This is a genomic window from Enterobacter sp. CCUG 70166, from assembly GCF_020224095.1.
GTDB lineage: Bacteria > Pseudomonadota > Gammaproteobacteria > Enterobacterales > Enterobacteriaceae > Enterobacter > Enterobacter intestinihominis.
In genome coordinates, this window is sequence record NZ_NRIQ01000041.1 from 1 (window position 1) to 40465 (window position 40465).

The window sequence follows — 40465 nt, forward strand, 5'->3', positions numbered from 1 at the left end:
TCAACGGGGAGCAGGTCAACTATAGGGAAAAAATGATATTTAATACGGTAATCCATAAAGTGCCATGATTATAATCAAATTGATGACAATCAGCATTAATACTTATGTAACAGCAAGAATTTATGTCTTGAATGTAGGCAGTCATCGTATGGGCTGATGTTTCTATACCGTTAAATTGATGCCATCCAACTATAAAACCTTGCTGCCCAAGGCCCTATAGCCCCCTCAGGCAATTTGCCCTTATCCACTATTTTGGTATTGGGATGAGGGATACCAGAATAACCTAACGACTCAGGGACCGGGATCACAGGCGGCTGTGGCTCGTCGCTTACCTTAATTCAAATTATTTTCAGATAGATATCATTCTTCTGAACATACGCGATTAACGGCAGAATCTCACGATTCTGCCGTTTTTGTATTATTTTTCAGAGGAGTAGTAATGAACAATTCTGAAGGTTTGAAGTCGTTTCACCAATCGCTTTCTGGTCTGCCACAGTGGGCATCAGAGCGGATTCTGCAGCAAATAAACCAGTTAACCGACTACGAGCCAGTGATCGGCATTCTGGGTAAAACCGGCGCGGGAAAGAGTAGCCTTTGCAATGCCTTGTTTGTCGGCGAAGTATCGCCGGTCAGCGATGTGGCGGCCTGCACCCGTGAACCTTTACGCTTTCGTCTGCTGGTTGGCGACCGCCATATGACGCTGGTGGACCTGCCCGGTGTGGGCGAAAGTGGCGCTCGCGATAACGAATATGCTGCGCTGTATCGCGAACAGCTTCCCCGGCTTGACCTGGTGCTGTGGCTGATTAAGGCCGATGACCGGGCGCTGGCAGTGGATGAACACTTTTATCATCAGGTGATTGGGGAGGCATACCGGCATAAGGTGCTGTTTGTTATCAGCCAGTCGGATAAGGTCGAGCCCACCAGCGGTGGGGGGCCATTGTCCAAAGAGCAGAAGCAGAATATCAGCCGTAAAATCTGTCTGCTGCATGAGCTGTTCCAGCCCGTACATCCAGTGTGTGCCGTGTCGGTCCGTCTTCAGTGGGGACTGCGGGTGATGGCCGAGCGAATGATTAAGTGCCTGCCACGTGAGGCCACCAGCCCGGTGGTATCGCAACTCCAGCCTTCCTTTCGCACGACGGTAGTCCGGGAACAGGCGCGTAGCGATTTTGGTGAAACCGTCGGTGCTGTACTCGATAGCATCAGTGCCTTTCCCCTGATACCCGCCCCGGTGCGGGCCGTCATTCAGGCCGTGCGCACCACCGTGGTGTCAGTGGCCCGTGCCGTCTGGGATTTCTTCTTCTGAGTATTTAACCCATCCCTGTTATTTCCCTGACCCTGTCGCCGATGCGACGGGGATTTCTTTTATTTGTTTTCCCATTATGAGGAGTCTGCTTATGACCCGTCTGGCTTCGCGCTTTGGCGCAGCAAACCTTATCCGTCGCGACCGCCCGTTAACCCGTGAGGAGCTGTTTCGCGTGGTGCCCAGTGTGTTCAGCGAGGACAAACATGAATCCCGCAGTGAGCGTTATACCTATATACCTACCATCTCCCTGCTCGACAGCCTACAGCGAGAAGGCTTCCAGCCATTCTTTGCCTGTCAGACCCGCGTGCGTGACCCCGGTCGTCGTGAACATACAAAGCATATGCTGCGTCTGCGGCGTGAGGGGCAGATTACCGGTAAACAGGTACCAGAAATTATCCTGCTCAACTCCCACGATGGCACTAGTTCGTATCAGATGTTGCCGGGACTATTTCGTGCGGTTTGTCAGAACGGGCTCGTCTGCGGTGAGTCGTTTGGCGAGGTGCGGGTGCCACACAAGGGGGACGTGGTGAGTCAGGTGATTGAAGGCGCGTATGAGGTGCTGGGGATTTTTGACCGGGTGGAGGAGAAACGGGATGCCATGCAGTCGTTGCTGTTGCCACCCCCGGCACAGCAGGCACTGGCAAAAGCCGCCCTCACATACCGCTTTGGTGAAGACCACCAGCCGGTGACTGAATCGCAGATCCTCTCCCCTCGCCGCTGGCAGGATGAGAGCAATGACCTGTGGACCACGTACCAGCGTATTCAGGAGAACCTGATTAAGGGCGGGCTCAGTGGCCGTAATGCCAAAGGAGGACGGTCACATACCCGTGCCGTTCGCGGTATCGACGGGGACGTGAAACTTAACCGGGCACTGTGGGTGATGGCGGAAGCCCTGCTCACGCAACTGCAGTGACCGTTTAATGTTGCTGCTTTGTTAATATCGGACACCACCTGTCCGCATCGCACCGTGCTGACGGTCCTCACTCACCGAGGGAAGGCCTGTAACCCCCGCTGCCTCTGGCTTTTGCAGAAATGAAAAATAGTTTCTGTGGTGTCCATACCCTGTCCGACCCCCTCTTTAAAGTAATCACATCATTTTCAGTCAGTTAACTTTCACGGAGAACGTCTCATGACACAGGCAGAACGCCGCCATGACCGGCTGGCTGTCAGGCTGTCACTGATAATCAGCCGTCTGGTGGCAGGGGAAACGCTGAGTGTGCGTAAGCTTGCCGCTGAGTTTGGTGTGTCGGTGCGCACGCTGCGGCGTGATTTTCGTGAGCGGCTGATGTATCTGGACCTGGAGTATCAGTCCGGATATTGCCGCTTACGCACTGCGGGCAGTGAGACGCAGATGGTGCCCGACGTGCTTATCTTTGCCCACCGCAGCGGGATGGCCGGTCTTTTCCCTGGCTTTGACCGTCGTCTGGTAAACGCACTGCTGATGTGCGATGAGTCTCCCTGCGTAATCGCACCCGCCAGTCCGGCTCCTTCGCCATCAGGCGCATTGTCTTTCTGGCGACTGATTCAGGCCATTACCGGGCGCAGGCGGGTGACTCTGATTGCCGAAGGGCAGCGCTGTGAGCGGCTGGCTCCCTGCCGGTTACTTATCCACCAGCAGGCCTGGTATCTGGTGGCAGAGCACGACGGACATATCGCCGTATTCTCCCTGGATGAAATCCATCTGGTTCAGCCCCTGCAGGAGACTTTCCGGCGTAACGACAGTCTGTGTCGTCTTGTTGAAGACCCGGGCTTTATTCAGTCCTTACCCCATTTTCGCTTTATCCAGCAGTCACTGCTTACGTTTGTTCCGGCCAACAGCTCACCAGAATAGCGCAAGCGTTGTTATCAACCCGGCAACAGGGAGGAGCCCAGTGCCCGTTATTGCCATTATCGCCATTGTTATCATCGTCATCATTCTGAACAAAACCGGAGTGTCCGACAGCCTCACGGCCCTGACACTTGCCACCGTTGCCGCACTACTGACGGGAGGTGGCGCAGCCGGTGCTGCCAGTGTCGCGCTGACGCCGTTCGTCGGCGTGCCGGTGGGTATTTTTGTGGGGATTTATGTCTTTGCCAAAGTGGTTCGTCTGATTTCAGGAAAAAAATAATGAAACGTAAAACACTGCCTCTGCTGGCACTGGTTGCCACCACTCTGTTTCTGAGCGCCTGCGATGACAGAAGTGATGAACTGAAGACCATCAGCAAATTCAAGGATCTCACCCCGCCGCGCTTCAGCGATGTGGTCAGTCGTCAGGATGATGTCAGCGAAGAATGGTCACAGGTTGGTTTCTCATCCGGTCTTACCCTGCAGGTCTTACGTACCCGCCAGTCGCCTGATGGATGCGAGGGTGGCAGTTACTACTACCTCGCGGATATGCAGGAAAAAACCGTCCAGCCACTGATGAATGCGCTGTGTATTGCCGATAACATCAAACTGGAATACCAGGAGGTGACGGACCCGTATACCAAAGAAAGATACTTTGAGTACGCCCATGACGGCAAACTGATGGGTCGACTGCTGATACCCTCAAACCCTGAGAACCAGGAATAAAAACAACGATAAAGGAGACAGAAATGACAATACGTTCACTAAGCCGGTTTGTACTGGCATGTTCACTGTTTACCAGCTTTACAGCCTCTGCGGTTCCCGGACTCTGGCAGCAGGGCTATGGCCAGGGCAATACGGAATACAGCGTGACTGATACCAGCGGGAAGATGTTTACCATCAACTGTACTGGAAATCCTGACCAGAATGGTTTCTACCAGCATTCAGTTTTTCTGACCCAGACGGATAATAGAATGGTCAGTTCGCACGATGACGGCACCTCTATCACAGTAGTTATGAATCACCAGCAGTACGCTATTCCGTCCAGTCTGGGCTGGCGAAACGGGGATAATGCCTGGTATGACTTCATCAGCGATATCCGCAAAGCCCGTCAGTTTGAGGTCTACGTCAATGACCGGAAAGCGGGAACCTTCAGTATTGACCCGACGAATGCCACGAAGGTCCTGCCCACGCCCGGAGACTGCGGTAACGACTGAAAGCCGTTCCTCCTTACGCAAATCAACCCCGACAGCCATCAGGCTGCCGGGGTTTTCTTTTATCAGTAGCCTGAAAATGTCCCAATCAGTTTTACTGCCACCGGGACCCTTCACCCGGATACAAGCAGAAGCGGTCACTACCACGTACAGCGATATCACTATCGAAGACGACCAGGGCAGTCACTTCCGCCTGGTGGTTCGCGACGCCGAAGGCCGGATGGTCTGGCGGGCATGGAACTTTGAACCGTATGCCGGTGAAGGTCTTAACCGCTATATCCGCAGGTCAGGCATCCGCACTGACACTTTTACCCGCTGACCCCGAATCATTTACCAGCAACATTTCACTTTCCCGAACCCACTTTATTACCCCATACGCCAGCCATCGCTGCTGGCATTTTTTATTGACGGAGACATACCCATGACTACAGCGACACAAAACAACCTCGCATCTGCTAACGAACCCGAATTTGAACTGACCGTAACGCAGGTACCTGACGAACAGCGTATCTGCTTCTGGCCGCAGCACTTTGGCACCATTCCACAATGGTTAACCCTGGAGCCGCATATTTTCGCCTGGATGGGCCGATTCTGTACGGATTACTGCGGTGGTATCTGGTCGTTTTACACCCTCAGCAACGGTGGCGCATTTATGGCCCCTGATGCTGAAGGTGACGATAAATGGCGTCTGTTCAACAGCATGAACGGCAATGGTGCGGATATGAGCGCGGAAGCTGCCGGTATCGCTGTCTGCCTGATTGAATACAGCCATCACGCCTGCCGTACAGAGTGTGACGCCATGACCGCTCACTATTACCGCCTGCGGGACTATGCCCTGCAACATCCTGAGGCTCACGCCATTCTGCGCATCATCGACTGACCGGAGGAACAACGAATGAAACAGCTTTCCTTTTTACCCGGCGAGATAACGCCACAGGACCGGCGTCTCATCCAGCGCGCCCTCAGGGTTCTGGACCGGCATCTGCATGAGCCCGGGGTAGCCTTCACCTCCACCCACGCCGTCCGTGAATGGCTGCGACTGCATATGGCCGCGCTTGAGCGGGAAGAGTTCCGGGTGTTGTATCTGGACAACCAGAATCAGTTGATTGCCCATGAGACGCTCTTTAGCGGCACGATTAACCGTACCGAGGTGCATCCCCGGGAGCTGGTCAAGCGCGCCCTGTACTTTAACGCGGCAGCGGTGATACTCGCTCATAACCATCCTTCCGGCGAGACGACACCCAGCCAAGCCGACAAAGCTCTCACGCAGCGGCTGGTGCAGGTACTTCAGCTGGTGGATATCCGTGTCCCTGACCATCTGATTGTCGGCAGCAGGCAAATCTATTCGTTCGCAGAACACGGTCTGTTGTGAGGTATGACATGAAAATTATCAGTAAACGCCAGGCAATGACGATATACCGCCAGCATCCTGAGTCCCGGATCTTTCGCTACTGCAGCGGAAAATATCAGTGGCACGGTAGTGTCTGCCATTACACCGGCAGGGACGTTCCGGATATTGCAGGAGTCCTTGCGGTATACGCCGAACGCCGCCAGGACCGTAACGGGCCCTATACCTGCCTGATGAGCATCACCCTGAACTGACAACAAAAGGAGAGCCGCCATGACCCACATCATCTGGGGCCTGCAGCGGAATACACGCCGCGCCTAGGAGCTCGTCTGGTGCAGGAGGGCAACCGGCTGCATTATCTGGCTGACCGGGCCAGCATCACCGGTATGTTCAGTGACGCCGAATGTCGGAAGCTGGATGACACATTCCCGCATTTTATCCGCCAGATGGAATCGATGCTGGCCACAGGTGAACTCAGCCCTCAACATGCCCACTGCGTCACCCTGTACCACAACGGTTTCACCTGCGAAGCCGACACCCTTGGCAGTTGCGGCTACGTATACATCGCCATTTACCCCACTCAGCGTTAATTACCTTCACGAGAGCAAACATGAAAACTTTACCTGCAACAACTCAGCGGGCGGTGAAGCCCTGCTTGTCACCCGTAGTTGTCTGGCAAATGTTACTGACACGTCTGCTGGAACAGCACTATGGTCTGACACTGAACGATACGCCGTTCGGTGATGAAAGGGTTATTAAGGAACATATCGATGCTGGTATCACTCTGGCTGATGCCGTGAATTTTCTGGTGGAAAAATACGAACTGGTTCGTATCGACAGGAAGGGATTTAGCTGGCAGGAACAATCCCCTTACCTTCGGGCTGTCGATATTCTGCGAGCGCGGCAGGTAACTGGCTTGTTGCGGCAAAGCCGTAAAAATTCGGTACGGTGAATATTACAGGCCGTGCTACTGACTTTCATCACTATCCGGGAGGGCTTGCAACGAGATGAAGAGGGCCGGGTAGCAATTCCTTACCTGACCCATTACCTGACCCAAATTGCATCCAAAGAAAAAGGAGTCAGACGATTTATCATCTAACTCCTTGTTTTATTTGGTGGCCCCTGTTGGGTTTGAACCAACGACCAAGCGATTATGAGTCGCCTGCTCTAACCACTGAGCTAAGGGGCCGTGGCGGTGAATTATAAAGTAACTCACCTCAGCAATCCAGCCATTCACACCTGCCTGCTGTTTTTATAAACAACGCATAATCAATCCTTTATACTTATCTTAAGATGCATAGACAGGAGTAGAGATGATCAATGATATTCTGGCCCCTGGCCTGCGGGTGGTGTTCTGCGGAATCAACCCGGGCAAGTCCTCGGCGCACACCGGTTTTCACTTTGCTCATCCGGGAAATCGCTTCTGGAAGGTGATCCACCAGGCCGGTTTTACCGACAAACAGCTTAAGCCGGAAGAAGAGCAGCAGCTGCTGGATACGCGCTGTGGCATCACCATGCTGGTCGAGCGTCCAACGGTGCAGGCGAGCGAAGTAAATCTGCATGAGCTGCGTACTGGCGGGCGGGAACTGGTGAAGAAGATTGAAGACTACCAGCCCGCGGCGCTGGCGATCCTCGGCAAGCAGGCCTACGAGCAGGCGTTCAGCCAGCGCGGTGCGAAGTGGGGTAAGCAGAACATTACCATTGGCGTAACGCAGGTTTGGGTGTTGCCGAATCCGAGCGGGCTGAACAGGGCGACGCTGGACAAGCTGGTGGAGGCGTATCGGGAACTTGATGAGGCGCTGGTGGTGAGGGGGCTTTAGCTCCTCTGCGGCCTGATGCCCTCACCCTGGTCCTCTCCCACAGGGAGAGGGAATAAACAAAAAAAAAAGCTCCCGATTGGGAGCTTTTTGCTGTTTACATGGGTTAGTCGTCCAGGAAGCTACGCAGCACTTCAGAACGGCTCGGATGGCGCAGCTTACGCAGCGCCTTCGCTTCGATCTGACGGATACGTTCGCGGGTCACGTCAAACTGTTTACCCACTTCTTCCAGCGTGTGGTCGGTGTTCATGTCGATACCGAAACGCATACGCAGCACTTTGGCTTCACGGGCGGTCAGGCCAGCCAGCACGTCGTGCGTGGCAGCACGCAGGCTCTCGGTGGTGGCAGAGTCCAGCGGCAGCTCGAGGGTGGTATCCTCGATGAAATCACCCAGATGCGAATCTTCATCATCACCGATTGGCGTTTCCATGGAGATTGGCTCTTTAGCGATTTTCAGCACTTTACGGATCTTGTCTTCCGGCATCAGCATGCGTTCAGCCAGCTCTTCCGGCGTCGGCTCGCGGCCCATCTCCTGCAACATCTGGCGAGAGATACGGTTGAGTTTGTTGATGGTCTCAATCATATGCACCGGAATACGGATGGTGCGCGCCTGGTCTGCGATAGAGCGGGTGATCGCCTGACGGATCCACCAGGTAGCATAGGTGGAGAACTTGTAACCACGACGGTATTCAAACTTATCTACCGCTTTCATCAGACCGATGTTGCCTTCCTGAATCAGATCCAGGAACTGCAGGCCACGGTTGGTGTATTTCTTGGCGATAGAGATAACCAGACGTAAGTTCGCTTCAACCATCTCTTTCTTCGCACGGCGGGCTTTTGCTTCACCGATGGACATACGACGGTTGATGTCTTTCACCTGCTCGATGGTCAGGCCGGTCTCTTCTTCAATCTGATGCAGCTTTTGCAGGCCGCGCTGTACGTCTTCTTTCACGTCGTGCAGCTTTTCAGACCACGGCTTGTTCATCGCGATAGCGGCGTTGAACCAGGTTTCGCTGGTTTCATTGCCGGTGAAGAGGGTGATGAAATTCTTCTTCGGCATTTTGCACTGTTCAACACACAGCTTCATGATGATACGTTCCTGGGTACGTACGCGATCCATCATCACGCGCATGCTGTTCACCAGGTAGTCGAACTGTTTTGGCACCAGGCGGAACTGTTTGAACACTTCCGACAGCTTCAGGATCTCTTCCTGAGCGGCAGCATGGCTGCGACCTTTCGCTTTGATGGTGTCACGCGTCACTTCGTACTGAGTACGCAGCTCGGCAAACTTCTCGCGCGCCAGTTCAGGGTCGATGCTGTTGTCGTCGTCGCTGCTGTCGTCGTCTTCTTCTTCATCTTCGTCTTCGTCGTCATCCATCTCTTCCTGAGACAGCTCAGAACCGACGTGAGTGGCGGTTGGCGCCATATCTTCTTCAGCGTTCGGGTCGACAAAGCCAGTGATCAGATCGGACAGACGCGCTTCTTCCGCTTCAACGCGATCGTACTGCTCCAGCAGATAGGTAATCGCTTCCGGGTATTCGGCAACAGAGCACTGAACCTGGTTGATCCCGTCTTCGATGCGTTTTGCGATGTCAATTTCGCCTTCGCGGGTCAACAGTTCAACGGTACCCATTTCACGCATGTACATGCGGACCGGGTCAGTGGTACGCCCGATTTCAGATTCCACGCTGGACAGTACCTGTGCAGCAGCTTCTTCCGCATCTTCGTCAGTGTTGTTGGAGGTTTCAGCCAGCAACAGATCATCGGCATCCGGTGCTTCTTCCATCACCTGAATGCCCATGTCATTGATCATTTGGATGATATCTTCGATCTGATCTGAATCGACGATATCTTCCGGCAGATGGTCATTGACCTCGGCATAGGTCAGATAGCCTTGCTCCTTACCGCGTTGGACAAGAAGTTTCAGCTGTGACTGCGGGTTTTGCTCCATAAGACGGTATCCACACTTAATTCGTTTGATTGGTGTCGGCGATAGGGCTGCCAACCTTTAAAGCGAGGGCGTACTTATATTTTTGCCGCTGCCTCTCAGTGCGGCTGCCGGGGGCTTCCCGATCGATATTCGGCACTTAAGCCGTTAAATTTTTTATTTCTTCGCCAGTTCCTGGTTAATCATCCAGAGCTCCCGGCGTTCTTCGCTGCTTAAGCCATGGGTGCGCTCGCGAGCTATCAACTCTTCCTGGCGCAACTCAAGCATCGAATCAAACATATGGTTGAGTGAGTCGGTGAACGTTTTTTCTGCGATATCCTTATCTGCTATATCGTCCCACATCGACAGTTTTTCAAGGGTAGCGGCCTCTTTTGTGCCGCGATAATGCTCTAAAAGTTGTCCGGTGGTCAGACCTGGCTGCGACAAACAAGTGTTGACCAATTCTGAAAATAAGCCAAGTCCGGGCAATTTTTCGTGGTTCAAACCCGCCAGTGACGGCACTTGCGGAGCAAGTTCGGGGTTTTGCACCAGCAACCCTATCAGTATACGCATGGTTGTGCGTTTTAGCTGAGGCGCGGGGCGTACCGTGCCGTTTTCAGCCTGTTTAGGCATTAAACGTTCAAGCTGGCTGTCATCCAGAATGCCGAGCTTGTTGCCTAACTCCTGACGCAGATAGATGCGCAGCGTTTCGCCGGGCACCTGGCTGATTAACGGCAACGCCAGCGTGCTGAGCTGCGCGCGCCCGTCAGGGGTACTCAAATCCACCTGCGGCATCAGGCTGTTAAACAGAAACGTGGAGAGCGGCTGTGCCTGCTCCATCCGCGCTTCAAATGCCGCTTTGCCCTCTTTACGCACCAGCGTATCCGGGTCTTCACCGTCGGGCAGGAACATAAAGCGTAGCTGACGCCCGTCGGTCATATACGGCAACGCGGTTTCCAGCGCTCGCCAGGCGGCGTCGCGTCCTGCGCGGTCACCGTCGTAACAGCAAATCACGTTGTTGGTGACGCGGAACAGCAACTGGATATGGTCCGCCGTGGTGGACGTTCCCAGCGACGCAACGGCATAGTTAATGTCGTACTGCGCCAGCGCAACAACATCCATATAGCCTTCGACGACCAGAAGACGCGGAGGTTCCGCATTATCCTGCTGTGCCTCATAAAGACCGTAAAGCTGGCGGCCCTTATGGAAAATATCGGTTTCCGGGGAGTTAAGGTATTTCGGCAGGGCATCACCCAGCACGCGACCACCAAAACCTATCACCCGGCCACGCTTGTCGCGGATCGGGAACATCACCCGTTCACGGAAGCGGTCGTAGCTTCGTCCCTGGTCGTTGGTGACCAGCATGCCTGCGTCGATGAGGGATTTACGATCTTCGCTATTGCCGCCAAAACGCTTTAACACGTTGTCCCAGCCGGGCGGGGCGTAACCAATAGCGAAACGCGCAATCACATCGTCGCTCAGTCCGCGCTTGTTCAGATACTGACGCGCAGGCTCAGCCGCAGAGTGCTTAAGAGACTGTTGGTAAAACGAATTCAGGCCATCCATCAACTGATATAGCGTTTGCCGCTGATGGCGCTCGATCTGACTTGGCCCACTGCCTGCTTCATACGGCACTTCAAGGTTATGCATCGCCGCCAGCTCTTCGACGGTTTCAACGAACTCGAGCTTATCGTAGTTCATCAAAAAATCGACGGCATTACCGTGTGCGCCACAGCCGAAGCAATGGTAGAACTGCTTTTCACCGTTTACGGTGAAAGAGGGGGTTTTTTCGTTATGGAACGGACAGCACGCATGGTAGTTCTTGCCCTGCTTTTTTAGCTTCACCCGCGCGTCGATGAGATCGACGATGTCGGTTCTGGCAAGCAGGTCATTGATGAAAACGCGTGGGATTCTTCCGGCCATATGCCCCAAAAATTTAAGCGACTTATAAACGAAAACAAGCCGCGCATTCCTTCCGGAAGCACGGCCTTACGACTACAACTCTGTCTGTCAATTGAGGGCTGTGGCCCTCAACAGATTAGTACAGACGAGTACGGCGTGCGTTTTCGCGAGCCAGTTTCTTCGCGTGACGTTTCACAGCGGAAGCTTTAGCGCGCTTACGTTCGGTCGTTGGTTTTTCATAAAACTCACGACGACGAACTTCAGCCAGAACACCTGCTTTCTCGCATGAACGTTTGAAGCGACGCAGTGCTACGTCGAACGGCTCGTTTTCACGTACTTTAATTACCGGCATGTAACTCTCACCTTTAATAAATTCGGTTTGCCGCTGGCATCAACGCCAGCTTATTTCAAAATGGTGCGGAATTTTACTGCAAATGCTGCTGCTTTGTAAAGCACCGATGCGATTTTGAAAGGGACTTTTATAAGGGGGAAGAGTATACACGAGGCTTCTTCCTGGGGCGAACAAAGTTTTACATCAACCCGCCCAGGCTCTACACTGCGCGGTATTGAAACGAGGTAAAACAAGTCATGCGTGTACTGGGTATTGAAACATCCTGCGATGAAACCGGCATCGCGATTTACGACGACGAAAAAGGGCTTCTGGCCAACCAACTGTATAGTCAGGTGAAATTGCACGCTGACTACGGCGGCGTCGTGCCTGAACTGGCCTCTCGTGACCACGTGCGTAAAACGGTTCCCCTGATTCAGGCGGCACTGAAAGAGGCCGGGTTAAGTGCAAAAGATATTGATGCCGTGGCCTATACTGCAGGACCGGGCCTGGTTGGCGCGCTGCTGGTCGGCGCAACGGTAGGGCGTTCGCTGGCCTTCGCGTGGGACGTTCCGGCCATTCCGGTTCACCATATGGAAGGACATCTTCTGGCTCCGATGCTGGAAGCCAATCCGCCAGCGTTCCCGTTTGTGGCGCTGCTGGTCTCCGGCGGTCATACGCAGCTGATTAGCGTAACGGGCATTGGCAAGTATGAGCTGCTGGGCGAATCAATCGACGACGCGGCCGGTGAAGCCTTCGACAAAACTGCCAAGCTGCTTGGCCTGGATTATCCTGGCGGCCCGATGCTGTCGAAAATGGCCGCGCAGGGAACGGAAGGGCGCTTTGTCTTCCCGCGTCCGATGACCGATCGTCCGGGGCTGGATTTTAGTTTCTCCGGTCTGAAAACCTTCGCGGCGAACACCATTCGCAATAACGACGACAGCGAGCAGACGCGTGCCGACATCGCCCGCGCGTTCGAAGATGCGGTGGTGGATACGCTGATGATCAAGTGCAAGCGTGCGCTGGATCTGACGGGCTTTAAGCGCCTGGTGATGGCCGGTGGCGTGAGCGCCAACCGTACGCTGCGCGCGAAGCTTGCCGAAATGATGCAAAAGCGTCGTGGGGAAGTGTTCTACGCGCGTCCGGAATTTTGTACCGATAACGGGGCGATGATCGCCTACGCCGGGATGGTGCGCCTGAACGCTGGCGCCACGGCTGACCTGAGCGTGTCCGTGCGTCCGCGCTGGCCGCTGGCGGAGCTGCCTGAGGCGTAAGTCTTTTGCCCGGTGGCGCTGCGCTTACCGGGTCTGCAAAAATCGTAGGCCGGGTCAGGCGAAGCCGCCACCCGGCAATAAACCGCACTACATCCGCAGCATCCCTTTCTCTTCCAGAAACGCAATAATCGTCGCCAGCCCGTCACCCGCCTTCAGGTTGGTAAAGGTCCACGGACGCTCGCCGCGCATGCGATTAGTGTCGCGCTCCATTACCTCCAGCGACGCCCCCACGTACGGCGCGAGGTCGGTTTTATTGATCACCAGAAAATCGGATTTGGTGATCCCCGGCCCGCCCTTGCGCGGAATTTTTTCCCCTTCGGCCACGTCGATCACGTAGATGGTGAGGTCCGCCAGCTCCGGGCTGAAGGTCGCGCTCAGGTTATCCCCGCCGCTTTCGACGAAGATCAGATCCAGATTGCCGAACTTCTCGCTCAAGGCTTCCACCGCCGCCAGGTTCATTGAGGCATCTTCGCGGATGGCGGTGTGCGGACAGCCGCCCGTTTCCACCCCTACGATGCGCTCTGGCTCAAGCGCACCCGCCTCGGTCAGGATGCGCTGATCCTCTTTGGTGTAGATATCGTTAGTCACCACCGCAAGATGATAGGTGTCGCGCATCGCCTTGCAGAGCGCTTCCAGCAGGGCGGTTTTGCCCGACCCTACCGGGCCGCCCACGCCAACGCGCAGGGGATGTTTGTAATCAGCCATATTGACTCCTCAGGAACGGAATAGTCGTGAATATTGGGTTTCGTGGCGTGCGGAGGCGATGGCGGACAGCGGCGTAGCTGCCCCCAGCGCGTCGTCGCCACGTAAAAATGCCTGTTCAAACCCGGCGGCAAAATGGTCGCTCAGGTCGATAATCAGCTGTTGTGCGGCCTGCTGCCCAAACGGCACCAGCTTGACGCCCGCCATCACCGCGCTCTCAATCCAGCTGTAGCCGAGGCTCAGCGCCAGCTCGCGCGCGCTAATGCCCCAGCGCACGCCGAGCCACGCCATACCGCCGAGCTGGCTCTGCATCAACAGCGGCAGCCATTCTGCCGGGCAGGCGGGTTCCCAGCTTTTAACCAGGCGCGTAAAGGCTGCGCCGCGGTTGCGTTCTTCCTCGCGCAGTTCGCGCGTTTCCCGACAGGCGAGCAGGTATGCCGTCCAGCGTTTTGCTGCCGCGACGTCCTGCTGCTCGCAGGCACAGTACAGGCGGATAAACAGCGGCAGGTCGACGCAGAAAAAGCTCTGCTCCATCTGCTGGATCTGCCAGCGCCTGAAGGCCTCAGCGTCCGTGATCCACCCGGCCTCGACAGCCCACTCCAGCCCCTGTGACCAGGTATACGATCCGACCGGCAGGCTACTGCTGGAGAGCTGCATCAGGCGCAGCCGCTGGCGGGCGTGCTCCATCAGCTCATCAGCGCCAGCAGGGCAGAGACGATCAGCCCGCCACCGAAGGTTTTACGCAGGCCGTCGTGACGGCGCAGCAGCAGCCCTGCCGCGAAGCTGGCGCACAGCACCGTGGCGCTGGCTAACATAAACCCGCTGGTGAAGAGCCAGAAGCTGTGGCCGGACATCTCCACGCCGTGCGCCCAGCCGTGGAACATCGCCAGGGCTGGCACCGCCAGCAGCAGGCGATTTTCAGTCTTAAACATCATTACGCCGCAGACCGCCAGCGAGGCGATAATCAGCATCTCCATGCCGCTAAAACCGCCGAGCAGGCTGCCCGCAACGGCACCAGCAAGCATCATGCCGAGCGTCGCTAACGGCAACAGCAGCTTGCGGCCGCTCAGGGCGGAGAGCACGCCAGCCCCCGTCAGCATCAGCAGGTGATCCAGCCCGGTCAGCGGATGGAGAAATCCGGCCTGGAAGCTGTCGGTCCCGTGGCCGGGATGTGCGAGCGCGGGAACGGAAAAAGCCAGCAGTAACAGCGGTAAGTACTTGCGCATGATGAGTCCTTAATGTGAATGAGCGTGAGAGTGGCTATGGCTGTGGGCATCGCTGGTGTAAGCGCCCGCTTCCGGTTCAAATGGCAGGCTGGCGAAGGTCACCTCCAGCCCGAACTGACGCAGCATGTCGTCAAGAACGTGGTCGTGGTGGTAGCGCAGCTCGCCGGGCATAATTTGCAGCGGCACGTGACGGTTGCCCAGGTGGTAACAGGCGCGGGCGAGCAGGAACGGATCGGCGCAGCGCACCACGGAAACCGACTCCGGGGCGGCGATCACTTCGATCACCTCGCTGCCGTCGTCGGTGGTCAGCAGATCGCCGCCGCGCAGCAGCAAACCGCGCGGCAGCATCAGCCCGGCTTCGCGACCGTCGTTCAGGGCCACGCGGGCGCGGCTTTTCACCCGCACGTCAATCGGCAGCGTGACGCTGGCGGTAGTCGGGTGTGCGTGGTCCAGGCGTTGGGTCAGATAAATCATCATCACTCCTCAAAACAGGAAATAGCGTTGTGCCATCGGCAGAACGTCAGCCGGTTCGCTGGTAATCAGTTCGCCGTCGACGCGCACCTCGTAGGTTTGCGAGTCGACGGTGATGTTCGGTTGCAGAGCGTTGTGGATCATGTCCGCCTTTTTCACCGTCCGGCAGCCTTTCACCACCGCCGTGGCGCTCTGCAAGTTGAGCTGCTGCGGGATGCCGTTCGCACTGGCGGCCTGCGAGATAAACGTCAGCCGCGTGGCGTGGCGCGCGGCGCCCAGCGATCCAAACATCGGGCGGTAATGCACCGGCTGCGGCGTGGGGATCGAGGCGTTGATATCGCCCATCGGTGCGCAGGCGATCATCCCACCTTTGACGATGGTGGCGGGCTTGACGCCGAAGAACGCCGGGGACCAGACCACCAGGTCCGCCAGCTTGCCCGCCTCAATCGAGCCCACTTCATGGGCGATGCCGTGGGTCAGCGCCGGGTTAATAGTGTATTTGGCGACATAGCGCTTCACGCGGAAGTTATCGTTATCGCCGGTCTCTTCCGGCAGTGCGCCGCGCTGCACCTTCATGCGGTGCGCGACCTGCCAGGTGCGGATAATCACTTCCCCCACGCGGCCCATTGCCTGTGAATCTGACGAGGTGAGTGAGAACGCGCCGATATCGTGCAGCACGTCTTCGGCGGCGATGGTCTCCCGGCGAATGCGGGATTCGGCAAACGCCACGTCCTCGGCGATATCCGGGTCGAGGTGATGGCAAACCATCAGCATGTCCAGGTGCTCGTCGATGGTGTTGACCGTGTAGGGCAGCGTCGGGTTGGTGGAGGAGGGCAGAATATTCGGGTGCGCGCAAGCGGTGATGATATCTGGCGCATGGCCGCCGCCCGCCCCTTCGGTGTGGAAGGTGTGGATGGTGCGCCCGGCGATGGCGGCCAGCGTGTCTTCGACAAAACCGGACTCGTTCAGCGTGTCGCTGTGCAGCGCCACCTGAATATCCATCTCTTCAGCGACCTCCAGCGAGCAGTTGATTGCCGCAGGCGTCGCGCCCCAGTCTTCGTGGATCTTAAGCCCGATGGCGCCAGCCGCGATCTGCTCGCGCAGCGCGTCCGGGTTTGAACCGTTCCCTTTGCCCAGCAGGCCAATATTCACCGGCAGCGTATCGGCGGCCTGCAACATGCGGGCGATATACCACGGCCCCGGCGTGCAGGTGGTGGCGTTTGTACCTGCCGCAGGGCCGGTGCCGCCGCCGATCATGGTGGTGACGCCGGAGACCAGCGCCTCTTCCGCCTGCTGCGGACAGATCCAGTGGATATGGGTGTCGATCCCGCCAGGGGTGACGATCTTCCCTTCGGCGGCGATCACTTCCGTTGCCGCGCCAATCGGGATCGTCACGCCGGGCTGAATGTCCGGGTTTCCGGCTTTGCCGACGGCGAAGATCCGCCCATCTTTTATGCCGATATCCGCTTTCACAATCCCCCAGTGATCGACAATCAGCGCGTTGGTGAGCACCAGATCCACGCAGTCGTCGGCGGTCATCTGCCCCTGTCCCATGCCGTCGCGGATCACTTTTCCGCCGCCGAATTTAACCTCTTCGCCGTAGATCGTGAGATCGTCCTCCACTTCGATCCACAGCTCGCTGTCGGCCAGCCGCACTTTATCCCCGGTAGTGGGGCCGAACATATCGGCATACGCCTGGCGTGAAATCTCAGCCATGTTTCACCTCGCCCATGACCTCGCCGCGAAAACCAAAAATGCGCTGCGCGCCCGTCACCTGCACCAGCGCCACTTCCCGCTTCTGGCCGGGCTCGAAGCGCACGGCAGTACCGGCCGGGATGTTGAGTCGGTAGCCTCGGGTGGCTTCGCGATCGAATTTCAACGCCGGGTTGACCTCGTAAAAGTGGTAATGCGAGCCGACCTGGATCGGCCTGTCGCCGTGGTTTTCCACGATCACACTTCGGGTTTCGCGCCCGACGTTGAGCGCAATGTTGCCGGACTGGATCCGGTATTCGCCTGGGATCATCACGCGCTCCTTACACGATCGGATTGTGGACGGTGACGAGCTTGGATCCGTCCGGGAAGGTGGCTTCCACCTGGATATCCGGGATCATCTCCGGCACGCCCTCCATCACCTGATCGCGCGTCAGGACGTGGCGGCCGGCTTCCATCAGCGAGGCGACGGTTTCGCCATCGCGCGCGCCTTCCATAATAAAGGCGCTGATCAGCGCGACCGATTCCGGGTAGTTGAGCTTTACCCCGCGCGCGAGGCGGCGTTCGGCAACCAGCGCGGCGGTGAACAGCAACAGCTTGTCTTTTTCTCTGGGAGTCAGTTCCATAGCGTTTCTCTTATGTCTGCCAGATACGCGGCGAACAGGCGGTTTTGGGGGTTAAAAGCGGGCGAAGCGACTGCCAGATATCGCGCATCACCCGCTGGCAAATGAGGTTGTCGTGGGAGAGAAAACGCACCGACAGCAGGTCGTCGGTGAGCGTCGCCCCGCCAAAGTTTTCCAGCGGGGCGAGCCGCTCGCGCACTGTATCAAGATGAGCTTCCCGGGCCGGGTAGAACAGCAGCGTGCCGACCCACGAATGGCCTGCGACGGGCAACAGATCGCCATCGCTAAGATGCAGTCGCTCAATCAAACGCGGCTCGCCATCCACCCACACCTCAAGGCGGCTCTCCAGCGTGCCGTGGCTGAAGGATTCGTTTATCACCGGACGGCCCAGAGAGTACAGCTCCCACGCCAGCAGCGTGCTGGTGGCCTTAAGGTGGAAGACGGAACGCAGCGCGGCGTTAGCGCCGGGGAAAATTATGGTGTCCTGCGGCAGCCACTCCAGCGTGGCCTCTTCGTCGAGGTAAAAATGCTGATTCAGACAGGCCTGCGTGCCGCTGCTGCGATAGAACTTGCTGGCGCCGGGCATGGTGATGAGGGCATGGCTTTTGGCGTCGAGCCGCACGGAAATATCCAGCGTATCCCCGCCCACAATCCCGCCTGGTGGATGCAGCAGGTAAAGGTGACAGGTTTCCCCTTCGGGATAAAACGGGCGCTGAACGGTGAGCGGCCCGGTGTGACGCGCGGAATGGAGGAGGGTTTTCTCAGGGGTATAACAAAACTGGAGGGCAAGCGTGGCCTGCCAGCCTTTGTATGAATTATCAGTGACCTGAGTTGCTAACATGGTGCTTCCACTTCCGCACTATCGGGGTACGTTTCAGTATGCCCTGGCGGAAATGAAGGCTGTCATATGAGTCGCTTATGGATAAAAAAACCGGCTCATGTGAGCCGGTTTCAGTAATGTAGGCTGGGTAAGCGCAGCGCCACCCGGCAAGAAAGGCTAGCGATAATCCTCTGCATCCACATCATACCCCGAAGGCTCCCAGCGGATCGCCAGCAGCGACGCCAGACCGATAAACGGCGCCAGCGCAATCACCCAGAACACGGCGGTATCCAGCGAGGCGACCAGCAGCGGGAACAGAAACAGTGATAGTGTTGAACTGCTGCGCATCAGCGTCTGGTTAAGCCCCACACCCACACCGCGCAGCGAGGTCGGGTAGCTCAGAGAGGCAAACGTCATGGTGTGCGCACCCGGACCAAAACCTTGGCCAAACAGGAACAGCGCCAGCATCGCTACGGCGACCACGCCTTCCGTGGACCCGTCAGGGCGGCCAATCAGCGCCAGGCCGAGCAGCGCCGCCAGCTGGCACGCATAACCCGCCAGTGACATCCGCCATGCGCCGAAGCGCGGAACATAGCGCACCGCCAGCAGCCCGCCGACAAACGCGAACAGCAGATTAAGCGCCAGCGAGATCAGAATGGTGGTCAGCATCGACTGCACAAAGAAGCTGGAGATGATCACCGGCAGGCCAAAGGCTACGGCGTTATAGGCGAACGAGGAGACGACCGACAGCAGCGTGGCGAGCGTGGTACGCCGCAGATAGATACCGCGGAACAGGTTCAGGTAGTTCGACCATTTTGCCTTGTTCACAACAGGCGCGGGCTGGTCGAGCGCATCCTGCGGTACGTGGGCATTAATGTTGTAAGACTGCCGCAGGATGGACGCCGCCTCCTTCAGATTGCCCTGATTCGCCGCCCAGACCGGGGATTCGCTCATATAGCGGCTGCGGATGGCGATAATCACCAGCGCGGGCACCGCGCCAAAGCCAAGGATCAGACGCCAGAGCCAGTCGCTGTGGCTTTCCGGCAGCACGGCGTAAAAGAAGAGCACCAGAAGATAAGAGATGCTGATGGCCGCATACCAGGTGGGACACCACATCGCGACGCTGGAGGCTTTATTCCCCGGGCCTTTCAGTCTGGCGAACTCGCTGAGAAACGCCATCGCGACGGGAAGGTCGATCCCAACGCCAAGACCCATCACAAAGCGCGCGCCCGCCAGCACATATTCGTTCGGGGCCAGCGCACAGGCGATAGCGGCAACGACAAAGAATACCATGTCGGCCATAAAGACGCGGTAGCGCCCGATTTTATCCGTAAGATAGCCGCCGAGCAGCGCCCCGACAATCGCGCCAAACGTAATGGCTGAAGCCACCATGCCGGTACCGGCGGGCGTCAGGTTAAATTCGCGGGTGATGTCTTTGATGCCGAATGCCAGCGCGCCGAGATCGTAGGCATCGAGAAAAATTCCCCCGAGCGCGATACCGACCACGATGCGGGCATTGGCCCGGCCCTGAGAGCCGTCATTAACGAGACGTGAAACGTCCGATGCGCTGCGTACCCACTTGATGTCGCCATCCGGGGTGTTTGCTGCCGCTGGAAGGGGAGTTGAATCTGTGATTTCTGCCATTTTCTTTTTGTGTGGTTGTGTTGTGTCTCTAACAGTTACCACAGGCAGAAGGTGACAAAAATCACATTTGGTTATAAGGCATAACGAACGGTTTACTGAGCGTCTTTCTTTTTACGTCTGAGCTTCGTCCAGATCTTCGTTTCCTGACGACGCCACAGGCGTTGAATGTTGTCGTGATGGCGCAACAGGATCAGACACGAGAGCATCGACACCGGGAAGGTAAACTGCGGTTTAAACCACCAGACATAGAACGGGGCGATCAGTGCGCTGACGATGGCGCCCAGCGACGAATAACCGCTCAGCAGGATGGTCAGCAGCCAGGTGCCCGCCATCACGCCGGTGAGATCCCAGCCGATCGGCGCAATCGCGCCAAACGCAGTGGCCACGCCTTTACCGCCTTTAAAACCAAAGAAAACAGGCCAGATGTGGCCGACGCAGGCGGCGATGGCTATCAGCCCCAGCCAGAAGGGTGTGACGCCGAGCGCATACGCGCCCCAGACGGGAAGCATTCCTTTCAGAACGTCAAAAATCAAAACCGCTACGGCTGCTCCCTTGCCGCCAATTCGTAGTACATTGGTCGCCCCCGGATTCCCGGAACCACTTTCACGCGGGTCAGGCAACCCGGCGATGCGGCAGACCAGAATGGCGCTGGAGATTGAGCCGCAAAGGTAGGCGAGGATAATCATTCCAGGCGCGATTGCACTCATAACGCTGTTCCGTTTTGAAAATGTATCTGTATTCTCAGCATCTGTGGATAATACGCATAATTCGCCGGAAGTGGTATCCGGTTTAGCCAAAAAGCAGGCAGGTCGTGATGGATATTGTATTTATAGAGCAACTTTCGGTAATCACCACAATTGGTGTTTACGACTGGGAACAGACCATCGAGCAGAAACTGGTGTTCGATATCGAAATGGGCTGGGATAACCGCAAGTCAGCAAAAAGCGATGATGTGAATGACTGTCTGAGCTACGCCGACATCAGTGAAGCGGTCATCGGCCACGTGGAAGGGCAACGATTTGCGCTGGTGGAACGCGTGGCGGAAGAGGTAGCGGACCTGCTACTGAGCAAATTTAACTCCCCGTGGGTGCGCATCAAACTAAGCAAGCCGGGCGCGGTGGCGCGCGCCGCCAATGTGGGCGTGATTATCGAGCGTGGCACAAATCTGAAAGGAAAGATTTAACGTCATAATTGCTAAACCATTTTAGGTTATATCGGTCTTAAAGCTGTATCTTTCACGGTTGTCCGCGTGGGACACCGTTTTTTTATATCTTTTTAGGGGTTTATAGATGAGCGATATGCACTCGCTGCTGGTGGCGGCAATTCTGGGTGTGGTCGAAGGATTGACGGAGTTTTTGCCGGTGTCCAGTACGGGCCATATGATTATCGTTGGCCATCTCCTGGGCTTTGAAGGCGATACCGCAAAGACGTTTGAGGTGGTGATTCAGCTGGGCTCTATCCTGGCGGTGGTCGTGATGTTCTGGCGACGTCTGTTTGGTCTGATCGGTATCCACTTCGGGCGTTTGCCGCAGCGTGAAGGAGAGGGCAAAGGGCGCCTGACGCTGATTCATATTCTGCTCGGGATGATCCCGGCGGTGGTGCTGGGGCTGGTGTTCCACGACACCATTAAATCGCTCTTCAACCCGATTAACGTGATGTACGCGCTGGTTGTCGGCGGCTTCCTGCTGATTGCCGCCGAAGTGCTGAAGCCAAAAACCCCGCGTGCAGAAGGTCTGGACGATATGACGTATCGCCAGGCGTTTATGATTGGCTGCTTCCAGTGTCTGGCGCTGTGGCCGGGCTTCTCCCGTTCAGGGGCAACCATTTCCGGCGGGATGCTGATGGGCGTGAGCCGTTACGCGGCGTCTGAGTTCTCGTTCCTGCTGGCGGTACCGATGATGATGGGCGCCACCGCACTGGATCTCTACAAAAGCATTGGCTTCCTGACCGTAGGCGACATTCCGATGTTCGCCGTGGGCTTTATCACCGCCTTTATCGTGGCGCTGATTGCCATCAAAACCTTCCTGCAACTGATTAAGCGTATCTCGTTTATTCCGTTCGCGATCTACCGCTTTATCGTCGCGGCTGCCGTGTACGTGGTCTTCTTCTGATGACCGACCGCCCTCAGTCTTTCGGCTGAGGGCAACGTTTTTCCTTCCACGCCGCAACCGCATCAATCCGCCGTTTCGTCAGCTCTTCGCGGATCTCCGGGCCTTTAAACCCTGCCTCCACCACCTCTTTCGTTGGCACCGCTTTTGCGATTTCCCACGCCTCGCGCAGCAAACGACCCTGCGGATAATCGGACGCTTCAAACCCGGTACGACCGCGCACGTCCGCTTCGCTGGTCAGCGCAATTTGCTCCACGCGCTGCGGCTTGCGCCAGGCGTCGATGTTATCGAACAGCCTGACGATGGTGGCGGGTTTCAGGATCGGAAAGGTGTGGATCAGGTCGTGGAACTCGGCGACCAGTTTTGCCAGATCGCGAATGTCATTCGGCACGCGCAGGCGCTGGCAAAGCCCTTCAACCAGCTTTACGCCAGCCGGACCGTGCCCGTGGTGGCGTGGCCACAACTCCTTTGGCGTTAAACCTTTGCCGAGGTCATGGCAGAGGGTGGAAAAGCGCACGTCCACTTCAGGGCTGAGCATAGCGGCCATGCTAAGCGTCATCAGGGTGTGAATGCCGGTATCAATTTCCGGGTGCCATTTCGCCGGGGCGGGCACGCCAAACAGCGCGTCTATTTCCGGGAACAGCACTTTCAGCGCCCCGCAGTCGCGCAGAACCTGGATAAAGACCTGTGGGTTGCGGGTGGTCAGGGCGTTTTCGGTCTCTTTCCAGACGCGTTCTGGCGTCAGGTGTTCCAGCTCGCCCGCGTCGGTCATGGCCGTCATCAGCGCCATCGTCTCGTCGGCGATACGGAAGCTCAGATGGGCATAACGGGCGGCAAAACGCGCCACGCGCAGTACGCGAAGCGGATCTTCAGAAAAGGCGGGGGAAATATGGCGTAAAAGACGATCGCGCAGATCGTTCTGGCCGCCGTAGGCGTCGATGATATGTCCGTTTTCGTCCTGCGCCAGGGCGTTAATGGTGAGATCGCGGCGCAGTAAGTCCTGCTCCAGCGTGACATCCGGCGCGGCATAGCAGGTGAAGCCGGTATAACCGGAACCCGATTTCCGTTCGGTACGCGCCAGGGCGTACTCTTCGCGGCTTTTCGGATGGAGGAACACAGGAAAATCGCGGCCTACCTGCTGGTAGCCCGCGTCAATCATCGCTTCGGGCGTGGCACCGACCACGACCCAATCTTTATCTTTGACCGGCAGACCTAATAACGCATCACGTACCGCACCACCGACCAGATAACTCTTCACGCCAACACTCCCGTTTTCTCTTTTCGCAAGATGATACGTAAGTGTGGCAGAGAAGACGAGTTAGTTCATCCAGCGGTCTTTACGTTTACGGCTTGGGATAAGGTGAGGAAGCACCAGACCCAGCACCAGACCGACGCCCAGTACGCCGCCGCCATACATAAACCACTGCATGATGATGGTGCGTTGTTTGTCATCCAGCTGTAGATTAGCGGCGTTTACTTTCTTCTGTGCGACGATCAGCTCATTTTTCAGCTTCTGATTTTCATCTTTCAGGCCGGCGATCACGCTGTCGCTTTGCGCCACTTTCTGCTGCATCTCTGCGGTGCGCTGGTTCCAGGTACCGTCAATGTTGTTCAGCTTATCGGTCAGGGTTTTCACCTGATTTTCCAGATCCGGCACGCGGGTGCGCAGGCTTGGCACTGTGCTTAGCTCTTTCAGCGGGATCCATGAGGTGCGGCCAGAGCTGTCACGAACCTGACCGTAATTGGTGTCTGCGTTAGTTTGCAGCAGAGTCACTTCCTCGCCGGCATTTACCGTACCCACGAGGCGATAATTGTCTCCAGGGCCGCTGCGTACCCAGGTATTCAGTTCATCAGAAACGTAACGTTTCTCTTCAGCGTGGACCGCGGTTGCGGCGCTAAAAGCGAGTAAAGTAAGTCCAATCAGGCGTAATTTAAGCATATCAGTCGTTATTTTCATAAAAAGTGGAACGATAGTAGTGGTATCAGTGTCGCTACGCAAAGGATTCATCATCAATCGGAATCATCTGTGTCATGATTTCCACCGCTTTAAACTTTTACGCCCGTCAAATTGCTCATTGCGTGGCAATTTGGCGCAAAATACTATGTACTGACAAACAAATGGCGAGGAAGTTCGCCTTCATCGACGCGTCTGTGACGCACGCAAAAGTACAAGGCTATGGCACAAGAGATCGAATTAAAGTTTATCGTCGAAAAAGACAGCGCTGACGCGCTCCGCCAGCATCTGAATACGCTGTCCGGCGAGCACCATGAACCCGTACAGCTGCTCAACATCTATTACGAAACGCCGGACAACTGGCTGCGCAACCACGATATGGGCCTGCGCATCCGGGGTGCGAACGGGCGCTACGAGATGACGATGAAAATCGCCGGTCGCGTGGTGGGCGGTTTGCACCAGCGTCCGGAATACAATATCGACATCAGTAAGCCAGAACTTGAGCTGGATCGTTTTCCGGCGGAAGTGTGGCCGGAAGGGACGCTGCCCGCAACGCTGTCGGCAGAGGCGCAACCGCTGTTCAGCACCGATTTCTGGCGCGAGAAATGGCTGGTGACGGAAGGCAAGAGCCGCATTGAGATTGCGTTTGATCGAGGTGAAATTAAGGCTGGTGAAGAGCAGGAGCCGATCTGCGAGCTGGAGCTTGAACTGCTGGAAGGTGAGGCGAGCGACGTGCTGAAGCTGGCGCACAAGCTGGTGAACCAGCCTGGCCTGCGTCAGGGCAGCCTGAGTAAAGCGGCGCGCGGCTATCACCTGGCCGCCGGGAATGCGCCGCGCGTGCTGCGAGAAACCCCGATTCTGCGCGTTGTGCCGAAAGCCTCCGTTGAGCAGGGCATGGAAGCGGCGCTGGAGCTGGCGCTCTCTCAGTGGCAGTACCACGAGGAGCTGTGGGCGCGTAACGTGAAAAATGCCAAAAAACAGGTGCTCGCTGCTATAGGGCTGGTGCGTCACACCCTGGCGCTGTTCGGCGGTATTGTACCGCGTAAAGCCAGTGCTCACTTACGTGATCTGCTCACTCAAACCGAAACGCTGATGCTTTCTGACGTGTCGGCACAAACGACGATCTACAGCCCGCAAAACGCCAGCGCGAAACTGGCGTTGACCGAATTTCTGGTGACGCGCGGCTGGCGCATTTTCCTCGATGCGAAAGGGCAGACTAAAATCGCGGAAAACTTCAAACGTTTTGCGGATATCCACCTCTCCCGTCACGCGGCCGAGCTGCGAACCACCTTCGCGCATCCGCTGGGCGACCAGTATGGCGATCAGCTTCCCCGCCTGGCGCGTAACATCGACAGCATGTTGCTGCTGTCAGGTGCGTATGAGGGCGTGAAGGCGCAGGCCTGGCTGGAGAACTGGCAGGGGCTTAAGCATGCCATCGAGACCCGTCAGCAGATTGAGATCGAGCATTTCCGCAACGAGGCCATTTCGCAGGATCCGTACTGGCTGCACAGCGGAAAACGTTAATTCTGGCAAGGAACCCCTGATATGCCGCTTTCTTCGCAGTTACAGCAGCACTGGCAGACCGTTTGTGAACGCCTGCCTGAGTCGTTACCCGCGTCATCGTTAAGCGAGCAGGCGAAAAGCGTGCTCACGTTCAGTGATTTTGTGCAGGAGAGCGTCAGCGCTAACCCGGACTGGCTGGCAGCGCTGGAAAGCGCGCCGCCGCAGGCTGACGAGTGGCGGCATTATGCTGGCTGGCTGCAAACCGCGCTGGCAGAGGTGGCAGATGAACCCACGCTGATGCGCGTTCTGCGTCAGTTCCGCCGCCGGGTGATGGTACGCATTGCCTGGGCGCAGGCGCTGGAGCTGGTGAGTGAAGAGAGCACCTTGCAGCAGTTGAGCGAGCTGGCGCAGACGCTGATCGTCGCCGCGCGGGACTGGCTCTACGCCGCCTGCTGTAAAGAGTGGGGCACGCCGTGCAGCGAAGACGGGGTTCCGCAACCGCTGTTGATACTGGGGATGGGCAAGCTGGGCGGCTGCGAGCTCAATTTTTCCTCAGACATCGATCTGATTTTTGCATGGCCGGAAAACGGCACCACGCGCGGCGGTCGTCGCGAGCTGGACTACGCCCAGTTCTTTACCCGCCTCGGCCAGCGGCTGATTAAGGCGCTGGATCAGCCCACCCAGGATGGTTTTGTCTACCGCGTGGACATGCGTCTGCGTCCGTTTGGCGACAGCGGGCCACTGGTGTTGAGCTTTGCCGCGCTGGAAGATTATTACCAGGAGCAGGGGCGCGACTGGGAGCGTTACGCGATGGTCAAAGCGCGGATCATGGGCGACAGCGACGATGCCTACGCCAACGAGCTGCGCGCCATGCTGCGCCCGTTCGTGTTCCGCCGCTACATTGACTTCAGCGTGATCCAGTCCCTGCGAAATATGAAAGGGATGATTGCCCGCGAGGTGCGTCGCCGTGGCCTGAAGGACAACATCAAGCTCGGCGCGGGCGGTATTCGTGAGATCGAATTTATCGTTCAGGTCTTCCAGCTGATACGCGGCGGGCGCGAACCTTCTCTGCAATCCCGCTCGCTGCTGCCAACGCTCAGCGCTATCGATCAGCTGCATCTGCTGCCGGAAGGCGACGCGCAAACGCTGCGTGACGCTTATCTCTTCCTGCGTCGTCTGGAAAATTTGCTGCAAAGTATCAACGACGAACAGACCCAGACGTTACCGGGCGATGAGCTGAACCGGGCGCGTCTGGCCTGGGGGATGCGGGTGGATGACTGGGCGGCGCTGACGGAACGGCTGGAAGCGCATATGGCGGGCGTGCGCCGCATCTTTAACGATCTGATCGGCGACGACGAAAGTGAATCGCAGGACGATGCGCTCTCCGAGCACTGGCGCGAACTGTGGCAGGACGCGCTTCAGGAAGATGACACCACGCCGGTGCTGGCGCACTTAAGCGACGATGCCCGCCATCGCGTGGTGGCGTTGATTGCTGATTTCCGTCTCGAACTGAACAAACGCGCCATTGGCCCGCGCGGTCGTCAGGTGCTGGATCATCTGATGCCGCATCTGCTGAGTGATGTCTGCTCCCGCGAGGATGCGCCGGTGCCGCTGTCGCGCATGATGCCGCTCCTGAGCGGGATCGTCACGCGTACCACCTACCTTGAACTGTTAAGTGAGTTTCCCGGCGCGCTGAAGCATCTGATTTCCCTTTGCGCCGCCTCCCCGATGGTGGCGAACAAGCTGGCGCGTTATCCGCTGCTGCTCGACGAACTGCTCGACCCGAATACGCTCTATCAGCCGACGGCGACGGATGCTTACCGCGACGAGCTGCGTCAGTATCTGCTGCGCGTGCCGGAAGAGGACGAAGAGCAACAGCTTGAGGCGCTGCGTCAGTTTAAGCAGGCACAGATGTTGCGCGTGGCGGCGGCAGATATCGCCGGTACCCTGCCGGTAATGAAAGTGAGCGATCACTTAACCTGGCTGGCGGAAGCGATCATCGACGCGGTAGTCCACCAGGCGTGGGTGCAAATGGTAGCCCGCTACGGGCAGCCGAAGCACCTTGCTGACCGTGAAGGCCGCGGTTTTGCGGTGGTGGGTTACGGCAAGCTGGGCGGCTGGGAGCTGGGCTACAGCTCCGATCTGGATCTGATTTTCCTCCACGACTGTCCGGTTGACGTGATGACCGACGGCGAGCGCGAAATCGACGGGCGGCAGTTCTACCTGCGCCTGGCCCAGCGCATCATGCACCTGTTCAGCACTCGCACCTCATCCGGCATTCTGTATGAAGTGGATGCGCGTCTGCGCCCGTCCGGCGCGGCAGGCATGCTGGTTACCTCCACGGAGGCTTTTGCCGACTATCAGAAGAACGAAGCCTGGACGTGGGAGCATCAGGCGCTGGTGCGCGCCCGCGTGGTGTACGGCGATCCGCAGCTCAAAACGCAGTTCGATGCGATCCGCAAGGCGGTCATGACGACCCCGCGCGAAGGCTGTACGCTGCAAACCGAAGTGCGGGAAATGCGTGAGAAAATGCGCGCGCACCTTGGCAACAAACATCGCGATCGCTTTGATATCAAAGCTGATGAGGGCGGGATTACCGATATTGAGTTTATCACTCAGTATCTGGTGCTGTTGCACGCGCACGATAAGCCGAAGCTGACCCGCTGGTCGGATAACGTGCGCATACTGGAACTGCTGGCGCAGAACGACATTATGGATGAGCAGGAGGCGCAGGCATTAACCCGCGCCTACACCACGCTGCGTGACGAGCTGCACCATCTGGCCTTACAGGAACAGCCGGGCCATGTGGCGCTGGACGGTTTCACCGATGAACGCGCGCAGGTGACCGCAAGCTGGCAGAAGTGGCTGGTGGAACCGTGCGTAACAAAACAAGTGTGATATTATCGCGCGCAAATTGTGAATCTTTCTGGAGTCAGGAATGAAAGTAACACTGCCAGAGTTTGAACGTGCTGGAGTTATGGTTGTCGGGGATGTGATGCTGGATCGCTACTGGTATGGGCCGACCAGCCGTATCTCTCCGGAAGCGCCGGTGCCGGTAGTTAAGGTCGACACCATTGAAGAACGTCCAGGCGGCGCGGCAAACGTGGCGATGAACATAGCCTCGCTGGGCGCGCATTCGCGGCTGGTGGGCCTGACCGGCATTGACGATGCGGCGCGTGCGCTGAGCCAGTCGCTGGCGGACGTGAACGTGAAGTGCGACTTCGTTTCTGTTCCGACCCACCCAACCATCACCAAGCTGCGCGTGCTGTCGCGTAACCAGCAGCTGATCCGCCTCGACTTTGAAGAAGGGTTCGAAGGCGTTGATCCTGAGCCGCTGCATGAGCGCATTAGCCAGGCGCTGGGCAATATCGGCGCGCTGGTGCTGTCTGATTATGCCAAAGGTGCGCTGGCGAGCGTGCAGACCATGATCCAGCTGGCGCGCAAAGCCAGCGTTCCGGTGCTGATCGACCCGAAAGGCACCGATTTCGAGCGCTATCGCGGCGCAACCCTGCTGACGCCCAACCTCTCTGAGTTCGAAGCGGTGGCGGGCAAGTGCAAAACTGAAGAAGAGCTGGTTGAGCGCGGCATGAAAATCATCGCTGATTTCGAGCTGTCTGCGCTGCTGGTGACCCGTTCCGAACAGGGCATGACGCTGCTGCAACCGGGCAAGGCGCCGCTGCATATGCCAACTCAGGCGCAGGAAGTGTACGACGTGACCGGTGCCGGTGATACGGTGATCGGCGTGCTGGCAGCGACGCTGGCGGCGGGGAACTCCCTGGAAGAAGCGTGCTACTTCGCGAACGCCGCGGCGGGCGTGGTCGTCGGTAAACTCGGAACCTCCACCGTTTCGCCAATCGAGCTGGAAAATGCGGTGCGTGGGCGTGCGGATACCGGCTTTGGCGTCATGACCGAAGACGAGCTGAAAGTGGCCGTTGCCGCCGCGCGCAAACGCGGTGAAAAAGTGGTGATGACGAACGGCGTGTTCGACATCCTGCATGCGGGTCATGTCTCGTATCTGGCGAATGCGCGCAAGCTGGGCGACCGCCTGATTGTGGCGGTCAACAGCGATGCCTCAACCAAACGACTGAAGGGTGAAACGCGTCCGGTGAACCCGCTGGAGCAGCGCATGATAGTGCTCGGCGCGCTGGAAGCGGTGGACTGGGTGGTCTCATTTGAAGAAGACACTCCGCAGCGCCTGATTGCCGGAATTCTGCCTGACCTTCTGGTGAAGGGCGGTGATTACAAGCCAGAGCAAATCGCAGGTAGCGAAGAGGTCTGGGCGAATGGCGGTGAAGTGATGGTGCTCAACTTTGAGGACGGGTGTTCAACCACTAACATCATTAAGAAGATCCAGAAAGACAGTCAGTAAAAAACGGGCCAGTTGGCCCGTTTTTTTATGTCGGGTGGCGGCTGCGCCTTACCCGACCTACGCGTTCATGTAGGCCCGGTAAGGCGTAGCCGCCACCGGGCACAACAGGCCGCACTATGCCTGGTCATCCACCGGTGGAATAGCTGGCGCTGGCTTCACCTCTTCCGGCGCATTGCGGCTCTCCAGCTCGCTCAGACGCTGTTCCAGCAGCGCCAGCTTCTCGCGGGTGCGCAGCAGCACCTGCGTCTGCACGTCAAACTCTTCGCGGCTGACTAAATCAAGGCGAACCAACTGTGCCTGCAACGTCTGGCGAATTTTCTTCTCAACGTCATCACCAAACTCACGAATACCTTTCGGCATGGACTCATGAACCTGACGCGCGATCTGCTCAATTTTCTTTGGGTCAATCATTGTCGTTTCCCTTGATGAAAAGGTGTTAGTGCCTATTGTAGCGCGTCATGCCGCGGGTTAAACAAAATTGTTTGAAGCTTATGCATTGCCCAGGGTAATCAATAGCGTTATAGTTATCTCGCTTATTCTCAGGGCGGGGCGAAATTCCCCACCGGCGGTAAATCAGCTTAACGCTGAAAGCCCGCGAGCGCTTTGGGTGAATTCTCAAAGGTCAGCAGATCCGGTGTAATTCCGGGGCCGACGGTTAGAGTCCGGATGGGAGAGAGTAACGATCCAGTCGGGCAAGGCCCGCTCACGTTATTTTTTTGCCGCTTGTACGGCGCTCCTAAGACTGCCCTGATTCTGGTAACCATAAAGTTAATGAGGTTTTTTTACCATGAATCAGACGCTACTTTCCTCTTTTGGCACTTCAACTCAACGTGTTGAACATGCACTGGATGCACTGCGCGAAGGCCGCGGTGTGATGGTGCTTGACGATGAAAACCGTGAAAACGAAGGCGACATGATTTTTGCCGCCGAGAACATGACCGTTGAGCAGATGGCGCTGACCATCCGTCACGGTAGCGGCATCGTATGCCTGTGCATCACCGAAGACCGTCGCCAGCAGCTTGATCTGCCGATGATGGTTGAAAACAACACCAGCGCCTTTGGTACCGGCTTCACCGTGACCATTGAAGCGGCACATGGCGTCACCACCGGGGTGTCGGCGGCTGACCGCCTGACTACCGTGCGTGCAGCGATTGCTGATGGTGCAAAACCCTCCGATCTGCACCGCCCTGGTCATGTCTTCCCGCTGCGCGCGCAGCCGGGCGGCGTGCTGACCCGTGGTGGTCATACCGAAGCGACCATCGATCTGGTGACGCTGGCTGGCTTCAAACCCGCAGGCGTGCTGTGCGAACTGACCAACGATGATGGCACCATGGCGCGCGCGCCGGAGTGCATCACCTTTGCGCGTCTGCACAATATGCCAGTGGTGACGATTGAAGACCTGGTTGAATACCGCCGGGCGCATGAGCGTAAAGCCAGCTGAACATGCTGATGTGAAAAAGCCGGGGAAACCCGGCTTTTTTGTTTCTAGTGGTAGTTAATTTTGAACAGTACCACGGTTTCAAACGGCCCGGACTGAATCGCTTTTCCTTCATCCCGCGAAAGTTCAGCCGTGTAGTTTTGCTCAAGATTCATCATATCGCCCGTAAAATCGGCGTATTCCTTGTACTGGTTGAATGTGTAAGGCTCCGTTCCGTTAAGAATACGCAGCTTTAACCCATTCCCTATCAGTACCGCGGTGTCGTCTGCGCTGAGCGTTTCGGTTGTGTAAAATGACGAGTCCATCTTAAATCCGTCCGAGCACTGGGCATCCTGCACTTTGGTGGTTCGTATTGAAAACATGCGAATACGCTTCTGCTGATTCACAATGTCGCGCGCACTGAAAGTGCCGAAGTCGATCTCCTGATTCTCAGGGTAAATGCTAAACGTCGCCCCGCAATCAAGTACCGTAATGTTTTGCAGCCCGTTGATGTGATACTTCAGGTTCTTCGCGTCGGCCATCTGATTAACGCCACCCTTACCGTCAAATTGCACAACGATGTAATCGCTGAGCGAACTGACATAGCCATGCGGCGGCACAGCCTTTATTCTCACGAAAAGTCGTAATCGGGCGACGAATGTGCGCGAAATATGGATATCATCCGGATTACCAGAGCAAATGCGATTCTCCCAACCCATCTGGCGGATTTGAGCAGGGGTGTAAATAGTGATGTTATTGTTGTCCAGACACTGGCGGGTATCCACGCCGTTGGGCTGACCTGTAGCATCGTAATCTATACCTTCATAGGTGACGCCCAGCTCATAATAGGGATCGGTTGCGACAGGATAAGGATTTACCCAGGCAAAGACATCTTCCGGCTTAAAATTGCTCGAGACGTTGTTGTCACACGTCACCGGAATCCTAATGTCATCAGACTCCCATATTTTTTGGCCAATTTGGGCGTTGCTGGGTATGGCAAAGGGGGAGATCGTTTTTGTCTCCTCGACGGAACCGCCAGAGCCACCCAGATAACAGTTAAGCGCCATCGCATCTTCCAAAGGTAGCGCTGAAAGCAGCAATGTAAGCAGGACACTAGCGAGCTTTCGCATCTTTATCGATTTTCCGTTCGGTAAGTTTACATTGCGCCGTTCCGGTGCATTGCAGGTCGACTTTTTTCAGTGCACCGTAATCGTCGATATAGCCGATGCTGTAATAACTACCGTGGTAATCGCCGGTAGACGCGGTTGCCGTGGCGAAAGGCGCAATCATCAGACTGTCAAAACCCGGCAGCATGGTTTTAGCATTTTTGCTCAGCCACGCCAGCGTGATGTAGTACGGCGTAGGGTTGTGGACCGTGAGCCCATTCGCGTTGGCGGAAATTTCCATTCGCATTTCAGTCAGTTCGCCGGATTTTTTGCTAATCGCTTCTGGACGCCAGAACAGCTTAATTCGGCTCTGCATTGCTACCTGCATCACGCTGCGCTCCTCGCTGGCGCTGGTGTTTTTTGGCGGTACTTCACGCAGGTTGAAATAAAACAGCGATTCCCTGTCTCCTGGCAGCTGGCGAGTAGCGGCTTGTTTAACAATCCTTATCTGCGACGAGGTGCCCGCTTCGATACGTTGAATGGGGGGAAGCGCCATAAAGTGCGTATCTTCTTTTTGTCCCTTTTCATCTTCAATCCAGGAGAGCGCCAGATAAGGCAGCACCTTGCTCTGATTGTCCACTTTCAGGCTGCTGGCCTTGTCGCTTTCTGGAAAAACAATGCGCGTGCGGTCCAGATTAATGGCTGCGTGGGTAGCAAATGCTGTGCTGGTTAGCATCAGGCACAGGCTTTTAAACGGCGTTAATTTCATGATGATTTCTTACTGACACGGCAGTATCAACTGCATACTGTTTTCTAAGTGAGAAGGTAACGAGAAGCGACACTGTTGGTTGTCGCCCCATGTCACGCGAAACTGCTGTTCTGGCTCAACGGCGGCCAGCCAGACGCGGCCTTCATCGGCCACCATCCCAACCTGCAAATTGCTTGCTTCCAGGCGAACAATCGCCCCGAGAGGTGGCGCTCCTGATGACATTCGCAGAACGCCTGTCACGTCCTTACCTGCGCGCGTGGCAATCTGACGATAACCAATGGCTCCCTCAGTCCAGGTTGAGGTCACGACGCGGTTGTCTACGTCCACGCCATCAGGGAGGTTGTTCAGATTGACCTGCACGCTGGAGGGGGAATAGCTGGAGAATGACGGTAAAACGCCGATGCCAAAACGGTTGGTCTCATCTCGCGACATGTTCAGAGGGATATTGCCTACCCCGTCGGTGCTGACCATCACACGAGGTTCATTACCGTAGCTGCGCCGGTGCAGCGCGGCGCCTTTCGCCGTTGAGGTGAAGGAACCACTCCAGCTCGCGCTGAGGGAGTTATATTCGTCAGCTTTATAGCTGCCTGAGAGATTGAGATCGCCGTACGTAGAATAATGCTGATAATTCCCGCTGACCTGCGCCCCGGAATCTGGCTTTCCGCTCTCCGCGCCTGCGGAAACGCCCCAGGTATTATTGCGATCCGACGTGTCATACCACGACACGTTATGACTCAGCGTGTCGCTGTTACGCAGGTCATAGTTAAGACGATGATCGGGATCGAGCGGTACGCTGAGCGAGAGATAGAACTGAGTATCGTCACTTTCGTCTTCCTCATCGTAATGCGTTTTACTCCAGGACAGGGTGACGCCAAGGTTCTTCCAGCGGCCCATATCAAAGTTGTAGCCCGCCGTGATGCTGCCGGTCGTGGAAGGTGAATCATTCCACCATGTCTGACGCAGCATGTTGACGTACAGGTTCAGGGATAACGCTGAAATGTACTGGCTTGCCGTCACGCTCAGGGTTTGTTTCTCCGACTGGCGGTCACCGTCGTCATAATCAAGGTAGCGGGCGTAGCTCAAAAACTGGGGGTCTGAGTAGCGGTAGCTGGCAAGCGTAAGCTGACTGCCGGTGGTATCGAAACGCTTGCTGTAGTTAATGCGATAGCTGTAACCCGTCTGACTGCGCTGGTGTGGCAGCTGGCTGGTGGCCTGCGTGACGTCAAAAGAGAGCGCCCCCAGCCAGGCCATATTCTGGCCGATCCCGGCAGCGACGGAACGATAACCGTCGCCATCAGTCAGCGTGCCGCCATACAGGGAGGTGTGTGACAGCATGCCCCAGGAAAATTCGCCGCTCATGAAGGCGTTATCTTCGACGTCATGGGAGGCACCCTGGCGCGCTTTACCCGCCGCGAACTTGTAGCGAACCTGACCCTTGCGCGTTAAAAACGGCACGGACTCGGCAGAGACCTGGAAGGTGCTGACGCGGCCGTCCTCTTCCGTGACTTTGACGTCCAGCGTGCCCTGAACCGACTGGTTAAGATCCTGAATAACAAACGGGCCTGGTGGCACTTTACTTTGGTAAATCACGCGATCGGCAAGGCTTACGGTCACCGTGGCGTTGGTTTGCGCTATCCCGGTAATCTGCGGGGCATAGCCGCGCAGCGACCATGGCAGCATACGTTCTTCGCTGATTAGCGATGCGCCGGTATAGGTAAAGGCGTCAAAAATTGCGGACTGGAAATCCGTTTCACCCAGCGTCAGTTTCGCTCCGATTGAGGGCAGAGGGCGGAACATATATACGCGTGAAAAACGGCCATCCTGCTCTGAGCCTGCTTCAGTATCGCTTCGCGTGTACTGGTAATCGCTTCGCAGGCGCCACGCGCCCATGTTCGCACCGACGGTGCCATAGGTATTGGCGTTGTTATTGCTGCTGCCGCTATTGGGCTGATAATGGCTGGCAAAAAGATTGTAATCCAGCAGTACGCCCGGCACGCCGTTGTCCCAGGTGGATGGCGGCATCCAGTCCACCGCACGGTATTGCAGCCATGCCTGGGGGATCGTCACATTCAGGGATTGGCTATCTTGCTCAAACGTAAATCTGATGTCTGGTCTGGCGGCGAAATCAACGCATCCCTCTTTTTCTGGCAAAGCGTGACGAACCTCATCCTGTAACGCAAATGTATCGGCCAGTTCGGGAGGAATACACACTTGAACCGCGTTATTTATTTCTCTCCAGCGAAGGAGCCAGCCATTTGCCAGCGGAATATCATTAACTGAAACCGTAACGAAATAGCTTCCCGGCGTAACCGATATTTGATCTTTAAAACGTGATAAATCGACGCTGCCGCGCTGATCTTTATCGATGGCGTTTATATTAAATTCAGTGGCAGAGGTAAGTCTCGTCATTAACAGGGATGCAATGATGATTATCCATTGTAATTTGTATGTCATCATCCTGTTACTCGAATATATAAAGGATGCCGACCGGCATGAATTACCAGTCGGCTAATACTGTTACGTAACAGAATTATTTGTACAACAGGACGTAGTTAGCCGTGGCTTCAACCTGGCCTGCCGTCGCAGTTTTACCCGTGGGGACTTCCATAACCGCTTTGAAATGCAGCGTCTGGGTGGTTGATCCTGCCAGCAACTCAACCTCGTTGGATTCTCCCAGCGTGATAGCAGCCTCCGCATTATCCAGCAGACGTACACCCACGTTCTGCGCACCACTTGCATAGGTGTTACTCATCAGGCTGGTGTCTGTCGCGTCTGTCGCTGCGCTGGTGAAGGTGACATCCACTTTGGTAATTGGCGTGTCGGTTTCGTCTGCCGGATCGTCAAGCTGGCAGTTTTCCAGATTAATATCGACCGGAACCGGCGTGGATTTTTTGTTGGCGTTGATAACGGCCGTAGTCACTTCACCCAGATCGACTTCTTTATCAACGCTGTCTGGTGCGATGCTGCACGGTGCGTCAATAACAACACCTTTGAATTTGATTTTGCCAGAGCCTTGATCTTCAGCAAAAGCAGAACCCGACACAATGCCAGCCATAGCCGCTGCTAACAGTAATTTCTTACCCATATACATGGAAATATCCTTTTTCAGAGTGATTCATAATGTGAATATTAATTTCAGAATACTTGCAAAGTATACGGATTGGGGTGGGAATACGCGATTAACGTGACTTAAATATATTTGTAGGTGCTTTTAATTAATATTTTCAGGCTATCTTAAGAGACGCCTTTTTTTGAAATTCTAATGGGTTTATATTTGGTGGGTTATTATAGGGTAAATATATAGGATTGTTATTTTGAATAGTATAATGCCTCCGTATGAAACGGAGGCATTAATTCTTAACCAATACCTGCCGTTTGTAGCAGAACCAAACTCATCCCCATCACTGACATTCCACACAGCACGCCGTAGCTTGGGTTATTGTTGGGATCGATCTCTTTTGCCAGCGGCATCAGCTCATCGACAGAGAGCGCGACCATAATTCCGGCCACGGCAGCCATAATTGCAGCCATTACAACCGGGGATACGAGGCTACCGAGGATCAGCCACGCCAGCACGCCGCCGAGAATTTCAGCCATCCCGGAGATACCCGCCCAAAAGACAGCTGTACGTTTTGAACCCGTGGCGGCATAAACGGGCCCGGCAACGGCAAGTCCTTCAGGAATATTGTGCAAAGCAACGGCCAGCGCGACACCAAAACCCATTTCCAGGTTGCTGCTGGCCGTGACATAGGTGGCGATACCTTCCGGAAAGTTATGCAGGCTGATACCCAGCGTCAGCAGAATGGCCGTGCGTTTGATATTGCCAGGGATGGGGGCAACGCTTTTTTGCATTAGATCCTGCGGGTGCGCGTGAGGAAGGATACGGTCGAGTGCAAAATAACCCAGCAGGCCAATGATAAACATGCCATAGCCCAGAACAGGCGACATCCCTTCGGCGTGAAGCGCGGCGGGCAGCATCTCCATCAGCGAGATAAGCAGCATAATCCCGGCGGCGAAACCCAGCGAGAAGGCCAGCAGGCGATTAGAGGGTTTTTGACCGAGTACCCCAAGGAACGCACCGATAAAGGTCGCGGCGCCTGCAAGTAAGGTCAAAATCAAAGGTACTGACATGCATTCTCCTTAAGCGATATCTGGCATTCAAATTTCCTGATGATGATCTTCACGGTTATCTACGTTCATCTTCACCTGAATGCGCGTAATGTAGGCCCATCACTTTGTCACTTCCTCTAAGGATATCACCATGTCTCCTTCTCGTATGCCAGCACTGTTTTTAGGCCATGGCAGCCCCATGAACGTTCTGGAAGATAACGTCTATACCCGCGCCTGGTGTCAACTGGGTAAGACGTTACCGTGTCCGAAGGCAATTGTGGTGGTCTCTGCGCACTGGTTTACCCGGGGTACCGGCGTGACGGCCATGGAAGCGCCAAAAACGATCCATGATTTTGGCGGTTTTCCGCAGGCGCTGTACGATACGCATTATCCGGCCCCCGGTTCGCCTGAGCTGGCGCAGCGGCTGGTTGATCTGCTCGCCCCTGTTCCGGTTGCGCTGGACAAAGAAGCCTGGGGCTTTGACCATGGCTCGTGGGGCGTGCTGATTAAGATGTATCCTGATGCGGATATCCCGATGGTGCAACTGAGTATCGACAGCACCAAACCGGCTGCCTGGCACATGGAGATGGGGCGTAAGCTGGCTTCGCTTCGTGATGAGGGCATCATGCTGATTGCCAGTGGCAACGTGGTGCATAACCTGCGTACGGTACGCTGGCACGGTGAAAATACGCCGTACCCTTGGGCAACAGCCTTTAATGACTATGTAAAAGACAACCTGACCTGGCAAGGGCCGGTCGAACGGCACCCTTTGGTGAACTATCTGGATCACGACGGCGGTTCGCTCTCTAACCCGACGCCGGAACACTTCTTGCCATTGCTGTATGTATTAGGCGCATGGGATGGTCAGGAGGTTATCACAACACCGGTCGACGGTATTGAGATGGGGAGCTTGAGTATGCTGTCGGTGCAGGTGGGGTAAAACATGCCCGGTGGCGCTGCGCTTACCGGGCCTGCGCTCAACATGTAGGCCGGGTAAGGCGAAGCCGCCACCCGGCAAGTCTTATTCAATAAAAATATGCGGGTAGAAACGCGACAGATCCTGCGTAATCAGCGCGCGATCTTCGCGAATACCAATCCCGGCAGGCTGATCGTTAATAAGCCAGCTGCCGATCAGCGTATAGCTGTCGCCAAACTTCGGCAGTTGATAAAACGCCTGGACGATCATCCCTTCCTCACCGTACGGCCCTTCAACCGCTTCCAGCGTTTTACCGTTTTCGATAATCGAGACGTTCGCGCCTTCACGGGAGAAGATTGGCTTAACGACGTATTTCTCCATCGGCGGGAAATCATCTTCGGCAAAGTAAGCAGGCAGCAGGTTCGGGTGGTTCGGGAACATCTCCCACAGCATTGGCAGCAGGGCTTTATTGGAGATAATGCTCTTCCAGGCTGGTTCCAGCCAGCGCACACCGGCGTCTTCCAGCTTGGTAGAAAACATTTCGCGCAGCATGTATTCCCACGGGTAGAGCTTGAACAGGTTGCTGATCACCTGATCCTGCGTGTCCGTAAACTGACCTTTTTCACCTAAACCGATCTCTTCGATATAGAGGAATTCCGTCGCCACTTCCGCTTCGGCTGCGCAGTCCTGCAAATACTGAACCGTACCGCGATCTTCTTCGGTATCGCGACAGCAGGCGAGGTGCAACAGGTTGAAACCGTGCTGTTCACGCAGTTCGGCGAAACGCTCAATCAGTTTTTCCTGAAGGCTGTTGAACTGGTCGCTGCCTTCCGGCAAGTTTCCGGCATTCGCCTGATCTTCCAGCCAGATCCACTGGAAGAACGCGGCTTCGTACAGGGAGGTTGGCGTATCTGCGTTGTTTTCTAAAAGCTTCGGTTCACCCACGCCATCCCATGCCAAATCGAGGCGAGAGTAGAGCGAAGGCTGGTTCGTTTTCCAGGACTGACGAACAAAGCTCCAGGTGTGCTTCGGAATGCGGAATTTGGTCATCAGCTCATCGCTGTCGATGACTTTCTCTACCACCTTCAGGCACATCTGGTGCAGTTCTGCGGTCACCTCTTCAAGCTTTTCGACCTGCGCGAGCGTGAGCTTATAGTAAGCGTCTTCACACCAGTACGGCTCGCCGTACATGGTGTGAAAGTTGAAACCGTATTCGGTGGCTTTTTCGCGCCAGTCCGGGCGCTCGACAATACTGACTCGTTCCATGATCAGCCGCCCATTGAGCGAGTCGAAGAGCCGGTCGCACTACGCTGCATGGTGGTTTGTTTCGCCACAGACTCACCGAAGCCGCCACGGGTAATGGTGCTGGTAGTGGCTGGTTTCGGTGCCATCGCGGTTTTCGGTACGGTCATCGTACGGCCAGGCGTTGCCGCACCGTAACCCTTGCCGGTGGCATCGGTGTATTTACCGTACGCCGGGCTGTTTGGGTTTTTAGAACTAAACAGCGGTTGCTGCTGGTAGCCCGCGCCGCCGCTCATCAGACGGCCCATCATATAACCCGCCATCAGAGGCATCCAGAAGCTACCGCTGGACTGTGCCTGCGCCTGGTTTTCCGGCGCCATACCTGCCTGAGCAGGAGCCTGCTGGCACTGGCCTTCGCCGAATTCGGCTACACAGTCTTCGCGTGAGGCATATTTCGGCGCGGTACGTTCTGCCTCTTTCAGGGCGTTGTTATAGGCCGTCGTACACTCGGCGGCTTTACCGGTTGCGCTCGCACAATCGTCAGCGTTTTGATAGAGCGACACCGTTTCGTCGCTTTGCTCACAGCCTGCCAGCATAAAGACGGCGGTGACCGCCAGCGCGACAGGTGTCAGGTGGCGTGCGTTCCAGCTTTTGCGGAACGACGCGTGATTCATCGTTTTTGTCCGTTTCATATTTGTCTTCCAGGACCCAGGGGTATTAACGCTCAGGATAGAGGATGAGTGGTTGAAAATGAAGCGAAGAGGGGCGAAATCCGGGGGATCTTTACGTTGGCTTACGTTCGGGGGGGATTAATGTGCTCCCTCTCCCTGTGGGCTG

The 40465-nt window shown here is 56.3% G+C and carries 44 protein-coding genes, 1 tRNA gene and 1 riboswitch; of the genes, 21 read left to right on the forward strand and 24 right to left on the reverse strand.

Annotated features, from left to right (window positions below; all coding sequences use genetic code 11):
• The first annotated feature begins 439 nt into the window (after positions 1 to 439).
• The 12 genes from CKK19_RS18055 to CKK19_RS18110 all read left to right on the forward strand — a co-directional run bounded on the left by CKK19_RS18055 (position 440) and on the right by CKK19_RS18110 (position 6642).
• The gene (locus CKK19_RS18055; protein WP_049015602.1) at positions 440 to 1303 is read left to right on the forward strand and encodes a GTPase family protein; all 864 of its coding nucleotides are present in this window, start codon (positions 440 to 442) and stop codon (positions 1301 to 1303) included.
• 91 nt (positions 1304 to 1394) lie between these two features.
• A complete protein-coding gene (locus CKK19_RS18060; RefSeq protein WP_000197389.1) occupies positions 1395 to 2216 on the forward strand; it encodes a DUF932 domain-containing protein in 822 nt (273 codons plus the stop codon).
• Between the two features lie 216 nt (positions 2217 to 2432).
• Complete coding sequence (locus tag CKK19_RS18065; protein ID WP_006812588.1) at positions 2433 to 3134, forward strand: WYL domain-containing protein; 702 nt, start codon at positions 2433 to 2435, stop codon at positions 3132 to 3134.
• A gap of 40 nt (positions 3135 to 3174) precedes the next feature.
• Positions 3175 to 3411, forward strand: coding sequence for a protein YpjK (gene ypjK / locus CKK19_RS18070; RefSeq protein WP_001144029.1), 237 nt, complete (start codon positions 3175 to 3177; stop codon positions 3409 to 3411).
• On the forward strand, positions 3411 to 3854 hold the full coding sequence (locus tag CKK19_RS18075; protein ID WP_032666164.1) for a YfjS/YafY family lipoprotein: 444 nt from the start codon (positions 3411 to 3413) through the stop codon (positions 3852 to 3854). Before ypjK ends, CKK19_RS18075 begins: the two co-directional genes overlap by 1 nt.
• A gap of 23 nt (positions 3855 to 3877) precedes the next feature.
• The gene (locus CKK19_RS18080) at positions 3878 to 4345 is read left to right on the forward strand and encodes a hypothetical protein (RefSeq protein ID WP_032666163.1); all 468 of its coding nucleotides are present in this window, start codon (positions 3878 to 3880) and stop codon (positions 4343 to 4345) included.
• A 76-nt stretch (positions 4346 to 4421) separates the two neighbouring features.
• Positions 4422 to 4661 carry a DUF905 domain-containing protein gene (locus CKK19_RS18085; protein WP_032666162.1) on the forward strand — a complete coding sequence of 80 codons (240 nt, stop codon included), beginning with the start codon at positions 4422 to 4424 and terminating at the stop codon, positions 4659 to 4661.
• Between the two features lie 102 nt (positions 4662 to 4763).
• Positions 4764 to 5222 (forward strand): antirestriction protein, encoded by a 459-nt coding sequence (locus CKK19_RS18090; protein WP_032666161.1) that lies wholly within the window; start codon positions 4764 to 4766, stop codon positions 5220 to 5222.
• Between the two features lie 15 nt (positions 5223 to 5237).
• Positions 5238 to 5714, forward strand: coding sequence for a JAB domain-containing protein (locus CKK19_RS18095; RefSeq protein ID WP_047715925.1), 477 nt, complete (start codon positions 5238 to 5240; stop codon positions 5712 to 5714).
• Between the two features lie 8 nt (positions 5715 to 5722).
• Positions 5723 to 5944: a DUF987 domain-containing protein gene (locus CKK19_RS18100; protein WP_047715924.1), complete on the forward strand. Its 222-nt coding sequence runs from the start codon at positions 5723 to 5725 to the stop codon at positions 5942 to 5944.
• Between the two features lie 33 nt (positions 5945 to 5977).
• Positions 5978 to 6280, forward strand: a complete 303-nt coding sequence (locus tag CKK19_RS18105) for a type IV toxin-antitoxin system YeeU family antitoxin (RefSeq protein WP_032666156.1) — start codon at positions 5978 to 5980, stop codon at positions 6278 to 6280.
• Positions 6281 to 6300: 20 nt separating this feature from the next.
• The gene (locus CKK19_RS18110; protein ID WP_047715922.1) at positions 6301 to 6642 is read left to right on the forward strand and encodes a toxin; all 342 of its coding nucleotides are present in this window, start codon (positions 6301 to 6303) and stop codon (positions 6640 to 6642) included.
• Positions 6643 to 6803: 161 nt separating this feature from the next.
• Here the strand turns inward: CKK19_RS18110 and CKK19_RS18115 are convergent.
• Positions 6804 to 6879, reverse strand: a tRNA-Ile gene (locus CKK19_RS18115).
• A 124-nt stretch (positions 6880 to 7003) separates the two neighbouring features.
• On the opposite strand from CKK19_RS18115, the gene mug reads away from it, so the two are divergent.
• A complete protein-coding gene (gene mug / locus CKK19_RS18120) occupies positions 7004 to 7510 on the forward strand; it encodes a G/U mismatch-specific DNA glycosylase (RefSeq protein WP_023298636.1) in 507 nt (168 codons plus the stop codon).
• Between the two features lie 103 nt (positions 7511 to 7613).
• Here mug and rpoD read toward each other — a convergent pair whose 3' ends face one another.
• The 3 genes from rpoD to rpsU all read right to left on the reverse strand — a co-directional run bounded on the left by rpoD (position 7614) and on the right by rpsU (position 11688).
• Positions 7614 to 9458: an RNA polymerase sigma factor RpoD gene (rpoD, locus tag CKK19_RS18125; protein WP_006812010.1), complete on the reverse strand. Its 1845-nt coding sequence runs from the start codon at positions 9456 to 9458 to the stop codon at positions 7614 to 7616.
• Between the two features lie 153 nt (positions 9459 to 9611).
• On the reverse strand, positions 9612 to 11357 hold the full coding sequence (dnaG, locus tag CKK19_RS18130; RefSeq protein ID WP_003862574.1) for a DNA primase: 1746 nt from the start codon (positions 11355 to 11357) through the stop codon (positions 9612 to 9614).
• Between the two features lie 115 nt (positions 11358 to 11472).
• Positions 11473 to 11688 (reverse strand): 30S ribosomal protein S21, encoded by a 216-nt coding sequence (rpsU, locus tag CKK19_RS18135; protein WP_001144069.1) that lies wholly within the window; start codon positions 11686 to 11688, stop codon positions 11473 to 11475.
• Between the two features lie 236 nt (positions 11689 to 11924).
• On the opposite strand from rpsU, the gene tsaD reads away from it, so the two are divergent.
• Positions 11925 to 12938, forward strand: a complete 1014-nt coding sequence (gene tsaD, locus CKK19_RS18140; protein WP_063854119.1) for a tRNA (adenosine(37)-N6)-threonylcarbamoyltransferase complex transferase subunit TsaD — start codon at positions 11925 to 11927, stop codon at positions 12936 to 12938.
• Positions 12939 to 13025: 87 nt separating this feature from the next.
• On the opposite strand, the gene ureG is transcribed toward tsaD, so the two are convergent.
• The 10 genes from ureG to plsY form a co-directional block, all read right to left on the reverse strand.
• Positions 13026 to 13643, reverse strand: a complete 618-nt coding sequence (gene ureG / locus CKK19_RS18145; protein WP_023298635.1) for an urease accessory protein UreG — start codon at positions 13641 to 13643, stop codon at positions 13026 to 13028.
• 9 nt (positions 13644 to 13652) lie between these two features.
• The gene (locus tag CKK19_RS18150) at positions 13653 to 14327 is read right to left on the reverse strand and encodes an urease accessory protein UreF (RefSeq protein ID WP_032626324.1); all 675 of its coding nucleotides are present in this window, start codon (positions 14325 to 14327) and stop codon (positions 13653 to 13655) included.
• Entirely contained in the window at positions 14327 to 14866 is a 540-nt protein-coding gene (locus CKK19_RS18155) for a HupE/UreJ family protein (RefSeq protein WP_015571909.1), read from the reverse strand. Before CKK19_RS18155 ends, CKK19_RS18150 begins: the two co-directional genes overlap by 1 nt.
• A gap of 9 nt (positions 14867 to 14875) precedes the next feature.
• Entirely contained in the window at positions 14876 to 15340 is a 465-nt protein-coding gene (ureE, locus tag CKK19_RS18160; RefSeq protein WP_063138839.1) for an urease accessory protein UreE, read from the reverse strand.
• A 9-nt stretch (positions 15341 to 15349) separates the two neighbouring features.
• Positions 15350 to 17053, reverse strand: a complete 1704-nt coding sequence (gene ureC / locus CKK19_RS18165) for an urease subunit alpha (RefSeq protein ID WP_063854118.1) — start codon at positions 17051 to 17053, stop codon at positions 15350 to 15352.
• Positions 17046 to 17360: an urease subunit beta gene (locus tag CKK19_RS18170; protein ID WP_022649443.1), complete on the reverse strand. Its 315-nt coding sequence runs from the start codon at positions 17358 to 17360 to the stop codon at positions 17046 to 17048. Before CKK19_RS18170 ends, ureC begins: the two co-directional genes overlap by 8 nt.
• A gap of 10 nt (positions 17361 to 17370) precedes the next feature.
• The gene (locus tag CKK19_RS18175) at positions 17371 to 17673 is read right to left on the reverse strand and encodes an urease subunit gamma (RefSeq protein WP_003862556.1); all 303 of its coding nucleotides are present in this window, start codon (positions 17671 to 17673) and stop codon (positions 17371 to 17373) included.
• A 10-nt stretch (positions 17674 to 17683) separates the two neighbouring features.
• Complete coding sequence (locus CKK19_RS18180; protein ID WP_225455197.1) at positions 17684 to 18511, reverse strand: urease accessory protein UreD; 828 nt, start codon at positions 18509 to 18511, stop codon at positions 17684 to 17686.
• A 156-nt stretch (positions 18512 to 18667) separates the two neighbouring features.
• Complete coding sequence (locus CKK19_RS18185) at positions 18668 to 20134, reverse strand: MFS transporter (RefSeq protein WP_003862552.1); 1467 nt, start codon at positions 20132 to 20134, stop codon at positions 18668 to 18670.
• Between the two features lie 92 nt (positions 20135 to 20226).
• A complete protein-coding gene (gene plsY, locus CKK19_RS18190) occupies positions 20227 to 20841 on the reverse strand; it encodes a glycerol-3-phosphate 1-O-acyltransferase PlsY (RefSeq protein WP_003862548.1) in 615 nt (204 codons plus the stop codon).
• A gap of 107 nt (positions 20842 to 20948) precedes the next feature.
• Here plsY and folB point away from each other — a divergent pair, with 107 nt between their 5' ends.
• Positions 20949 to 21317, forward strand: coding sequence for a bifunctional dihydroneopterin aldolase/7,8-dihydroneopterin epimerase (folB, locus tag CKK19_RS18195; protein ID WP_063149085.1), 369 nt, complete (start codon positions 20949 to 20951; stop codon positions 21315 to 21317).
• A 106-nt stretch (positions 21318 to 21423) separates the two neighbouring features.
• The gene (bacA, locus tag CKK19_RS18200; protein ID WP_003862545.1) at positions 21424 to 22245 is read left to right on the forward strand and encodes an undecaprenyl-diphosphate phosphatase; all 822 of its coding nucleotides are present in this window, start codon (positions 21424 to 21426) and stop codon (positions 22243 to 22245) included.
• A 13-nt stretch (positions 22246 to 22258) separates the two neighbouring features.
• Here the strand turns inward: bacA and CKK19_RS18205 are convergent, their stop codons facing one another.
• Positions 22259 to 23500 carry a multifunctional CCA addition/repair protein gene (locus CKK19_RS18205; protein ID WP_225455198.1) on the reverse strand — a complete coding sequence of 414 codons (1242 nt, stop codon included), beginning with the start codon at positions 23498 to 23500 and terminating at the stop codon, positions 22259 to 22261.
• A 60-nt stretch (positions 23501 to 23560) separates the two neighbouring features.
• Positions 23561 to 24181 carry a TIGR04211 family SH3 domain-containing protein gene (locus CKK19_RS18210; protein WP_001303390.1) on the reverse strand — a complete coding sequence of 207 codons (621 nt, stop codon included), beginning with the start codon at positions 24179 to 24181 and terminating at the stop codon, positions 23561 to 23563.
• A 237-nt stretch (positions 24182 to 24418) separates the two neighbouring features.
• Between CKK19_RS18210 and CKK19_RS18215 the strand changes: the two genes are divergently transcribed.
• The 3 genes from CKK19_RS18215 to hldE are packed head-to-tail and all read left to right on the forward strand — an operon-like array spanning position 24419 to position 30068.
• The gene (locus CKK19_RS18215) at positions 24419 to 25720 is read left to right on the forward strand and encodes an inorganic triphosphatase (protein WP_063854115.1); all 1302 of its coding nucleotides are present in this window, start codon (positions 24419 to 24421) and stop codon (positions 25718 to 25720) included.
• A gap of 21 nt (positions 25721 to 25741) precedes the next feature.
• Positions 25742 to 28597 carry a bifunctional [glutamate--ammonia ligase]-adenylyl-L-tyrosine phosphorylase/[glutamate--ammonia-ligase] adenylyltransferase gene (gene glnE, locus CKK19_RS18220; RefSeq protein WP_225455199.1) on the forward strand — a complete coding sequence of 952 codons (2856 nt, stop codon included), beginning with the start codon at positions 25742 to 25744 and terminating at the stop codon, positions 28595 to 28597.
• A 40-nt stretch (positions 28598 to 28637) separates the two neighbouring features.
• Positions 28638 to 30068 (forward strand): bifunctional D-glycero-beta-D-manno-heptose-7-phosphate kinase/D-glycero-beta-D-manno-heptose 1-phosphate adenylyltransferase HldE, encoded by a 1431-nt coding sequence (hldE, locus tag CKK19_RS18225; protein ID WP_015571898.1) that lies wholly within the window; start codon positions 28638 to 28640, stop codon positions 30066 to 30068.
• A 114-nt stretch (positions 30069 to 30182) separates the two neighbouring features.
• On the opposite strand, the gene ubiK is transcribed toward hldE, so the two are convergent.
• Positions 30183 to 30479, reverse strand: a complete 297-nt coding sequence (gene ubiK / locus CKK19_RS18230) for a ubiquinone biosynthesis accessory factor UbiK (protein WP_000566823.1) — start codon at positions 30477 to 30479, stop codon at positions 30183 to 30185.
• Positions 30480 to 30599: 120 nt separating this feature from the next.
• Positions 30600 to 30750: riboswitch (FMN riboswitch) on the forward strand.
• Between the two features lie 105 nt (positions 30751 to 30855).
• On the opposite strand from ubiK, the gene ribB reads away from it, so the two are divergent.
• The gene (gene ribB, locus CKK19_RS18235) at positions 30856 to 31509 is read left to right on the forward strand and encodes a 3,4-dihydroxy-2-butanone-4-phosphate synthase (RefSeq protein ID WP_003862538.1); all 654 of its coding nucleotides are present in this window, start codon (positions 30856 to 30858) and stop codon (positions 31507 to 31509) included.
• A 44-nt stretch (positions 31510 to 31553) separates the two neighbouring features.
• On the opposite strand, the gene CKK19_RS18240 is transcribed toward ribB, so the two are convergent.
• The 5 genes from CKK19_RS18240 to zupT form a co-directional block, all read right to left on the reverse strand.
• The gene (locus CKK19_RS18240; RefSeq protein ID WP_063854114.1) at positions 31554 to 32615 is read right to left on the reverse strand and encodes a type 1 fimbrial protein; all 1062 of its coding nucleotides are present in this window, start codon (positions 32613 to 32615) and stop codon (positions 31554 to 31556) included.
• Positions 32599 to 33360, reverse strand: coding sequence for a molecular chaperone (locus CKK19_RS18245; protein WP_063854113.1), 762 nt, complete (start codon positions 33358 to 33360; stop codon positions 32599 to 32601). Before CKK19_RS18245 ends, CKK19_RS18240 begins: the two co-directional genes overlap by 17 nt.
• Positions 33361 to 33369: 9 nt before the next feature.
• A complete protein-coding gene (locus CKK19_RS18250) occupies positions 33370 to 35814 on the reverse strand; it encodes a fimbria/pilus outer membrane usher protein (protein ID WP_032621915.1) in 2445 nt (814 codons plus the stop codon).
• Positions 35815 to 35890: 76 nt separating this feature from the next.
• Positions 35891 to 36451, reverse strand: coding sequence for a fimbrial protein (locus CKK19_RS18255; RefSeq protein WP_022649431.1), 561 nt, complete (start codon positions 36449 to 36451; stop codon positions 35891 to 35893).
• Between the two features lie 266 nt (positions 36452 to 36717).
• A complete protein-coding gene (zupT, locus tag CKK19_RS18260; RefSeq protein WP_022649430.1) occupies positions 36718 to 37491 on the reverse strand; it encodes a zinc transporter ZupT in 774 nt (257 codons plus the stop codon).
• Positions 37492 to 37621: 130 nt separating this feature from the next.
• On the opposite strand from zupT, the gene ygiD reads away from it, so the two are divergent.
• Entirely contained in the window at positions 37622 to 38410 is a 789-nt protein-coding gene (ygiD, locus tag CKK19_RS18265; RefSeq protein ID WP_063854112.1) for a 4,5-DOPA dioxygenase extradiol, read from the forward strand.
• An 81-nt stretch (positions 38411 to 38491) separates the two neighbouring features.
• Here the strand turns inward: ygiD and CKK19_RS18270 are convergent, their stop codons facing one another.
• Entirely contained in the window at positions 38492 to 39652 is a 1161-nt protein-coding gene (locus CKK19_RS18270) for a glutathionylspermidine synthase family protein (RefSeq protein WP_022649428.1), read from the reverse strand.
• 2 nt (positions 39653 to 39654) lie between these two features.
• The gene (locus tag CKK19_RS18275; protein ID WP_006811983.1) at positions 39655 to 40320 is read right to left on the reverse strand and encodes a DUF1190 family protein; all 666 of its coding nucleotides are present in this window, start codon (positions 40318 to 40320) and stop codon (positions 39655 to 39657) included.
• Between the last annotated feature and the right edge of the window lie 145 nt (positions 40321 to 40465).

Bases quoted from the DNA above. Each gene is read 5' to 3' on its own strand.
- CKK19_RS18055 (WP_049015602.1), top strand. From the start codon at position 440: ATGAACAATTCTGAAGGTTTGAAGTCGTTTCACCAATCGCTTTCTGGT.
- CKK19_RS18060 (WP_000197389.1), top strand. From the start codon at position 1,395: ATGACCCGTCTGGCTTCGCGCTTTGGCGCAGCAAACCTTATCCGTCGC.
- CKK19_RS18065 (WP_006812588.1), top strand. From the start codon at position 2,433: ATGACACAGGCAGAACGCCGCCATGACCGGCTGGCTGTCAGGCTGTCA.
- CKK19_RS18075 (WP_032666164.1), top strand. From the start codon at position 3,411: ATGAAACGTAAAACACTGCCTCTGCTGGCACTGGTTGCCACCACTCTG.
- CKK19_RS18080 (WP_032666163.1), top strand. From the start codon at position 3,878: ATGACAATACGTTCACTAAGCCGGTTTGTACTGGCATGTTCACTGTTT.
- CKK19_RS18085 (WP_032666162.1), top strand. From the start codon at position 4,422: ATGTCCCAATCAGTTTTACTGCCACCGGGACCCTTCACCCGGATACAA.
- CKK19_RS18090 (WP_032666161.1), top strand. From the start codon at position 4,764: ATGACTACAGCGACACAAAACAACCTCGCATCTGCTAACGAACCCGAA.
- CKK19_RS18095 (WP_047715925.1), top strand. From the start codon at position 5,238: ATGAAACAGCTTTCCTTTTTACCCGGCGAGATAACGCCACAGGACCGG.
- CKK19_RS18100 (WP_047715924.1), top strand. From the start codon at position 5,723: ATGAAAATTATCAGTAAACGCCAGGCAATGACGATATACCGCCAGCAT.
- CKK19_RS18110 (WP_047715922.1), top strand. From the start codon at position 6,301: ATGAAAACTTTACCTGCAACAACTCAGCGGGCGGTGAAGCCCTGCTTG.
- mug (WP_023298636.1), top strand. From the start codon at position 7,004: ATGATCAATGATATTCTGGCCCCTGGCCTGCGGGTGGTGTTCTGCGGA.
- rpoD (WP_006812010.1), bottom strand. From the start codon at position 9,458: ATGGAGCAAAACCCGCAGTCACAGCTGAAACTTCTTGTCCAACGCGGT.
- dnaG (WP_003862574.1), bottom strand. From the start codon at position 11,357: ATGGCCGGAAGAATCCCACGCGTTTTCATCAATGACCTGCTTGCCAGA.
- rpsU (WP_001144069.1), bottom strand. From the start codon at position 11,688: ATGCCGGTAATTAAAGTACGTGAAAACGAGCCGTTCGACGTAGCACTG.
- tsaD (WP_063854119.1), top strand. From the start codon at position 11,925: ATGCGTGTACTGGGTATTGAAACATCCTGCGATGAAACCGGCATCGCG.
- ureG (WP_023298635.1), bottom strand. From the start codon at position 13,643: ATGGCTGATTACAAACATCCCCTGCGCGTTGGCGTGGGCGGCCCGGTA.
- CKK19_RS18150 (WP_032626324.1), bottom strand. From the start codon at position 14,327: ATGGAGCACGCCCGCCAGCGGCTGCGCCTGATGCAGCTCTCCAGCAGT.
- CKK19_RS18155 (WP_015571909.1), bottom strand. From the start codon at position 14,866: ATGCGCAAGTACTTACCGCTGTTACTGCTGGCTTTTTCCGTTCCCGCG.
- ureE (WP_063138839.1), bottom strand. From the start codon at position 15,340: ATGATTTATCTGACCCAACGCCTGGACCACGCACACCCGACTACCGCC.
- ureC (WP_063854118.1), bottom strand. From the start codon at position 17,053: ATGGCTGAGATTTCACGCCAGGCGTATGCCGATATGTTCGGCCCCACT.
- CKK19_RS18170 (WP_022649443.1), bottom strand. From the start codon at position 17,360: ATGATCCCAGGCGAATACCGGATCCAGTCCGGCAACATTGCGCTCAAC.
- CKK19_RS18175 (WP_003862556.1), bottom strand. From the start codon at position 17,673: ATGGAACTGACTCCCAGAGAAAAAGACAAGCTGTTGCTGTTCACCGCC.
- CKK19_RS18180 (WP_225455197.1), bottom strand. From the start codon at position 18,511: ATGTTAGCAACTCAGGTCACTGATAATTCATACAAAGGCTGGCAGGCC.
- CKK19_RS18185 (WP_003862552.1), bottom strand. From the start codon at position 20,134: ATGGCAGAAATCACAGATTCAACTCCCCTTCCAGCGGCAGCAAACACC.
- plsY (WP_003862548.1), bottom strand. From the start codon at position 20,841: ATGAGTGCAATCGCGCCTGGAATGATTATCCTCGCCTACCTTTGCGGC.
- folB (WP_063149085.1), top strand. From the start codon at position 20,949: ATGGATATTGTATTTATAGAGCAACTTTCGGTAATCACCACAATTGGT.
- bacA (WP_003862545.1), top strand. From the start codon at position 21,424: ATGAGCGATATGCACTCGCTGCTGGTGGCGGCAATTCTGGGTGTGGTC.
- CKK19_RS18210 (WP_001303390.1), bottom strand. From the start codon at position 24,181: ATGCTTAAATTACGCCTGATTGGACTTACTTTACTCGCTTTTAGCGCC.
- CKK19_RS18215 (WP_063854115.1), top strand. From the start codon at position 24,419: ATGGCACAAGAGATCGAATTAAAGTTTATCGTCGAAAAAGACAGCGCT.
- glnE (WP_225455199.1), top strand. From the start codon at position 25,742: ATGCCGCTTTCTTCGCAGTTACAGCAGCACTGGCAGACCGTTTGTGAA.
- hldE (WP_015571898.1), top strand. From the start codon at position 28,638: ATGAAAGTAACACTGCCAGAGTTTGAACGTGCTGGAGTTATGGTTGTC.
- ubiK (WP_000566823.1), bottom strand. From the start codon at position 30,479: ATGATTGACCCAAAGAAAATTGAGCAGATCGCGCGTCAGGTTCATGAG.
- ribB (WP_003862538.1), top strand. From the start codon at position 30,856: ATGAATCAGACGCTACTTTCCTCTTTTGGCACTTCAACTCAACGTGTT.
- CKK19_RS18240 (WP_063854114.1), bottom strand. From the start codon at position 32,615: ATGCGAAAGCTCGCTAGTGTCCTGCTTACATTGCTGCTTTCAGCGCTA.
- CKK19_RS18245 (WP_063854113.1), bottom strand. From the start codon at position 33,360: ATGAAATTAACGCCGTTTAAAAGCCTGTGCCTGATGCTAACCAGCACA.
- CKK19_RS18250 (WP_032621915.1), bottom strand. From the start codon at position 35,814: ATGACATACAAATTACAATGGATAATCATCATTGCATCCCTGTTAATG.
- CKK19_RS18255 (WP_022649431.1), bottom strand. From the start codon at position 36,451: ATGTATATGGGTAAGAAATTACTGTTAGCAGCGGCTATGGCTGGCATT.
- zupT (WP_022649430.1), bottom strand. From the start codon at position 37,491: ATGTCAGTACCTTTGATTTTGACCTTACTTGCAGGCGCCGCGACCTTT.
- ygiD (WP_063854112.1), top strand. From the start codon at position 37,622: ATGTCTCCTTCTCGTATGCCAGCACTGTTTTTAGGCCATGGCAGCCCC.
- CKK19_RS18270 (WP_022649428.1), bottom strand. From the start codon at position 39,652: ATGGAACGAGTCAGTATTGTCGAGCGCCCGGACTGGCGCGAAAAAGCC.
- CKK19_RS18275 (WP_006811983.1), bottom strand. From the start codon at position 40,320: ATGAAACGGACAAAAACGATGAATCACGCGTCGTTCCGCAAAAGCTGG.